This is a genomic window from Martelella alba (assembly GCF_006516955.1).
Classification (GTDB): domain Bacteria; phylum Pseudomonadota; class Alphaproteobacteria; order Rhizobiales; family Rhizobiaceae; genus Martelella; species Martelella alba.
The window spans coordinates 342244-399914 of the sequence record NZ_VHLG01000001.1; the positions used below are offsets into that span (position 1 = coordinate 342244).

47 protein-coding genes, 2 pseudogenes and 1 riboswitch (2 of these 50 only partly in view) are annotated in these 57671 nt (G+C 57.4%); of the genes and pseudogenes, 30 read left to right on the plus strand and 19 right to left on the minus strand.

Annotated elements, in window-relative coordinates:
- Positions 1–2640 carry the start of an autotransporter outer membrane beta-barrel domain-containing protein gene (locus FJU08_RS01620; RefSeq protein WP_141147224.1) on the minus strand. It extends 11283 nt beyond the left edge of the window, so 2640 of the gene's 13923 nt are visible here — the first part of the coding sequence; it begins with the start codon at positions 2638–2640; its stop codon lies off the left edge, out of view.
- Here FJU08_RS01620 and FJU08_RS01625 point away from each other — a divergent pair.
- Positions 2639–2866, plus strand: coding sequence for a hypothetical protein (locus tag FJU08_RS01625; protein ID WP_141147225.1), 228 nt, complete (start codon positions 2639–2641; stop codon positions 2864–2866). The genes FJU08_RS01620 and FJU08_RS01625 overlap by 2 nt on opposite strands.
- A gap of 423 nt (positions 2867–3289) precedes the next feature.
- Here FJU08_RS01625 and FJU08_RS22670 read toward each other — a convergent pair whose 3' ends face one another.
- From FJU08_RS22670 to FJU08_RS01640, 3 genes are all read right to left on the minus strand, one after another.
- A complete protein-coding gene (locus FJU08_RS22670; protein ID WP_181409715.1) occupies positions 3290–3640 on the minus strand; it encodes a tetratricopeptide repeat protein in 351 nt (116 codons plus the stop codon).
- Positions 3641–3886: 246 nt separating this feature from the next.
- Entirely contained in the window at positions 3887–5026 is a 1140-nt protein-coding gene (locus tag FJU08_RS01635) for a cobalamin-independent methionine synthase II family protein (RefSeq protein WP_141147227.1), read from the minus strand.
- Positions 5027–5219: 193 nt separating this feature from the next.
- A riboswitch (cobalamin riboswitch) is annotated at positions 5220–5424 on the minus strand.
- A 64-nt stretch (positions 5425–5488) separates the two neighbouring features.
- Complete coding sequence (locus tag FJU08_RS01640) at positions 5489–6394, minus strand: LysR family transcriptional regulator (RefSeq protein ID WP_141147228.1); 906 nt, start codon at positions 6392–6394, stop codon at positions 5489–5491.
- 277 nt (positions 6395–6671) lie between these two features.
- Between FJU08_RS01640 and FJU08_RS01645 the strand changes: the two genes are divergently transcribed.
- Positions 6672–7889, plus strand: coding sequence for an MFS transporter (locus FJU08_RS01645; protein ID WP_141147229.1), 1218 nt, complete (start codon positions 6672–6674; stop codon positions 7887–7889).
- A 189-nt stretch (positions 7890–8078) separates the two neighbouring features.
- Positions 8079–8786, plus strand: a complete 708-nt coding sequence (locus FJU08_RS01650) for a carbonic anhydrase (RefSeq protein WP_141147230.1) — start codon at positions 8079–8081, stop codon at positions 8784–8786.
- A gap of 61 nt (positions 8787–8847) precedes the next feature.
- On the opposite strand, the gene melA (FJU08_RS01655) is transcribed toward FJU08_RS01650, so the two are convergent.
- The 6 genes from melA (FJU08_RS01655) to melA (FJU08_RS01680) form a co-directional block, all read right to left on the minus strand.
- The gene (melA, locus tag FJU08_RS01655; protein ID WP_141147231.1) at positions 8848–10221 is read right to left on the minus strand and encodes an alpha-glucosidase/alpha-galactosidase; all 1374 of its coding nucleotides are present in this window, start codon (positions 10219–10221) and stop codon (positions 8848–8850) included.
- A gap of 21 nt (positions 10222–10242) precedes the next feature.
- Complete coding sequence (locus FJU08_RS01660; RefSeq protein ID WP_141147232.1) at positions 10243–11913, minus strand: ABC transporter ATP-binding protein; 1671 nt, start codon at positions 11911–11913, stop codon at positions 10243–10245.
- A gap of 13 nt (positions 11914–11926) precedes the next feature.
- Positions 11927–13054 carry an ABC transporter permease gene (locus tag FJU08_RS01665; RefSeq protein WP_141147233.1) on the minus strand — a complete coding sequence of 376 codons (1128 nt, stop codon included), beginning with the start codon at positions 13052–13054 and terminating at the stop codon, positions 11927–11929.
- Entirely contained in the window at positions 13051–14064 is a 1014-nt protein-coding gene (locus tag FJU08_RS01670) for an ABC transporter permease (RefSeq protein ID WP_141147234.1), read from the minus strand. The genes FJU08_RS01665 and FJU08_RS01670 overlap by 4 nt, the downstream gene beginning before the upstream one ends.
- Before the next feature lie 126 nt (positions 14065–14190).
- Positions 14191–16287, minus strand: a complete 2097-nt coding sequence (locus FJU08_RS01675) for an ABC transporter substrate-binding protein (protein WP_141147235.1) — start codon at positions 16285–16287, stop codon at positions 14191–14193.
- Positions 16288–16423: 136 nt separating this feature from the next.
- The gene (gene melA / locus FJU08_RS01680) at positions 16424–17896 is read right to left on the minus strand and encodes an alpha-glucosidase/alpha-galactosidase (RefSeq protein ID WP_141147236.1); all 1473 of its coding nucleotides are present in this window, start codon (positions 17894–17896) and stop codon (positions 16424–16426) included.
- Between the two features lie 185 nt (positions 17897–18081).
- On the opposite strand from melA (FJU08_RS01680), the gene FJU08_RS01685 reads away from it, so the two are divergent.
- The 11 genes from FJU08_RS01685 (at position 18082) to poxB (ending at position 30340) form a co-directional block, all read left to right on the plus strand.
- Positions 18082–19059 carry an AraC family transcriptional regulator gene (locus FJU08_RS01685; RefSeq protein WP_141147237.1) on the plus strand — a complete coding sequence of 326 codons (978 nt, stop codon included), beginning with the start codon at positions 18082–18084 and terminating at the stop codon, positions 19057–19059.
- An 81-nt stretch (positions 19060–19140) separates the two neighbouring features.
- Positions 19141–20067 (plus strand): ArsR/SmtB family transcription factor, encoded by a 927-nt coding sequence (locus tag FJU08_RS01690; protein WP_141147238.1) that lies wholly within the window; start codon positions 19141–19143, stop codon positions 20065–20067.
- Positions 20068–20271: 204 nt separating this feature from the next.
- Positions 20272–21783, plus strand: a complete 1512-nt coding sequence (gene arfA / locus FJU08_RS01695; protein ID WP_141147239.1) for an arabinosylfuranosidase ArfA — start codon at positions 20272–20274, stop codon at positions 21781–21783.
- Positions 21784–21884: 101 nt separating this feature from the next.
- Positions 21885–22010, plus strand: a complete 126-nt coding sequence (locus tag FJU08_RS23185) for a hypothetical protein (protein WP_268932104.1) — start codon at positions 21885–21887, stop codon at positions 22008–22010.
- Complete coding sequence (locus FJU08_RS01700) at positions 22007–23134, plus strand: ABC transporter ATP-binding protein (RefSeq protein ID WP_141147240.1); 1128 nt, start codon at positions 22007–22009, stop codon at positions 23132–23134. Before FJU08_RS23185 ends, FJU08_RS01700 begins: the two co-directional genes overlap by 4 nt.
- Positions 23127–24041: a carbohydrate ABC transporter permease gene (locus FJU08_RS01705; RefSeq protein WP_141147241.1), complete on the plus strand. Its 915-nt coding sequence runs from the start codon at positions 23127–23129 to the stop codon at positions 24039–24041. Before FJU08_RS01700 ends, FJU08_RS01705 begins: the two co-directional genes overlap by 8 nt.
- Positions 24041–24886 (plus strand): carbohydrate ABC transporter permease, encoded by an 846-nt coding sequence (locus FJU08_RS01710; protein WP_141147242.1) that lies wholly within the window; start codon positions 24041–24043, stop codon positions 24884–24886. Before FJU08_RS01705 ends, FJU08_RS01710 begins: the two co-directional genes overlap by 1 nt.
- Positions 24887–25047: 161 nt before the next feature.
- Entirely contained in the window at positions 25048–26373 is a 1326-nt protein-coding gene (locus FJU08_RS01715) for an extracellular solute-binding protein (RefSeq protein WP_141147243.1), read from the plus strand.
- Positions 26374–26772: 399 nt separating this feature from the next.
- Complete coding sequence (gene acuR / locus FJU08_RS01720) at positions 26773–27426, plus strand: acrylate utilization transcriptional regulator AcuR (protein ID WP_141147244.1); 654 nt, start codon at positions 26773–26775, stop codon at positions 27424–27426.
- Entirely contained in the window at positions 27423–28415 is a 993-nt protein-coding gene (acuI, locus tag FJU08_RS01725) for an acrylyl-CoA reductase (NADPH) (protein WP_141147245.1), read from the plus strand. The genes acuR and acuI overlap by 4 nt, the downstream gene beginning before the upstream one ends.
- Positions 28416–28618: 203 nt before the next feature.
- Positions 28619–30340: a ubiquinone-dependent pyruvate dehydrogenase gene (gene poxB / locus FJU08_RS01730; protein WP_141147246.1), complete on the plus strand. Its 1722-nt coding sequence runs from the start codon at positions 28619–28621 to the stop codon at positions 30338–30340.
- A gap of 88 nt (positions 30341–30428) precedes the next feature.
- Here the strand turns inward: poxB and FJU08_RS01735 are convergent, their stop codons facing one another.
- Positions 30429–31487, minus strand: a complete 1059-nt coding sequence (locus tag FJU08_RS01735; protein WP_141147247.1) for an O-fucosyltransferase family protein — start codon at positions 31485–31487, stop codon at positions 30429–30431.
- A gap of 214 nt (positions 31488–31701) precedes the next feature.
- Positions 31702–33015: a threonine/serine exporter family protein gene (locus FJU08_RS22950; RefSeq protein ID WP_210245170.1), complete on the minus strand. Its 1314-nt coding sequence runs from the start codon at positions 33013–33015 to the stop codon at positions 31702–31704.
- A gap of 440 nt (positions 33016–33455) precedes the next feature.
- Here FJU08_RS22950 and pstS point away from each other — a divergent pair, with 440 nt between their 5' ends.
- From pstS to FJU08_RS01770, 5 genes are all read left to right on the plus strand, one after another.
- The gene (gene pstS / locus FJU08_RS01750) at positions 33456–34490 is read left to right on the plus strand and encodes a phosphate ABC transporter substrate-binding protein PstS (protein WP_141147248.1); all 1035 of its coding nucleotides are present in this window, start codon (positions 33456–33458) and stop codon (positions 34488–34490) included.
- Positions 34491–34616: 126 nt separating this feature from the next.
- Complete coding sequence (gene pstC, locus FJU08_RS01755) at positions 34617–35588, plus strand: phosphate ABC transporter permease subunit PstC (protein WP_141147249.1); 972 nt, start codon at positions 34617–34619, stop codon at positions 35586–35588.
- A 16-nt stretch (positions 35589–35604) separates the two neighbouring features.
- Positions 35605–36507: a phosphate ABC transporter permease PstA gene (gene pstA, locus FJU08_RS01760; protein WP_141147250.1), complete on the plus strand. Its 903-nt coding sequence runs from the start codon at positions 35605–35607 to the stop codon at positions 36505–36507.
- 21 nt (positions 36508–36528) lie between these two features.
- Entirely contained in the window at positions 36529–37359 is an 831-nt protein-coding gene (gene pstB, locus FJU08_RS01765; RefSeq protein ID WP_141147251.1) for a phosphate ABC transporter ATP-binding protein PstB, read from the plus strand.
- 251 nt (positions 37360–37610) lie between these two features.
- A complete protein-coding gene (locus FJU08_RS01770) occupies positions 37611–38291 on the plus strand; it encodes a hypothetical protein (RefSeq protein ID WP_141147252.1) in 681 nt (226 codons plus the stop codon).
- Between the two features lie 34 nt (positions 38292–38325).
- Here FJU08_RS01770 and FJU08_RS01775 read toward each other — a convergent pair whose 3' ends face one another.
- Together FJU08_RS01775 and FJU08_RS01780 are read right to left on the minus strand one after the other, a co-directional pair.
- Positions 38326–39237: a pseudouridine-5'-phosphate glycosidase gene (locus tag FJU08_RS01775; protein ID WP_141147253.1), complete on the minus strand. Its 912-nt coding sequence runs from the start codon at positions 39235–39237 to the stop codon at positions 38326–38328.
- On the minus strand, positions 39224–40369 hold the full coding sequence (locus tag FJU08_RS01780; protein WP_141147254.1) for a carbohydrate kinase: 1146 nt from the start codon (positions 40367–40369) through the stop codon (positions 39224–39226). The genes FJU08_RS01775 and FJU08_RS01780 overlap by 14 nt, the downstream gene beginning before the upstream one ends.
- A 284-nt stretch (positions 40370–40653) precedes the next feature.
- On the opposite strand from FJU08_RS01780, the gene FJU08_RS01785 reads away from it, so the two are divergent.
- The 4 genes from FJU08_RS01785 to alaS all read left to right on the plus strand — a co-directional run bounded on the left by FJU08_RS01785 (position 40654) and on the right by alaS (position 46942).
- Positions 40654–41868 carry an NADP-dependent isocitrate dehydrogenase gene (locus FJU08_RS01785; RefSeq protein WP_141147255.1) on the plus strand — a complete coding sequence of 405 codons (1215 nt, stop codon included), beginning with the start codon at positions 40654–40656 and terminating at the stop codon, positions 41866–41868.
- A gap of 96 nt (positions 41869–41964) precedes the next feature.
- Positions 41965–42579, plus strand: coding sequence for a glutathione S-transferase family protein (locus FJU08_RS01790; RefSeq protein ID WP_141147256.1), 615 nt, complete (start codon positions 41965–41967; stop codon positions 42577–42579).
- A 460-nt stretch (positions 42580–43039) separates the two neighbouring features.
- A complete protein-coding gene (recA, locus tag FJU08_RS01795) occupies positions 43040–44122 on the plus strand; it encodes a recombinase RecA (RefSeq protein ID WP_141147257.1) in 1083 nt (360 codons plus the stop codon).
- Positions 44123–44290: 168 nt separating this feature from the next.
- Positions 44291–46942, plus strand: coding sequence for an alanine--tRNA ligase (gene alaS, locus FJU08_RS01800; protein WP_141147258.1), 2652 nt, complete (start codon positions 44291–44293; stop codon positions 46940–46942).
- A gap of 60 nt (positions 46943–47002) precedes the next feature.
- On the opposite strand, the gene dusA is transcribed toward alaS, so the two are convergent.
- Complete coding sequence (gene dusA, locus FJU08_RS01805) at positions 47003–48016, minus strand: tRNA dihydrouridine(20/20a) synthase DusA (protein WP_141147259.1); 1014 nt, start codon at positions 48014–48016, stop codon at positions 47003–47005.
- A 415-nt stretch (positions 48017–48431) separates the two neighbouring features.
- On the opposite strand from dusA, the pseudogene FJU08_RS01810 reads away from it, so the two are divergent.
- Positions 48432–49529 (plus strand): annotated as a pseudogene (locus tag FJU08_RS01810) (IS3 family transposase).
- A 145-nt stretch (positions 49530–49674) separates the two neighbouring features.
- Here the strand turns inward: FJU08_RS01810 and FJU08_RS01815 are convergent.
- Together FJU08_RS01815 and FJU08_RS01820 are read right to left on the minus strand one after the other, a co-directional pair.
- Positions 49675–50715, minus strand: coding sequence for an acyltransferase family protein (locus FJU08_RS01815; protein ID WP_141147260.1), 1041 nt, complete (start codon positions 50713–50715; stop codon positions 49675–49677).
- An 18-nt stretch (positions 50716–50733) separates the two neighbouring features.
- A complete protein-coding gene (locus FJU08_RS01820; protein ID WP_181409716.1) occupies positions 50734–51522 on the minus strand; it encodes a GDSL-type esterase/lipase family protein in 789 nt (262 codons plus the stop codon).
- 236 nt (positions 51523–51758) lie between these two features.
- Here FJU08_RS01820 and FJU08_RS01825 point away from each other — a divergent pair.
- A pseudogene (locus tag FJU08_RS01825) lies at positions 51759–52426 on the plus strand (transposase).
- A 299-nt stretch (positions 52427–52725) separates the two neighbouring features.
- Positions 52726–53058, plus strand: coding sequence for a hypothetical protein (locus FJU08_RS01830; protein ID WP_235890542.1), 333 nt, complete (start codon positions 52726–52728; stop codon positions 53056–53058).
- A 90-nt stretch (positions 53059–53148) separates the two neighbouring features.
- Here FJU08_RS01830 and FJU08_RS01835 read toward each other — a convergent pair whose 3' ends face one another.
- Together FJU08_RS01835 and FJU08_RS01840 are read right to left on the minus strand one after the other, a co-directional pair.
- Positions 53149–53946 carry a transporter gene (locus tag FJU08_RS01835; protein WP_141147262.1) on the minus strand — a complete coding sequence of 266 codons (798 nt, stop codon included), beginning with the start codon at positions 53944–53946 and terminating at the stop codon, positions 53149–53151.
- A gap of 201 nt (positions 53947–54147) precedes the next feature.
- Positions 54148–54414, minus strand: a complete 267-nt coding sequence (locus FJU08_RS01840) for a putative antibiotic biosynthesis monooxygenase (protein WP_141147263.1) — start codon at positions 54412–54414, stop codon at positions 54148–54150.
- Between the two features lie 127 nt (positions 54415–54541).
- Between FJU08_RS01840 and FJU08_RS01845 the strand changes: the two genes are divergently transcribed.
- The 4 genes from FJU08_RS01845 to FJU08_RS01860 all read left to right on the plus strand — a co-directional run.
- Positions 54542–55150 (plus strand): TetR/AcrR family transcriptional regulator, encoded by a 609-nt coding sequence (locus FJU08_RS01845; RefSeq protein WP_141147264.1) that lies wholly within the window; start codon positions 54542–54544, stop codon positions 55148–55150.
- A gap of 36 nt (positions 55151–55186) precedes the next feature.
- Positions 55187–57067: a potassium transporter Kup gene (locus FJU08_RS01850; protein ID WP_235890543.1), complete on the plus strand. Its 1881-nt coding sequence runs from the start codon at positions 55187–55189 to the stop codon at positions 57065–57067.
- Positions 57068–57182: 115 nt separating this feature from the next.
- Complete coding sequence (locus FJU08_RS01855) at positions 57183–57461, plus strand: DUF4031 domain-containing protein (RefSeq protein ID WP_141147266.1); 279 nt, start codon at positions 57183–57185, stop codon at positions 57459–57461.
- A gap of 195 nt (positions 57462–57656) precedes the next feature.
- Positions 57657–57671 carry the 5' portion of a hypothetical protein gene (locus FJU08_RS01860; protein ID WP_141147267.1) on the plus strand. The gene runs 426 nt beyond the window's last position, so the window shows 15 of its 441 coding nt (coding positions 1–15); it begins with the start codon at positions 57657–57659; its stop codon lies off the right edge, out of view.

Sequence of the window (57671 nt, forward strand, 5' to 3'; positions counted from 1 at the left end):
AATCAGCGTGACTGCGCCGCCATCTCCGGCGATGCCGCCGCTGCCGCCGACACCGACATTGATGCTGGCCGCGCCCGCGCCGCCAAGTGCGATCCCCGCTGAAACGCTGCCGCCGCCATTGCCGCCGCCGCCGCCGATCGACTGGGCCAGAAGCGCCGTTGAAGAGGCCTCACGCGTGGTGATATCGGCATCGGTATAAACGCGCACGCGTCCGCCATCGCCGCCGCCGGAACCGGCGCCGCCGATACCAACGGAAATATTGCCCGAGAGAAGCAGCGAGGCACTGCCGCTGGCTGCAACGGCGAGACCACCATTGCCGCCGCCACCGCCGATCGACTGGAACACCAGACCGGCCGATCGCTCGCCCGTGGTCAGGACGCTGCCGGAAAATCCAGGCGCGATGAGATTGCCGCTGCCATCCAGCGTACCGGCAATAATTTCACCACCATTGCCGCCAGAACCGCCGGAACCGCCAACGCTGACAGAAAGAGAGCCCGAGGCCAGCCCCGCCGATACAGCAGCGGAAACCGTATAACCGCCATTGCCGCCGCCACCGCCGATCGACTGCATCAGCAGCGCATCTGCATCCGCACCGCTGGTCTGGATCGAAACATCGCCGCTTCCCGTCAGCGTCACCGTGCCGCCATCGCCGCCATTGCCACCGGAACCGCCGACAGCGATGGATGCCGCACCAAAGGCACCAGCCGAGACGCTGACGGCGCCACCGCCATTGCCACCGCCGCCGCCGACAGACTGAACGAAAACCCCTGTCGCCCGGTCTCCGGCCGTTGTGATCTGCGAGGGCTGGCCGGGATCTGTATCCGAAAGGACGAGATCAACCGCCCCGCCATCGCCGCCGCCGCCACCCGTTCCGCCAACGGCGACACCGACAAAGGCGCCAATCGCCCCGGATGATCCGCCATTGCCGCCGCCACCGCCGATCGACTGGGCGAGAATGCCCATCGCATCGGCTTTTTTCGTGGTGATGATACCATCATTGGTGACGCTGACCGTCGCGCCATCGCCGCCACCGGCACCATCGCCGCCGACGGCAACCATGCCGGCGGTCGATCCACCATCGCCGCCGCCACCGCCAATCGACTGGGCCACAATGCCGCGGGCACCAACCCCTTCCGTGACAATCTGCCCCTGATTGACGACCGAAACCGCCGCGCCGTCTCCGCCCTTGCTGCCCGTTCCACCGACACTGACCAGGCCGAATGCATTGGCCCCCTGACCACCGGAACCACCGATTGACTGGGCCATAATGCCATCAGACAGATCGCCATGGGTGACAACCGTGCCTGTGGCGCCATTCGTTACGCTGACCGTGCCGCCGGATCCACCATTGGAGCCAACACCACCGAGCGAAAGCGCGATGAGACCGCCGGCAGCGCCGCCGGACCCGCCGCCACCGCCAATCGACTGGGCGAATATACCCTTGGATGCATAGCCGGACGTCTCAATGGCACCGCCATTGACGACGGTCACAGCACCGCCATTGCCGCCATTATCGCCACTGCCGATGAGGGAAAGCAACAGATTGCCGCTAACCCCGGCAGATCCGCCGGAACCGCCGATCGACTGCGCAAAAATACCGTTGGCGAAGTCGCCGGAGGTGAGAATTGTGGCGCCGTCGAAAGTATTGACCTGAACCGTGCCGCCACTGCCGCCAAAACCGCCACTGCCGGCCTGACCGACAAAGCCGAACTGGTCGCCGCCATTGCCGCCATTGTTGCTGACACTGAGCGCATAGATACCGTGGGCGCTTTCGCCGCTGGTCGAAATGGCGCCATATTGATTGACCGTGACATTGCCGCCATCGGAAGAGTGCCCGCCCGTGCCACCGCCAGGTGCAGCAAAGCCGCTGCCGCCATTGCCGGCTTCACCGCTGCGGCTATAGGCGAAAATGCCATAATTATCTGTTCCGCTGGTGATGATGGTACTGGAGGCCGACTGGGTCGCAGTCACGTCACCGCCGGCGCCGCCATCGCCCCCGTCACGACCGCTGAAGAAACTGGCAAAGGAATCACCGCCTTCGCCACCGTCTCCGCCGACACTGCCGATTTCCCAGCCGATATTCGATGTCGCATTGACATCGCTGCTGAGCGTTTCGATAACCGTCGGCCCATCCTGGCCGTCACCACCGGAGCGCGGCGGTACGAACAATGCGCCGTTGCGGCCATTGCTGCCATCCTGCCCGGTTTCGACCTGACGCACGCCATTCGGGCCGGTTACATCAACCGGCGGGGTAATCGCACCGGGGGTATCAGAACCGCTGAATGAGGCGTCAAAATCGGTCGTCAACTGACCAACATCGAAGTCTTCAAGCCCCGTCGCACCATCGGCCGATACCGAAGCGATGCCGCCGGAGATCGACACAACAGTAAATTCAAGCGGGGGCGTGTCGCCATTGTAGAAATTCTCGCCGACCGTCTTCACCAGAAATGTAAAACCATCGGCGGTCTGGACAAAGGCTGTATCACCGGCCGTCGGCGTGCCTGCCGGGTCCACGATCAGCGCGGTAACAGTTGTCGAAATTCCGGTAACGGGATTGTTGACCACATCGCCAACGACAGATGCGGCAGTCGGATCAGGATCAAGAGCAAAGGCAGGCGTTGGGAAGCTGGAAACCCCCATGACCGAGCAAAAGGCCAAAAAGACCACAAAAAAAGCGCACGAAAACGCCGTTTGCAACTTGTTTGTCGCCGCCATATCTGCCCCCCGGCCGATCGTGTCGCTCGTTATTTCTAGCCAGCAAAAACCCGATCATCAGGAAGGAAATCCGTGTCGGGCCGTCTCTAGAAATTCACCTAAAAGTCGTGGCAGTCAGCAAGGCAACGCCTCGGCGCGCCGCTCTCCTTAACAATTCACAATATTATGTAAGCAAAAAACAATATTACAAGATAATCAACCATAAATTACATAGCTATAAAGAGATATATGTTAAAATCACGGTGCAACTCTTGGCTTTTTCGGATCAGTCACTATGAAAAAATAATTAATTTCAGTTAATTATGATAGTTTTCATCTGTTGACACACCGCCCGGAAATTTTCGACATGACAGATATGGCTGGCAAGGCATTTGCCAGCGCCTATCCAAGAAGTTGATGAGCACCGCAACGGGGGATGCGGTGAATCAGGCAGCTGATGCAGTTCAATCGCTTTCACAATGCCAGCCAGAGAGGCATTGGCTATCCCGCCTCGCCTTGTGACCAGATCCCTCTGGGCGGGGTAAAATCTGTCTTCACTCACCCACCGGAACTGGCAAGTCAGCGCTTCCGGCCCTCAGCCGTTGCTGTTTTGGGCCCGTCTGTGGAGCGCTTCCATCTGCCTTGCTGCCTGAAGGTCACCCTGCTTCTCGGCGACCACCATGCCCCTGGCGAAAATATCCAGCGCCCGTTCCGTCTCACCCTTCCGATCATACGCCTTGCCAAGCGCGGCATAGGCTGCAGACATGCCGGGATCGAGCACAAGCGCCTGGCTCAGATGCGCAATGGCGCCATCGAAATTATCTTCAGAAAACAGGATCCTGCCGAGCGTTAGCCGGCCGAGCGGATTATCCTTGCCGGCGGCGATTTGTGCTTCGAGAGCCTGGCGAATACCGGCTGGAACACAGCTCGTTCGTTCAGTCGTCAAATGCGTTCTGCTCCGCAAACGGATCGGGTTCAAAGAGGTGGCTTCACTGCCCGATACGCAATAACGCGGCTGGACTTTGTGGTCAATTTCCACGGTGTGCCTGACAAAGATGAATTGCTCCCGGGCGTCATCAGCAGAGCTGACAAGTCGCTCCCGGACAATTGAAGCGCACGGGATGGAGGCCGAACGGACAGGGGCCGGCCGCACCAGGCAGCCGGCCCTTCACCTCGCATCCGGCAAGGGATCTCAGCCCCAGATCCGCTGTGCCAGCGTCTTGACCAAGCCAAGCTTGGCAGCTTGATCCGCCGGGGTCAGCGGATTTCCTTCCCAAGTTGACGCAAAACCGCATTGCGGCGAGACACGGAGCTGGTCTTTCGGAAAGACGCGCGCAGCCTCTTCCACCCGCGCTTCCAGTTCATCCAGCTTTTCCAGTGCCGGCAGCTTGGTCGAGATCAGCCCAAGGATGACACCCTTGTCGTCGGGAATGTCGCGGAGCGGTTCGAAACTACCGGAACGGTGATCATCATATTCCAGCGAGAAGAGATCGTAATTTTTGGTACCGGCAAACACCGCACGCGAAATGGTTTCGTAGCCGCCCTTGGCAAAGAAGCTGCCGGCATTGTTGCCTCTGCAGATATGCAGGCACTTGGTGATGCCGGAAACACCGGCAACGGCCTCATCCAGAGCCGCCACCCCATCGACCAGCAGCCGCGCGGTATCGAGACCATTGCGGCTGCGAACCCGTTCGCGCACATCCGGGTCAATCAGGATCGCCAGTTCCGGCGCATCGATCTGCACATAGGTGCAGCCAAGCGCGGCCAGTTCTTCGACCTCTTCACGGATAAGGCGGGCAACATCCGTAAACATGTCGAAAATGTCGGCATAGGCGTCACCGGACTGTTTCGGCGAATAGAAAGACCAGGCCATCAACGGGCTCGGCAGCGTGATTTTCACCGGCCGGTCGGTTGCAGCGCGCAGGAAGGCAAATTCCTCGACACTCAGCGCCCGCGATCTGGCCAGTTTTTCGGTGACAACAGGCAGCTTGACCGCGTGGACAGAGGTCCCGTCATCCCGCTTGCGCGGCGACGCGCAGCAATCATCAGCCGGCTGCCACTCGATACCATCGAAATCGTGGCTGTCGGTGAAGTCGATGCCGCTCAGAGCATCGGTCAAATAGCCGAAAAAGGTGGTGCGGCGTTGCTCGCCATCGGTGACGATATCGACGCCTGCTTCTTCCTGGATAGCGAGCGCCTCGCGAACAGCCCGGTCTTCAATCCGCTTGAATTCAGCGTGATCAATGTCACCCGCCTGCCACTGGCTGCGAGCTCTTTTTAGCCAGTCAGGCCTGAGAAGAGATCCGACGACTTCGGCGCGTATAACGGTCATATTCCGTCCTTTATCCTGTTTCAGGCAGTGCGCCGGAAGAGCAAGCCCCCGTTTTTGCGCCAAGGATGGAAGAACGCCGCCGTATACCGGCACGCAGCGCAGATGCGCCCGCTCAACTCCTGAGCCGGTGCCAATGCGCAGAGCCGGGCTTTGAAACCCGCCGCCTTCAACCCTCCGGGACACCCCGCCCATCAAAGTTTATCTGGCCGGGGCAGGTCTCCTGGCTCACGAGTCAATGCCGCTGTCGCCTTCCCGGACCATTCCAGTGGCTGAATGACAGCAGCTCGTCGTTCACAGTTGCGGGGGCAGCTCCGGATCACGGACAAATGACCGCTACCGAATTCCCTCTTAGCCCGACCACACCGAAGCAGCCGGGAACCTCGACGGACGCACTCTGCCCCAGCCGCCACGACGAGTCAACATGATATAAAGAATTCATTATATCTTTATGTCATTATGCAATCACCAATCATTCACGAACTGGCGCAACCGTGGAACGGCGAAATCCAGAAAGGCTTGAACCCGCTGCGGCATATGGGCTCCACCGAGATAGAGGGCATTGATTTCCTCTCTGTCACTTTCGATCACATCCCCCAGCACCTCAACAAGGCGGCCGCTCTTCAGATCGTCACGCATATGAAAATCGGCGATACGGGCAAGGCCGACACCGGCGACCGCCAGGCGTCGCACCGTCTCACCATTATTGGCCAGCAGCGTGCCATGGGCGGGAAGCTCGATTGTCCGGCCGTTTTCCCGGATCGGCCAGACCGGCTTGGAACGGCGGAAGTTGAAGCCAAGGCAATTGTGCCGGGCAAGCTCCTCGATGGTCCGGGGCGTGCCGAAACGCTCCAGATAGGCGGGCGCGGCGACAATCATCCGGCGCGCAGCCCCGATATGGCGCGCCATCATGCCCGAATCGGGCAACCGCCCGATCCGAAAGGCAACGTCTGTGCGATCGAGATAGAGATCGACGATCTCATCGGAAAGCGAAAGATCAACGGCAATGTTCGGATAGGCCTGCCAGAAGCCTGGCAGCAGCGGCTCCAGCGCTACGGTTCCAAGCCCGACAGAGGCGTTGACCCGCACCGTGCCACCGGTATTGGCGGCGCCGCGCGCCAGCGTTGTCTCCAGCGCCGCCATGTCGTCCAGAAGCGCGCGAGAGCGCTCATAGTAAAGCTCGCCTTCCGCCGTCAGAGACAGACGCCGGGTCGAACGATCGATCAGGCGAACGCCCATGCGTTTTTCCGTGCGCGCAATCAGCTTGCTGATGGTCGACGGTGTCATCAGCATTTGCCGCGCTGCTTCCGAGAAACTGCCGGCCTCCACCACCCGGCGGAACACCTCCATCTCACCCGCACGATTATCCATATCTTTTCCAACCGATCTGTGAATTATCTTCACAGATTATGTGCCCAGCTGGCCGATTATCAAGTCGCTTTGCATATCCTATCTTGCTATTCGTGAATGGAGAAGACAGGTCTTCCACCCTGTACCATTCAAAGCAGCTGTTTTAAGTCTTCGCGAAATTCCTAACGGCATCGCGGGTGCGGCGTCGGAAAACACTCTCCCGTTTTCCGCATCGCACCCGCGATCGCTTTTCATCGAAAATGCCACGGTCCCGCGTGGCCAACCTTGGATCCTTGTCATGAGCAACACTTCAGCCAGAACGGCTGAGACCAGTGCCGCGCCGCATGCACGTTTTGCCCTTCTGGCGCTTGCCATCGGTGCCTTTGGCATTGGTACAACCGAATTCTCACCCATGGGGCTATTGCCGCAAATCGCCAGCGGCGTTGATGTCTCGATCCCGACCGCCGGCCTGCTGGTGAGCGCCTATGCCATCGGCGTCATGATCGGCGCGCCCGTCATGACACTGGCCTTTGGCCGCTTCGGCAAGCGCACGGCCTTGATGCTGCTGATGACGATCTTCACTATCGGCAACACCATGTCGGCGATGGCGCCCGGCTACTATACCCTGCTTCTGGCCCGCCTGGTGACAAGCCTCAATCACGGTGCTTTCTTTGGCCTCGGCTCGATTGTTGCCGCAAGTCTCGTCAGCCGTGAGAAGCGTGCCGGCGCCGTCGCCACCATGTTCATGGGGCTCACCATTGCCAATGTTGGCGGTGTGCCGGCGGCCACATGGGTTGGACAGCAGATCGGCTGGCGCTTGGCTTTCGCAGGAACCGCCGTTCTCGGGTTTGTTGCCATAGCGGCATTGTTTCTCGCCCTCCCCCGAAGCAAGGCTGGCAGCCGGCCGGAGATCCGCCGCGAACTGGCTGTGCTCACCCGAAGCAATGTGGTTCTGGCGCTGCTGACGACGGTGACGGGTGCTGCTGCCATGTTCACGCTCTACACCTACGCTTCCGCCGCACTGGCGACACTGGCCGGCGCGTCCGGCGGCTTCATCACGCTCTGCCTCGTTCTCGTCGGGGTCGGCTTCACCATCGGCAACTGGGCCGGTGGCCGTCTTTCCGCCTGGTCGCTTGATGGGGCAACCATGGTCTTTCTGCTCATGTTGGCGGTGATCATGTTCATCCTGCCCTTCGCACTTCAAAACCAGATCACCGCCGCCATCGGCTTGCTGTTGTGGGGTGTGGCAGCCTTCGCCATCGTGCCACCGGTACAGACCCGCGTCATGCATGCCGCTGAAGAGGCACCGGCGCTCGCATCCTCCATCAATATCGGTGCCTTTAACCTCGGCAATGCGGTCGGCGCTGCCGTTGGTGCAGGCGTGATCGGCGCGGGGCTTGGCTATGCAGCCCTGCCTGCGGCCGGCGGTGTGCTGGCAATCATCGGGCTTTGCCTCGTCTGGCTTGGCCGGACCAGTGAAGAACCGGCACTGGAAGAGGCATCCTGCGAAGCCTGACCCTCATCCGTGGCGCCCGGCGCTTGCCGGGCGCTGGTCAGCACCAAAGCCAGCACAAGAACAGAAACAATTATAAATAGAAGCGTTTGGCAATTAAGCAGGCAACAGAATACCTGAAATCGCTATTCATCCGGCTATAGCGTCGTCAGACGACGCGCGGAGCCAATTCAAGCGAAGACAGGAAACGTCATGTGCCAGAATCATAGCAAACCCGGCCTGAACCGGCGCGGCTTCATCGCCAGCGGCATCGCCCTTGCTGCCAGCGCAAGCATCGCCCCTTTTGCCCAGGCGCAAACCACCGAACCCTATCCCGCATCACCTGACGAGGCGATTGCGCGTCTGATGAGAGGCAATGCCCGCAGTGTTTCCGGCGACCTCATCAACAAACATGATGTCAGCGGCAGAGCCGAACGCGCCAACGGCCAGAAACCCTTCGCCGCCATTCTGGCCTGCGCCGATTCACGCGTTGTACCGGAAATGATTTTCGATCAGGGACCGGGCGATCTGTTTGTTGTTCGCGTCGCTGGAAATTTTCTGACCGAGGACGGGCTGGCAAGCCTCGAATATGGCGTCGCCAAACTCGGTATCCAGACCATTCTCGTGCTTGGCCATTCCGGCTGCGGCGCCGTGGCTGCCACAATCGAGTCCATAGAGGATCACAAAACCCCGCCCGGACACCTGCAAAGCCTGGTTGGCGCGATTCAGCCCGCCGTTTACAAGGCAATGAAAGATCATCCGGACAATCTGGCGGAAGCGGCAACCATCGAGAATGCGCGCATGACGGCCGAAGCCTGCGCCAGTTCCAGCCCGATCATGTCTGAAGCCGTTGCGGGCGGGAAGCTCAAGGTCATCTCCGGCGTTTTCGATATCGCCAGCGGCAAGGTTGCGCTCAGCTAAGTGATAGCGGCCAGATAAACGGGCAGCGCCTTCAGCAGGTGCCTCAGGCGCTGCCTCTTTTTCACGCGGATTTGGCGTGTTTGGCAATCCGCGCCCATTCCGGGATCCAGGCATCATGGGCGATCAGCAGATCGTCGACCATGTGCCATATCTGATCAAGGTCGAGTTCGGCCGCCGTGTGCGGATCCATCATCGCTGCGTGATAGAGATGCTCGCGGTTCTGGTTGACAAGGGCGGCGACCGTCAGTTCCTGAACATTGACATTGGTACGGATCAGCGCCGTCAGCTGTGGCGGCAGCGCACCGACATGCGTCGGCTGAATGCCAGAGGCATCGACCAGGCACGGGACCTCCGCCGCGCAATAATCAGGCAGCGAGGTGATGCAGCCATTGTTGCGAACATTGCCGTAAATCACCGAGGGCTCGCCGGTCCAGACCGAATTCATGATGGCGGAAGCATATTCCTTGCTCTCCTCAACGTGAATGGCATCGGCCTTCTTGTATTCCTCGGCCTGCGCTTTCCAGCGATCAACCTGCTCGACACAGCGCTTGGGATATTCATCCAGCGGAATGCCGAACTTCTCGATCAGGTCCTCGCGCCCCTCCTTGATGAAATAGGGCGTATATTCGGAAAAATGCTCCGAGCTTTCGGTGACGAAATAGCCAAGCCGGGTCAGCATTTCATAGCGCACCTTGTTGGGGCAGCGCAGGTTCCAGCCCGAAGGCTTGGGATAACGCCCTTCCCGGTAACCGCGCACCAGATCGGGGTAAAGATCACGATAGGAGCCATCCGGCTGGCGGTGCTCGAAGGCGAGATAGAAGGCCATATGGTTGATTCCGGCAGCGCGATAGCGGATCTCCTCGATCGGGATCTCAAGGTCGCGCGCCAGCTCACCGGCCGTTCCCTGCACGGAATGGCACAGGCCGACCTGGCGGATCGTCGGATATTTCTCCGCAATCGCCCAGGTATTGATCGCCATCGGGTTCACATATTGCAGCATGATAGCCTGCGGGCAGACGGCCAGCATGTCCTCGCAGATCGACCAGAGATGCGGCACCGTGCGAAGGCCGCGCATGATCCCGCCAATGCCAAGCGTGTCAGCGATGGTTTGCCGCAATCCGTATTTCTTCGGCACTTCGAAATCGGTCACGGTGCAGGGCTCATAACCGCCGATCTGAAACGCGACGACGACAAAGTCAGCGCCTTCCAGCGCCCTTTTCTGGCTGGTGAAGGTCTGGATATCCGATTTCGATCCGAGCGTGCGGGCAAGCTTGCCAGCAACGATCTCGCTTTCTGAAAGCCGTTGCTGGTCGATATCCATCAGCGCGATTGTCGCATCCTTGAGCGCTGGACGCTGCAACACATCGCCGATGATATTCTTCATGAAAACAGTCGAACCGGCGCCGATGAAGGTAATTTTGGGATTTCTGTTCATTATATGATCCTTTTCATGGAATCAGGCTGCAACTTCGAAAGCGGCGCGCACCAGTCGCCGCGTGTAATCGGTCTTGGGATTTTCCAGCACCGCATTCACATCGCCCTCCTCGACGATCCGCCCGTGCTGCATGACGCAGACGCGGTGGCAAAGTGCGCGGACGACCTTGAGGTCATGGGAGATGAAGAGATAGCTCAGGCCCCGCTCGCTCTGCAGCTTGCGCAGAAGCGTGATAATCTGGGCCTGAACGGAAAGATCAAGCGCTGAGGTCGGCTCATCAAGCAGAATGAATTCCGGCTCCAGCGCAATTGCTCGCGCAATGGCGATACGCTGACGCTGCCCACCGGAAAACTCATGCGGAAAACGCGCGGTGATATCGGCGGTCAGACCGGATGACACCAGCGCGTCGCGCACCCGTTCATCGCGCTCGCGGCCATTCCTGCCTATATTGTTGACGATCAGCCCCTCTTCGACGATCTGCCCGACCGTCATGCGCGGATTGAGCGAGGCAAAGGGATCCTGAAACACGATCTGGATGCGGGAACGGAACGGTCTGAGTTCCGTCCGGCTCATCTTCTCGATGTTCTGCCCGTCAAAGGCGACACTGCCGCCATCGGCATGCAAAAGGCGGATCAGCGCATGGCCGAATGTGGTCTTGCCCGAACCGCTTTCGCCGACGAGCCCCAGCGTTTCGCCCTTGTGGAGCGTCAGAGACAGATCATCGCAGGCGACGAGCTCGCTGTAGCTCGCCTTGAGAAAGCCGCCATGCCGCAGGGTAAAGGCAACGCGGACATCCTTGCCCTCAAGCAGGATCTTCGCATCTTCCGGCATGGGATTGGCCCGCCCTGTCGGCTCTGACCCCAAAAGCCTGCGCGTGTAGGGATGAACCGGATTGGCAAACAGTGCCTCGGTCGTATTGTGCTCGCGCACCACGCCTTCGCTCATGACATAGACATAATCGGAGAAGTGCCGCACCACCGTCAGGTCATGGGTGATCAGGATCACCGCCATCCCGCGCTCGACCTGTAGCTCGCGGATCAGGCCAAGGATCTGCGCCTGAACCGTCACGTCAAGCGCCGTTGTCGGCTCGTCGGCAATCAGCACGTCGGGATTGTTGGCCAGCGCCATGGCAATCATCACCCGCTGGCGCTGCCCGCCCGAGAGCTGATGCGGATATTGCTTCAGCCGCGTCTCGGGATCGGGAATGCGCACCTGCCGCAGCAATTCGATTGTTTCCTGCTCCGCCTGCTTCCGGCTCATCCGCCGATGGGTCTGGATCGCCTCGATGATCTGCCGGCCGATCGTATAGATCGGGTTCAGCGAACTCATCGGCTCCTGAAAGATCATCGAGATCCGCGATCCGCGCATCAGCCTGCGCTGGCGGGCGGAGAAGGCCAGCATATCCGCACCGTCATAGGTGATCTTTGCCCTCGCCCCGATCGTCGCCTTCTTTGGCAGCAGTCCCATCACCGTGCGCGCGGTAACGGATTTCCCCGAGCCGCTCTCGCCGACGATGGCAATCGTCTCGCCGCGCCAGAGCTGGAAGGAGACATCACGCACCGCCTGCACAACGCCATCCTCGACTGTGATGTCGACGGCGACATTGCGCGCATCAATGATCGCGGCACCGTCTTTTTCGGCGAGATCCCGCCGTTCCGCCGGCGCGTTTCTGGTGAATTCCGTTTCAGCCATCATCTCGTCCTTTTCAATAGGGGTCGATCGCATCGCGCAAACCGTCGCCAAAGGCATTGAAGGCGAAGACGGTCACAAGCACGAAGCCGACAGGCGACAGCAGCCAGGGATAGGCGCCGATCACCGAATAATTGGAGGTATCGCGTAGCATCAGCCCCCAGGAGATCATCGGTGGCTTGACGGCAAAGCCCAGGAAGCCGAGGAAGGCTTCGAGCAGCACGACGGTTGGAATGGCGAGCGTCACCGCGACAATCACATGGCTCATCACATTCGGCAGGATGTGGCGGAAGATGATGCGCCGGTCCGTGGCGCCGACGGCAATCGCCGCCCGCACATAGTCCATCCGCACCAGCCCCATGGTTTTTCCGCGCACCTCGCGGGACATCTGAGCCCAGCCAAGCGCCGACATGACGACGATGACAAAGCCGAGAAAGACCTTGGTGGGTGCCGTCACCGGAATGAGCGAGGCGAGCGCCAGATAGAAAGGCAGTTGCGGAAAGGCGAGCACCAGCTCCACCAGCCGCTGCACCCAGGCATCAATCGGCCCGCCAAGATAGCCCGACGTCATGCCGACGGAGGTGCCCACAACGGTGATGACCGTGACGACGGTAAGCGCGATCAGCAGCGATATCCGCGAGCCGTAGAGAATGCGCGAGAGCACATCACGGCCCAGCTTGTCGGTTCCGAGAAAATGGATCACCGAGCCATCGGTCGCACCGATGAAATGCCGGTCCATCGGAATGAAGCCGAAAAGCTTGTGCGGCGCGCCCTTGACGAAGAGGCCGATGATCTGCGGATTGGCATAATCGAGGCCAACCAATGGCTGAAAGGTCACCGGGTCCAGTTCGCCAGTTTCACCGTAAGGATAGACCCGTGGCGGGAAGACGAACTGTCCGTCCTCGCCGAACACCGTGACGACCTGCGGCGGCTGATAGCTTTCCCCCGTCACGCGCGGATCGGCCGGCGACAGGAAATCGGCAAAGATGGCAACCACCAGCAGGAAGATCACCAGAACCAGACCTAGCATGCCGCTCCATGAGCGCTTCAGCCGGCGCCAGACAAGTGCCAGATAGGTTTCATTGCGTTTTGCGGTCGTGACATCGCGGTCCGTTTCCGCCGTTTCAAGCGTATCGATGGTCATGCTGCCGCTCCCCCTGCCTGCCGGACGCGCGGATCAAGGGCTGCAAGCAGCAGATCGGCGATAATGTTGCCGGCGATCAGCATCGCCGAAAGCAGCAGCATGAAGGTGGCCGTGACATAAACATCGCCAACGCCCATGGAGCCGACGATGGCCGGACCAACCGTGGGAAGGGCGAAGATGATTGCCGTCTCGATCTCGCCTGTGAGCATGTAAGGCAGCACCACGCCCTGATACATGACCAGCGGATGCAGCGCATTGGGTACGGCGTGACGCATGATCACCGCACCTTCCGAAAGCCCCTTGGCACGCGCGGTCTCGACATATTGCATGTTGAGCGTATCGAGCAGATTGCCGCGCATCACCCGCATATTATAGGCAAGCCCGCCAAAGGTGGCGATCGCCACCACCGGCCAGATGTGCTGAACCAGATTGACGAATTTATCCCAGGACCACGGCGCACCGCCATAACGCGGGGAGAAGAAACTGCCGACTTCGGCAACGTTGAAATGAAACACCAGCACATAGACGATGATCAGCGCCATCAGAAAGCGCGGCACCGTCATGCCGAGAAAGGCTACGCCCGACAACACATTGTCGATCCACGAATATTGCCGCGTCGCCGCCAGAATGCCGAAACCGATGCCGAGGATCGACGCCAGAATGTGGCAGGTGAGCGCCAGCGCCAGCGTGCGCGGCAGGCGCTCGGCGACCACGGTCGCCACCGGCTTGTTGTAATAGAAGCTTTCGCCGAAATCGCCGTGAAGCACGATGCCGGAGATCCAGTTGAAATATTGAACGGGGAGCGGGTCGTTCAGCCCGTGGGCAACACGGTAAGCCTCAGCCTGCGCTTCTGCCGCCTCGACCGATGCGCCGCCCTGATTGATCGCCTGGGCCCGGATGTGATCGCTGTAATCTCCGGGTGGCGCCTGGATGATGGCAAAGGTGATGATGCTCAGGACAAAGAGCAAACCGATACCCGCCGTGATCCGCGCCAGAAGAAATCTCGCCATTGTTCTCAAGCGTCCCTTGCCTGCCGGGAACCGGTGACGGCCTTTCAGCCGCCACCTTGCGGTCCGCCGGTATTGCTGCATGAGTGCGGCGACCCCTCATGGCCGCCGCGCCGCTTTTCCTTGAGGTCAGCCGCTGACCGGACCGTCGCCGCCGGGTTTGCCGGGAAGCGTATCGGGGAAGAGCTGATAATCGCCCTGAAGATCAGCCGGCACGAACATGCGTTCGCGGATGACGGCATCTTCCGCCCAGTTGAACATGAAGATCGGCGCGCCCGAGGCGACATTGCGGAACCGCTTGTTGATGATCAGCGCACCGGGGAACTCGGTGAGCCCGATCGTGTCAACATTCTTGGTAGCAACGGTTTGATAGTCCTTCATCAGTTCAGCACGCTTGGCATTGTCATTGGTGGCAATGAACTGGTCGACAATATCGACGAGCTGATCCTCATAGGGCATCAAGTCCAGCGTGCCATCGGTTCCGGCACGGTGATGGGCGCTGGTGCGCGGACCAACCGGCGCCAGGCCAGACGTCCCCTGTACGACAGCAGCCATTTCAGGCGGATTGCGCATGATCATCCAGTCGAAATCGCCGCGATAGCGACTTGATTCGAACTGGATCCCGTCAATGGAGTTCTGAATCACGTGAAGGCCGATCTGCTGCAGCTGTCCGATCACGCCTTCAGACAGATTGACGTCGGTGTTGTAGTCAGACGACAGCAGCAGAACGATATCGACATCCTTGCCGCCCAGCGTATCGGCCGGCCAGTTGACGAAGCCGTTGCCATCCGTGTCCTTCAGGCCGATCTTTGCCAGCAGCGCCTTGGCGCCTTCGGGATCATAGGGATAGTAATAGGTCGACTGGCGGTCATAAAAGCTGGTTCCGCTGTCGATGCCGCCGGGATAGATGGCGGTAAATGGTCCCTTGACCAGTGAATCACCAAGCTTCTGGCGGTCGAGCGCCATGGTGACAGCCTTGCGGAAATCCTCGTTGCGGTTCAGCTCGCGCACCGCCTGGGCGCGCTCGTCCGGCTCACCCCAGCCATTGCCGGAAAGATTGAGCCGCATATTGTAGCCGATGGTGCGCGGGCCGAAAGCGAGCCGCGCCGGGGCGCTCTCTTCTGCCGCACGACGCAGCGACACGACGAAGTTTTCGGGCTGCTCGAGATTGGAAAAGTCGCCGGAGCCGGCAATCGCCTGAACGTCACGGTCAGCCCAGGTCGAGAGCTTGTAATGCATCTCATCGAGATAGGGCAGCTGATGCCCTTCCTCATCGACCTTCCAGTAATAGGGATTGCGCCTGAGGACGATGATATCATCCGGGCGATATTCCACCGGCACCCAGGCCCCCATGACCGGGAAGTTCATCATCTCCGGCGGGAAGCCGTTTCGATATTCGTCATAGGTGGTGTTGGCATATTTCGGATGCTTGGTCTTCAGGATATGCGCCGGGCCGGGGCAGAAATTGCCATAGGCCATGTTGAAGAGATACTGCCGCGGGAACGCCTCTTCAAAGGTCCATTCAACCGTGTAGTCGTCAATCTTCTTCAGGGTGGTATTCTTGCCGAACATTTCCTTTGTCGCACCGTTGAGCGGCGTGACATTGGGATCAACGATATTGTCGTCCCAGTAGAACATCACGTCATCGGCGGTAAACGGCACGCCATCCGACCATTTGGCGCCTTCGATCAGATGCATTGTCAGCTTGTGCCCATCGTCCGACCAGTCCCAGCTTTTCGCCAGGTTGGGCAGCGGCTCCATATCATCGGCTTCCACCTGATAGAGCGGCGCGGTTCGCGTCAGGCACTCATACATTTCGATATCGATGCCACCCCAGCCCTGCGCCTGGCCTGCGGCATAGTTCCAGCCCTCCGGCCGGCCGCCAACGACATGGCGCAACGTGCCGCCATAAACGCCGATACCATCCGGCATATTGCCGGTCTTGAACACCAGCGGCTCCTTGGGCAGACGGTCCTTGACCGGCGGCAGCTTGCCGGTATCGACAAAGTTCTTCGTCACCCAGTCGGGCTCGGAATAAGATGGCAGCGCCTTGTATTCCTCGATCGCATTGCGCGGCACATAGGTAATCTTGGCCTGCGCCGGCACCGGCGGCTGTTCCGGTACCACCGTGGCCTCGGAGGCGAACGCGCCGGAAGCAATTGCTAGGCTTGAAATCCCGGCCGCAAGCAGGCCCGTCAGGCACAGGCGGCGTTTATGAAAATGCATCGACTTTCCTCCCATTGAAAATTCATGCTTTCCTTGAAAATCCGCCTCTGCTGTCAGAGCTCCTACCCCACTGGCAGCAGAAAACGGCGATGCGAACCCGGTGCCTCATCACCGGATCCGCAGGCATTCAGAAAGATCAGGCGTTTTCGGCTGCCCGCAACGCCTCTTTTTCTTCCCGCATTTCATCGACGGAGCGAATGGCGCGGCGCGCAGCACCATTCCAGTCGCGGGTCTTGAGCGTGGATTTCGCCAACCGTTCCTTCGCACCCGCAATCGCATCGGCATATTGCGGCAGCCATTCGGCCTGGGCAACGACCATCTCATCGACCATTTGCCACACCTCCTCCGGTGTGCAGACGGCGCCGACAAGCGGATCATGCAGGACAGCCAGCTTCAGCAGGTCAAGATCGCCGCTGACAGCGGCATGGACCGACATGCGCTGAACATTGATGGAGGCGATACAGGTTGCCGCACAGGCTTCCGGCAAGGTGATGCCTGCAGCCATGTTCAGGCCGAAGCGATCGACAAAGCCGGGCGATTCAATGATCGCGTCAGCCGGCAGATTGGTGATCACACCATTATTCTTGCGGTTGAAGTGACCGCGATAGACCCGCCCCGTCTCCAGCCCTTCGAGAATATAGCTGGCATGCTCGCTGGACCGTTTGGCGGGATCGATCGGCTTGCCCGCATCCTGCAGGAACTCGTCATATTCGGTTTCGAACCAGTTGCGATTCTCGGCGGTGAAACGAAGATAACCGCCGGTTTCGCCATGGATCCACTCGGACATGTCGATCCAGCGGGTAATTTCGTCGGGCCGCTTGCGATACCAGGGCAGATATTCCGACAGATGGCCGTTGCTTTCCGTCGAATAGACGCCGAAGCGCTTCAGCACATCAATGCGCACCTTTTCCTGTTTGGAATAGACCGGATGCGCCTCAAACGCGGCAATCAGTTCATCCTTGCCGATTTGGCGGCCATTCACGCGCAGATCAACAAACCAGGTCTGGTGGTTGATGCCGGAGCAGACATAGTCGAGCTCGCCGGGCTTTGCGCCCAGCACCTCGGTGATCTGTTCAGCCCCATGCTGCACGCCGTGGCAAAGGCCGATCGTATCGACCTTGCCGTATTCGGTTGCAGCCCAGGTATTCATCGCCATCGGATTGGCATAGTTGAGGAAACGCGCGCCGGGTTCGGCGACCTCGCGGATATCCTTGCAGAAATCCAGGATCATCGGGATATTGCGCTGCCCATAGAGAATGCCGCCGGCGCAAATCGTGTCGCCGACACACTGGTCGACACCATATTTCAGCGGAATACGGATATCATCGGCATAGGCCTCCAGCCCGCCGACGCGCACGCAGGAAATCACGTAGCGCGCACCTTCCAGCGCCCGGCGCCGATCGGTGGTTGCCGTAATTTTCGTCGGCAAATTGTTGGCTTCAACGATCCGTTCGAGAATATTCCTGACCATTGTCAGGTTTTTTTCGCTTATATCCGTCAGTGCGACCTCGATATCCGCAAATTCCGGGACACACAGAATGTCCTTGAAAAGCGTCTTGGTAAACCCGACGCTGCCTGCGCCGATAATAGCAATCTTGAAAGCGCTCATGCCCGCCTCCCTTTGTTCAATCATTCTAAATTGGGTAAATTCAACTGCGCCTGTCATCAGACCTGCCGTCAGCCCTTCTGGAGGGCTGCGCTCTCCCTGCACCGCCTGCGACTGCTTGTATTTTCAACTCCCGAGCGCCATTATGCATCGGCAACCACAGGGCAACAGAGAGGGATTATGCTTTCATGGGTAATTCTGTGCTCTCGGAATTAAAGACAAAGGCGCCGATCGGCCGATTGATTTCGTTACCACGCGGGCACCAGGACCTGCATGCCATGCCGGTCAGTGCCGGCTATGAAATCAGAACGGATTCCAGCTATGACTGGGATGGACGCCGCCGTGGCCAAAGCCCGTTTTCGGTGATCCAGTACACGATTGCCGGCCATGGCAACTTGCGTTTCGACAATCGTGAATTCCGCCTGAAACCCGGCGATACCATGCTGACCTGCGTCCCCAGCAATCACCGCTACTGGGTGGAAGATAGCGGCTACTGGGAGTTTTTCTGGATCTCGCTCAATGGTGAGGAAGCCATGCGTATCCAGCAGGCGGTGCTCGCAACCTCGGGGCCGGTGCTGAAACTGAGCCAGACAACCATTGACGGACTGGCCACCTGCCTTGGTGAATTGCTCTCCCCGCGCGTTGAGACCCCGGCGCGCGCTTCACTGGTCGCCTATGAGACCATCATGCTGCTATATGACGATGTGTTCGGCACGCGGACGATCCCGGCCGTTGAACATCGGGCGATGAAGCGCGTCGTCCATTATATCGACAACAACCTGTCATCCGCCCTGCCCGTCGATCTTCTGGCCGAGGTGTCGGGCCTCAGCCGTGCCCATTTCTCCCGCCTCTTTGCCAAATCCGAAGGCATGCCACCGGCAGAATTCGTGCTTTTGCGCCGGTTGCGGCAGGCAACCCGGCTTCTTTCCAGTGGCGAGCTGAGTGTCAAGGAGGTCGCGGGGCTGACCGGATTTGCCGATCCGAACTATTTCGCCAAAGTGTTTCGCCGATATTTCCGCGTCAGCCCGACCGAATTTCGCAATATCGGCCTTGCAGCCGCCATCATGCCTTTTCCCGGCGAGCCGGTGACAAAAGACGGGAGCGGACTGGAAATCACCGACATTGCCGAGACCGAACTGGCCCCGAAGGCGGATGCGTCAGACTGATGCAAGTTTGCCGGTTTGATTGCCACAAGATTCCTGATATGAAGCTTTTCTGACAATGAAACAGCAGCAATCAGGCGCAGCATGGCCCGCAATTTCCTCGTAGTCGACCCTGAGAAGGACATGCATGTCCTCAAGGGTCTCGCCGCCCCGGCGCGCATCGCCGTTTTGAAGCTTCTGCGCGAGAAGGGTCCGTTGAATGTCAAGGAAATCGGTGAGTTACTTAATTTGCCGCAGTCAACCGTCTCGCTCAGCGTTCAGCTTTTGGAGGAAGCCGGGCTGATCCGGACCGAAAGTCTGCGCGCCAGAAAAGGCAGCCAGAAAGTTTGCTCCAGCATTTATGATGAAGTCGTCATCACCTTTGGTGATCCAGCCGAAGAACGCGACCGGCAGGCCATTGAAGTAGCCATGCCGGTCGGCCTCTACACGGCTTTCGACGTCTCCGCGCCTTGCGGATTATGCACGCCGGAGGGCATTATCGGCCTGCTCGACGTGCCGGATTCCTTTCTTGACCCCGCCCGCATGAAGGCCGGGCTGATCTGGTTTACCCGCGGCAATATCGAATATCAGTTCCCCAACAATGCCCGGCTCAACAATCAGGCAATCAGCGAAATCGAGTTTTCGATGGAGCTCTCCTCGGAAGTGCCGGGTACCAACCCGAACTGGCCCTCGGACATTACCATCGCGGTGAATGGTGTCGATATCGGCCAGTGGACATCGCCCGGCGATTTCGGTGACCGGCGTGGTGTCCTGACACCGGACTGGTGGAAGCTCAAAGGCTCGCAATATGGCATGCTGAAGCGTTTCAGGATTACCGCCAACGGCTCCTTTGTCGACGGAATGCGGATTTCCGACATGTCACTGAGCGATCTCAGGCTCGATCAGCACCACTCGATCCGGCTGTCGATCTCGGTGCGCGACAATGCCCGCCATCCCGGCGGCATCAATATTTTCGGCAAGGGTTTTGGCAATTACGATCAGGATATCGTGCTCAGGATTACAACAGAATAGCCGACCGCAAAGCGCGTTCGCAGCGAAACCCTCGGCTCATTGACCAGAGATAGCTTTCCGCATTTGCGGATTGGCAAGTCAGCACGACGAAGCGCAACCTGAAGCGTAAATCACAACCAAACATGCTTGACGCTTGTCCGGCTTTGGTGTCTATTCTTCACAAAAATTGGTTCAAACCATATTTTTGGATGCGGAGGAGTCATCATGCGTTCAACGGTCACCATTCACCGGGACTATACGATTTCCGAAATCGACCCCAGGCTTTACGGCTCCTTTGTCGAGCATATGGGACGGGCGGTCTATACCGGCATTTACGAGCCGGATCATCCGACAGCGGATGAAGACGGCATGCGTCAGGATGTTGCCGATCTGGTGCGCGAACTCGATGTTCCGGTGGTGCGCTACCCCGGCGGCAATTTCGTCTCCGCCTATAACTGGGAAGACGGCATCGGCCCGAAGGAGGATCGGCCGGTTCGCCTTGATCTCGCCTGGCACACATCCGAAAGCAATCAGGTTGGCATTCACGAATTCTCAAAGTGGTGCGACAGCGTCGGAACGGAAATGATGCTGGCGATCAATCTCGGGACGCGCGGACTGAATGAAGCGCGCAACTTCCTCGAATATGTCAATCATCCGGGCGGCAGCGAATGGTCTGACCTGCGCCGCAAGAATGGCCGTGCGGAACCCTGGAATGTGAAGCTCTGGTGCCTTGGCAACGAGATGGATGGCCCGTGGCAGACGGGTCACAAGACCGCCCATGAATATGGCCGCCTCGCCTATGAAACCGCCAAGGCAATGCGCTCCTTTGACAAGAGCCTCGAGCTCGTGGTCTGTGGCTCGTCCTCCGCCACCATGCCGACCTATCCGGAATGGGAAGCAACTGTGCTCGACCATACCTATGAGGAGGTCGACTATATCTCGCTGCACATGTATCTCGACAATTACGAGAAGGACACGGCCGGTTATCTGGCCAAGAGCCTGACACTCGACCGCTATATCGAGACCGTTGCCGGCATCATCACCTATATCAAGGCCAAGAAGCGTTCGAAGAAGGATGTCTATATCTCCTTCGATGAATGGAACGTCTGGTATCATTCCAAGAAGCGCGACGAGGCAACGCTGGCCGGCGAAAAAGGCTGGCCCTTCGCGCCGCCGCTTCTGGAAGACGACTATAATTTCGAGGATGTGCTGCAGGTTGGCTGTGTTCTCAACACCTTCATCAATCGCGCCGACGTGGTGAAGATTGCCTGCCTTGCACAGCTGGTCAATGTGATCGCACCGATCATGACGGAGCCCGGCGGCGCTGCCTGGCGCCAGACCATCTTCTACCCCTATTACTTCGCCTCACGCTTTGGCCGCGGCACCGCGCTGAAACTCGCCGTCGATTGCCCGACCTATCATGTTGATGCCATTGGTGACGTGCCGACGCTTGACGTGTCCGCCGTTCACAATGCGGAAGACGGCTATATCGCGCTTTTCGCCGTCAATCGCAGCGGCACCGAAACCATCGATCTTGATGTTGTGCTGCAGGGCTTTGCCCCGGAAGCGGTGATCGACGATCAGCTCATCAGCCACCCGGATATCAACATCACCAATACGGCTTCCGCGCCGGACAATGTCCGGCCCGAAGCGGCGGCGGACGCGAAGATTTCGGATGGCCGCCTGACCGCCGCCATCGCGCCATTGAGCTATCGCTTCATCCGGGTGAAGCTCTGATTTAAAACCATGTTTCTTGGTTTAAATCGAATATCATGTTGACAAACGTGGGAAACGTCCTAACGTTGCATCACGACGTTGGACGTGCATGGGAGGAGCAAATGGAAACGCAGGTTTCCGTTTCGGCACAAAATCCGACAGGTTGGCAAAACACCAACAAAGCCGGTTTCGAAACGCTTGATGCATCGCGCGCAACAGCGGCGCAACCGCAGCAGGTGCTGTCATGAGCGCGGAGATCGAGATCGACAGCGTCACCAAACGCTATGGCAGCCTGACGGTTCTGGACAATATTTCACTGTCCGTCGCCGCCAATGAATTCATGGTGTTTCTCGGACCGTCAGGCTGCGGGAAATCGACACTTCTGCGTATGATTGCCGGGCTCGAAGCGGTTGATGGCGGTGAGATCCGCATCAATGGCAGGCGCATCGACAATCTGCCGCCCGGCAAGCGCGGCCTTGCCATGGTGTTCCAGAACTACGCGATCTACCCGCACATGACGGTCGCAGAGAACATGGCCTTCGGCCTGCGCAACATCGGCACCGAGCAACCGGTGATCGATGCGCGCGTCAAGGAAGCCGCCCGCATGCTGGAGATCAGCCACCTTCTGGCGCGCAAGCCATCGCAGCTTTCCGGCGGCCAGCGCCAGCGCGTGGCGATCGGCCGGGCGATCGTCAAGGAACCGGAAGCCTTTCTGTTTGATGAGCCGCTTTCCAATCTCGATGCGGCGCTCAGGGTCAGAACCCGTGTCGAACTGGCGCAGCTGCGCAACCGCGTTGCCTCGACAATGATCTTCGTCACCCACGATCAGATCGAGGCAATGACGCTGGCAGACCGGATCGTGGTGCTGAACAACCGCAGAATAGAGCAGATCGGCGCGCCGATGGAGATCTACACCCGCCCGGTCAGCGAATTCGTCGCCCGCTTCGTCGGTTCGCCGACCATGAACTTCCTCGATGTAACGCTTTCCGGCGAAAACGGTCTGGCAAAGGCCAGACTGCCCGACGGCTCGGCGCTGCAGACCGGTATTGCAATCGCCGGCCTGCCGTCAGGCCCGATCAAGCTCGGCATCCGCGCCGAAGCGGTCAAATGCATTTCCACGGATCAGACGGCGACCACCAGCGGCACCGTTGATGTGCTGGAGCGGCTCGGCGACCGGACATTGCTCTATACCCGGCTTGCAAGCGGCGACATCGTTGTTGCTGAAGATATCGGCCTGAGCAGTGCAAGGATCGGCGACAAGGTTCACCTCGCCTTTGACGGATTTGCCGCCCATCTCTTCGATGAAAGCGGCAAGGCCTATCACAATGACGCGGCAAGCGCTGATGAAGCGCGGGAGAGGAGCGATGTCTGACGCCCTTTCCACCGGGAAGAACAGGCAGAACGCGACCGCCAACATCAACGCGCCGCGCTGGCGTAATGGTCTGTTCGTGCTGCCCTATCTGGTGTTCTTCATCGCACTTCTGGTGGTGCCGATGTTCTGGAACATCTGGCTGAGCCTGCACCGGGCCGATGCTTTCTCCATCGGCCGCTTTGTCGGCTTCGGCAATTATGTGCGTCTAGCCCATGACGGCGTGTTCCTGAAATCGGTCTGGAACACCTTCTATTTCGTGTTCCTGACGGTTCCGCCACTGGCGCTTGTCGGCCTGTTTCTGGCGCTGGCGCTCAACCGGCAGACCAAAACGGCAGCGGCACTCAGGACACTCTATTTCTCGTCGTCAGTTCTCTCCGTCACCATCGTGACGCTGATCTGGCGCATCGTCTTCATCGGTCAATACGGGCTGCTTGCAACGATTTACGGCTGGTTTGACGCCACACCGCCGGCTTTTCTGTCCGATCCCGATCTGGTGATGATCGGCATCGCCATTGCCACAGTCTGGTGGTGCATCGGCCTGCCGATGATGCTCTATCTTTCAGCCCTTCAGCAGATCCCCAAGGAGATCTACGAGGCTGCCGCCCTTGATAATGCCAGTCGCTGGCGCACGCTGTGGTACATTACCCTGCCCTCGATCAAGCGGACCATCATTCTCGTCGTGATCATTCAGATCGTCATGCAGTTCCAGCTCTTCGGCCAGGCCCGGCTGATGACGCAGGGCGGCCCGAATAATGAATCCCTGCCAATCGTTCTCTACATCTATCAGATGGCGTTCACCCGCTGGGATATCGGTCTTGGCGCTGCGGCATCGGAAGTGCTGTTCGCACTGATCCTGGTTGCGGCCATGGCGCAGTTCGTGATCTCGCGCAGGAAGGGAGACAGCTGATGGCAAGTTTCGGTCTTTCCAAGAAGAACACGCTCGGCGACCGCCTGATCCTTGGTGCCGTTATCGTTCTGGCGCTTGCCATGGTGGCACCAGTAATCTGGGTTCTGGCCCTGTCGATGAAGGACAATGCGGAACTCATGGCCAATATGAATTCCGTGTTCCATGGCCCTTATACGCTGAAGAACTACTTCAACATTTTTGGCAATTCTTCGGTCTTCCGCTGGGTGTTGAACAGCATCATCGTGTCGGGCTGCATCACCATCGGCGTGCTGGTGCTGACCTCGCTTGCCGGTTACGGATTTGCGCGGCTGAACTTTCCGTTCCGCAACGTGGTCTTCGTGATCGTGCTGCTCGGTCTTGCCATTCCCGAACAGGCGGTGCTGATCGCACGGCACCAGATCTTTGCCAAGATGGGGCTGCACAACACCTATTATGCGCTGATCCTGCCCGGGCTTTCGGCCCCCTTTGGCGTGTTCCTGATGACGCAGTTCTTCCGCGCCATTCCCAAAGAACTGGATGAGGCGGCATTGCTCGACAATGCCAGCCAGTTCAAGATTTTCTGGAAGGTGCTGCTGCCGCTGACGCTGCCAGCGCAGGCAACACTTGGCATTTTCACCTTCCTGATCGCCTGGAATGACTATTTCTGGCCCCTAATCACCGCAACCAAGAAGGAAATGTACACGCTGACGGTCGGCATTGCCTCGTCGCAGATGAACTTTGCCCAGACAGAGGGGCTTGGCTTCCTGATGGCGCAGGCCGTCTTTGCCAGCGCACCGATCCTGATCGTCTATCTGTTTTTCCAGAAATACATCGTCACCGCCGTTTCCGGTGCGGCGGAAAAATGATGCGCGGCGGGCCTCTTCCTGAAGCAAGGCCCGCCTCAGTGACTAACCGGAATGAAAGAATGCGTCCGCAACCGGCGGACGCGGGAGTGAGACCAACCAATTGTTTCGCCCTGCCCTCATGCAGGGTAACGCGGGCAAAAGCCCATCTCGTGGAGGAGAATATGAAACATAGGATGAAATCGACTCTGGCCGGCGCGCTTTCGCTTGCCGCTCTTTGTGCGGCCAGCCCGGCGCTTGCCGACACCACGATCGAGTTCCAGCGCTTCTTCGGCGCCTGCGACGCGGAATTCGGCACCAATACCGACGTGTCCAAAGCCGTCGGCGAATGCGGCATCATCACCTCGCTGGTCAATGCGTTCGAAGCGGCAAATCCCGATATTCATGTCAACGTCACCACCGTTGAATGGCCCGGCTATGATCAGCTAACGGCACAGTTTGCCGCTGGCGATCCGCCGGATGTCGTCACCATCCACCAGTCGGTGCTGGGCGACTATGCCTCGAAGAACCTGCTGATGCCGCTGAACGACCTTCTGGCAACCGAGGGCATCTCACCCGACAGCTTCACCAAGGCAAGCCTCACCGGTGTCACCCGTGACGGCAAGATCTATGGTCTGCCGATCGATAACTGGAGCCAGCTCTGGCACATCGACATGGCCCTGTTCAAGGAGGCCGGCCTCGTCAATCCCGACGGTACACCGATCCTGCCGACCAGCGTCGACGAGCTGATGAGCCAGGCCGCCCAGTTCCAGGAAAAGACCGGCAAGACCTATATGACCATGCCGCTCGCAAACGAAACCGCAGCCTATACCCGCGATTTCTACACCTATCTGCAGCAGCAGGGCTCGGATTTCTTTGCCGACCCCACCAAGATCAACATCGAAACCCCCGAAGCCAAGAGCGTTCTGGAGATGTATAAGACGCTCTATGACAAGGGCTACATCATCAAGGATGTCGATTACGGCGCGTCCCTCAATGCCTTTCTGGCTGGCGATGCCGGTATCCATGAGGGCGGCACCTGGGTGATCGGTGACTATAACGCAGAGTCGGAAAAGGACGGGACGGCGCTCAACAAGGGCGGCTATGAGGTCTACACCTATCCGCAGCTCTTCGACGGTCCGCGCTCGCAATATGCCGACGGGCACAGCCTTGCCGTCTCCAACGTCAAGCGTTCGGATGAGGACACCGCCGCGATCGGCAAATTCCTCAAATTCATGTTTGATCACGATTATGACTGGAGCCGCACCGGCCACCTGCCAGCTGTTCAGGCCGTTCTCGACTCTGACCAGTTCAAGGCCCTGCCGCATCGTGCGACCGTGCTGGATCTGGCACAGATCGGCACACCTCTGCCGGGTGACGTTCAGCGCCAGTTTGCCATTCAGGACATTATCGGCCAGGAAATGAACGCCGCCATGACCGGCCAGAAGAGCGTCGACGACGCCCTGAAGGACATGCAGGATCGCGTCAACGACCTGCTGGCCAATATCTGAACCGGATTGGGGCTGGAGGACCAGAAATGACAGAAATTTCCAATCATTTCCGTCGCTTCTGAACACAACGGGCGAACACGCCCCTTGTAGGCCCCGCAGGCGCGCGGCACTTCGGTGTCGCGCGTCAGACTGCTGACAAAGTTGTTTACATTGCCTGCTTGGGGCGGAACAGCCGCTCCTTCCGTCGTCATCCCCGTGCTCGTCACGGGGATCCAGGTTCTTCATAGCATTGGGCCATTACTAGTGTCTTTCGCCGTGCAGACGCACGTCGGCTGGATGCCTGTGACAAGCACAGGCATGACGTCCGAAAAGGGGGCGCGGTTTCGCAGCAATCTGACGCGCGTTTTCGTGCGTTGTGATCGCCTTGTATTTATAGACTGACTGGTCTATAAAATAGAAATGACCGAGATCGCACCAGTTTCCCCGAAACCGAAACGCGGCCGCCCGCCGCGCGCCGCCGATGATCAGTCGGCGCGCAAGGCCCTGATTAATGCCGGACTGGCACTGTTGACCGAGCGCGGATATGCCGCTGTCGGTCTTGATGAAATCCTGCGCAAGGCCAGCGTGCCGAAGGGCAGCTTCTATTATCACTTCGCCTCCAAGGCGGATTTCGGCCTCACCCTGATTGCCGCCTATCATGACTACATGGCCGCCAAGCTGGATCGCTGGCTGAGCGATGAAACATTGCCGCCGCTGAAGCGCATCCGAGCCTTTGCCAGGGACGCCGAGCAGAGCATGGCCCGTTATGATTTCACCCGCGGCTGCCTCATCGGCAATCTAGGTCCGGAGGCCCCAAGCCTTGTGCCGGAATTTGCCGAACGGCTGAAAGCGGTTCTCACCGCCTGGGAGTCGCGCACCGCCGAATGTCTGGCTCTGGCACAGAAAGAGGGAAGCATTGGCCAGGATCAAAGCATTTCCGATCTTGCGGCCTATTTCTGGATCGGCTGGGAGGGGGCGGTGCTTCGCGCCCGGCTGGAAGGGCATGGCGGACCGCTTCGCCTGTTCATTGAGGGCTTCATGAAACTTGCAACACGGACAGGATCAGACAGATGACCGATGCCATTCTCATCGAGAAATCCGGGGACGGCCAGACCGTCGCCGTAAAGACCATAGACATCCAACCACCGGAAGACGGCGATGTGCTGGTTGACGTCGCTTTTTCGACTCTGAACTACAAGGACGGCCTTGCCATCACCGGCGCCTCACCCGTTGTACGCAGCTTCCCGATGGTGCCAGGCATTGATTTTTCCGGCATTGTCCGCGAAAGCCGCCATCCGGACTTCAAGCCCGGCGATCGTGTCGTGCTCAACGGCTGGAGTGTTGGCGAGAAATATTGGGGCGGCCTTGCCGGTCAGGCGAAGGTGCGTGGTGATTTCCTGGTCAAGCTTCCCGATGCGCTTTCCATGCGTGAGGCGATGGCTATCGGCACTGCGGGGTATACTGCCATGCTGTGCGTCATGGCACTGGAACAGGCTGGAGTGACACCGGATCAGGGCGAGATCGTTATCTCCGGCGCCACTGGCGGCGTTGGCAGCGTCGCCACATCTTTGCTGGCCGGACGCGGCTTCAGCGTTGCAGCCATCACCGGCAGAGCCACGGAAACCGATTATCTCAAACGTCTCGGCGCATCATCCGTGCTGGAACGCGCGGAATTTGAGGGCAAGCCGCGTGCGCTCGCAAAGGAACGCTTTGCCGGGGGCGTCGATGTGGTCGGCGGCGTGGTGCTTGCCAATATTCTGTCGATGATCCGCTATCGCGGCACGGTCGCTGCCTGCGGCCTTGCCGGCAGCATGGATCTGCCGGCAAGCGTCGCGCCCTTCATCCTGCGCGGTGTCACGCTCAGAGGTGTCGACAGCGTGATGTGCCCGTTGGATGAGCGCATTCAGGCCTGGACCCGCCTTGCTGACGAGCTTAATCGCGATGCGCTTGACGCGCTGACAACGGAGCTTGCCTTCGATCAGGTCATCAAGACGGCACCACTTTTCCTTCAGGGCAAGGTGCGTGGCCGGATCGTCGTCCCTGTCAATCCCCGGCTTGAATAAATGCCGTCAAAACAGCGATCCATCTTGATAATTTTGCAAGACCGCCAGTCTTTTACCAGCTACGGTTCATTGCTACCTTGAATATCAACGCCGCCGGGTGCACCGGCGGTGCCTCAACCCGCAAGGGTCCGACCCCCTCGCATAGCGCCCCACCCCGTAGCTGCGGAACGTTACAGGCGCGACTAATCTGAAGGGAATTGAATATGGCGGAAAGCATTGCCCATTACATCGCGCGCTATCTCGGCGAAGCCGGCATTGAGCGCATCTGGGGCGTGACGGGCGACTCGCTCAATGGCCTGAGCGACAGCATCGGACGGCTGAAAACGCTTGAATGGGTCGGCACGCGGCACGAGGAAGCAGCAGCCTTTGCAGCGGGCGCCGAGGCTCAGCTGACCGGAAAGCTCGCTGTCTGCGCAGGCTCCTGCGGACCAGGTAACCTGCACCTGATCAACGGCCTTTATGACTGCAATCGCAACCATGTTCCGGTTCTGGCGATTGCCGCTCATATTCCCTCCTCCGAAATCGGATCCGGCTATTTCCAGGAAACCCATCCTCAGGAAATCTTCCGCGAATGCAGCGTTTACTGCGAACTGATCTCCACGCCTGACCAGATGCCACGCGTCCTTGAAGTCGCCATGCGCACGGCGATTGCCAAGAAGGGCGTCGCCGTTATCGTCCTGCCGGGCGATGTTGCGCTGAAAGCCATGCCTGAAGACACACCGATCCGCTGGAATACACCGAAACAGCCGGTGATGATGCCGCAGGAAAGCGATGTCGCGGAACTCGCCAAAATGCTGAATGCAGCCGGCAAGGTGACGCTGCTGTGCGGTGCGGGCTGCGCCGGCGCCCGCACGGAACTGCTCGAGCTCGCGGGAACTCTTCAGTCACCGATCGTGCATGCGCTGCGCGGCAAGGAATTCGTCGAATATGACAATCCCTATGATGTCGGCATGACCGGGTTGATCGGCTTCTCGTCGGGTTATCATGCGATGGAATCGGCTGATATGCTGCTGGTGCTCGGCTCCTCCTTCCCCTATCGCGCCTTTTATCCCGACAAGGCCAAGATCGCCCAGATCGACAACCGCGCAGAGGCGCTTGGCGCGCATACGCAGGTTGATCTCGGCATTCAGGCCGACGTTGCAGCAACGATCTCGGCACTGCTGCCGAAGCTGAAGGGCAATCGCAGCGGCTCGTTCCTCACGGAGGCAAAGAAACACTACGCCAAGAGCCGCAAGGCGCTGGACGATCTTGCCACCGATGACGGACCAAAGGGCCAGATCCACCCGCAATATGTCGCACGCCTTCTCTCCGAGAAAGCCAGTGATGATGCCGTGTTCACCTGCGATGTCGGTACGCCCTCCGTCTGGGCCGCACGCTATGTCGCCATGAATGGCAAGCGTCGGCTGATCGGCTCCTTCAACCACGGCTCAATGGCCAATGCGCTGTCGCAGGGTATCGGCGCCCAGGCCCTCGACAAGAAGCGTCAGGTGATCGCCATGTGCGGCGATGGCGGCTTTTCCATGCTGATGGGCGACATCCTGACTGTGACACAGTCGAACCTGCCGCTGAAAATGGTGGTGTTCCACAACCGCTCGCTCGGCTTTGTCGCCATGGAAATGAAGGCTGGCGGCTATATTTCCGACTCAACGGACCTTTCCAGCCCCGATTTTGCCAAAGTGGCGGAAGCCGCCGGCATGAAGGGTATCAAGGTCGAAGACGCAAAGGCCCTGCCCGCCGCCATCGACGAAATGCTGGCAACACCCGGCCCGGTGCTGCTTGATGTGATGACGGCAAAACAGGAACTCGTCATGCCGCCGCAGATCACGCTCGAACATGCCAAGGGCTTCAGCCTCTACATGATGCGGGCGATCCTGAACGGCCGTGGCGACGAACTGGTGGAACTGACCAAGACCAACTGGCGTTGAAGCAGGCGCGATCTGATCGCGCCAGTTCAGCCCTTGAGGCTTCAGCGAGAAAACAGCTGCCCCCGGCCATTTCCGGGGGCATTCTGTGTCACTGATCCTGTCTCGCGGCTTTTGCGATTCGACGTGCCACGCGTCGTGAGTGCGATCTGGTGGAGCGATCCCTGACCTCCCGGTAGAGTTCTATGGCCAAGGCCCGCATGTTGTAGCGCGGTCGCGCAGCACGCTGAGCCAGAAACGCGGCGTAAAGATCAGCCGATCCGCCCTCCAGCAATTTCGCGATCAGCGCCGGCTGCAACCTCAGCCCTTCGGCCAGTTGGGAAAAACCCGAAAAGCACCCGAGACTGCGCCCCCGACTGCCGAGCAGCCGTGAATAATAGAGCCGGCGACTGCAAGCCATGGCCATCAGGTCTGTCGTAGTCGCGAGATTGCGTTTTAGACCCGACGCCTCCCGTATGCCATGCAGCGGCTGCCCCCCATTGTCTGGAACATCGAAAAGCGTGATGATGGACGTGGCACCGACAAGTAAATCCGGCGCCTCTTTCTGCACGTTGTAACTGTCTGTGCATAATAGGACGTTGCGCCCGCGAAGACAGGGTGCGATCCGTCGCAACAAGGCGCGGTAGTCAGTCTGGTAGTCGCTGTGACGCACATGGACTGCATCATAATCCGGCCCCAGCATCAAAAGCCTGCCAAGAATATGATCGGCTACATCGCGGACAAAGCGAACTCGATGCAGCAGTCTGAGCGAATCATAACCGCCGCCCCATTGTTCCGAAACCAGAAGCCGTTCCGGATAGTCCTGGTTCAGTTCGAAACGGACCGGGATCCCCCCCTCATCCGTAACGAAGTACCGCGCCTGACAATGGACGCCATAATCTTTCAAACGTCCGGCAATTTCATGGGGAAAAACATCGGGAATGCCATCAAGCTCTGACACCATCCGATCCGTCCATCGACGCAGTCGCACACCAAAATTCGGCAGCGGCTCGAAGAAGCGATGGAAATCACAGTTCCAGCCGCTACGCAACATATCGATGACAAAGCTGCGCCCATAGCGCGCGGCATATCCACGGCTTTGCTCAATCTGAACCAACAGATCATTCAGCCCGCCGCGCGGACGAACGAGAACATATTTTTCAGTCCGCATCCCAAAGCCCCGCTCAACTGTCCGCCCTGCGGACCCGCAGACCGGGCTTCATCAAGGCACAAGGCGACGGCAGGCATTCGATAGATGCAAATCGCAACGGAAGGCAAAAATATTTTACTTATAAAACCAAGACAGATTCCGCAGCTTTCTCTTTATGGACGATGAAGACGCCGGGGAAACAGGCATTCACAAAAGCTCAATCTGGCACAAAAGCTCAATCTGGAAAATCAGGACGACGGAACAGCGAGGAGACCATCGTCAGACCGGCACCGATGGCACCGACGGTGAAGATCACCTGAAGCCCGGCGCTTGTGGTCGAGGCCAGCATGGCATTCAGCTGGTCAAGGGGCTGTACTGTCATCTCCAGCAAGCCGATGATCCAGTGTGCAGCAGCGCTGCCCGGTACCATGGGAATGCAGCCTGCAACGGCAATTGCGTTGCCGACACGGCGAACCGGAAACGGCGTATTATAGGAAATCTCCACCGCGAATGCGACCGCCACAGCCGCCCCGAAAGAGGCCGCCTCAAGCGGCCAGCCGTGATGCATGCAGAAGGTTTTGACCGCAAGCGCAAGCCCACCGGCAATGGCCGACCAGCCGAGATTGCGCCAGCCGAAATTGAACAAGACCCCGAAGCCCGCCGCAGCAACGGCGCCAAAAAATGTCTGGTGCAGGACCGAATGGAAGGGCTTGGTCGCATCCTCCATGCCACCGCCAAGTGCTATATGGGCAGCGCCGACACCAACGGTAATGAAAAGGAGGATCATCGTCACGGTTACAAAGCGTGCCGAGCCAAGCGTTGGAAAGCCCTCCATGATATCGGTCTGCGCATTCATTGACGGGACGCCGGGCACCAGCATCAGCACGGCAGCACTCATCGAGGTATCAATCATGCTCGAACCGAGCAGCGTCGCACCGATCCCTGACAGAACTGCCGCAGCAAAGGCAACGAAGGCCGTGACGACAAAGGCGTTGAAATGCCGCTCTATCATCATCAGCCGGATATACTGCCCGACCATGCTGGCGATCAGTGTCGGCACAAAAGCTGCCCAGTCTGCTCCCAGCAGGCGTCCGAAGGCCGCGCAGGCAAGACCGGCGGCAAAGACATTGAACCATTTGGCATGCTTGCCAGTGGTCATGGTAATCTCTTTGAAGCGGCCAAGCACCTCTTCCACCGTCATGCCGCCACGCCCCACCAGCGAACAGACTTCACGAACAGCGTGGTTGATGCGCATATTGACGCCGTGATGACCAACGCCAAGCATATGTGTACTGGTACAGACGCCATCTCCGACGGTGACCGCGATAGAGGCGAATCCGACCCGGACATGCACACTGCGCACCCCAAGCCCCTCGGCCACCTTCTGCACGCCCGCCCGCACAACGCTTGACTTGGCGCCAGTTTCCATCAAAAGCCGCCCCGCCTCCAGCGCGGTCATGGCAACTTTTTCCAGAACACGTTGCCTGATCACGACCGGGTCGCGCGGGTGCAATTCATCATCATTGTCGGTTATCTGTGTGTCGGTCAAAATCTTTGCCTCGGAAATCAACGGAAACGGGCTTTGCGGCCGGCATGTCATTTATGGAATAATACTATAGTCTGATGACGCCGGCTGCCATGCGCAAAATCAAGGCAAAAACACGAAGCGCCTTCCGCAGTGCAAAATTTGGGGTCCCAGAGCGAAAAAATCACGCAGGGCGCACTGTCATCTTCGACCATTCATGCCACGCAGCCGTCACACTTCGCAAGGCCGCAGCACAGCCCGGATAAAACCGCCAGTGGCATTCCATGTGATTTATACTCGCAGTCGGTATCTATATGACAGTTTTATGACAGTATTTTGAAGCTTATATAAAATGAGATGACACAAAAACGACATTTATGAATTTTTTACAACATAGCTATTCTTGATACACTTTCATTGTTATAGGGGTCCCGTTTTCAACAAAACCTCAAAAGGGCTATCTGATGAAAATCGGACATTTCTACAAGGGCGCGAAGATTGCAGCTGTTGCCGCCGCCATGATCGTTTCCGGCACTGTTGCTCAGGCTGCCGACGCGCAGCTGACGGGTTCGGGCGCTTCCTTCCCCTTCCCGCTCTATTCGGCCTGGTTTAAGGATTTCGCCGCAAAGTCGGGTATCGAAGTCAATTACCAGTCGAAGGGCTCGGGCGCTGGCATCGAAGACTTCACCAATCACGTTGTTGACTTCGCCGCTTCCGACGCCGCGATGTCCGACGACGAGATCGCCAAGATCGACGGTGGCGCCATTCTCCTGCCGATGACGGCTGGTGAGATCGTTCTCGCCTACAATCTTGATGGCGTTACCGAACTGAAGCTGTCACGCGACGTTTACTCGAAGATCTTCCTCGGCGAGATCACCAAGTGGAACGACCCGGCAATCGCCGCCATCAACGAAGGCGTTGATCTTCCCGACGAAGACATCACCGTTGTTGTTCGCTCCGACTCCTCGGGCACCAACTTCAACTTCACCAACCACATGGCTGCCATTTCCGACGACTTCAAGACGAAGGTCGGCGCTGGCAAGACCGTTTCCTGGCCGAACGCTTCGAACTTCGTCGCAGCACCGGGCAATGACGGCATCACCGCCACCATCAAGCAGACCCCCGGCGCGATCGGCTATATCGAATATGGCTACGCCCAGCAGACCAAGACACCTTATGCCGAACTGGAAAACCAGGCTGGCAACTACGTCAAGGCTGGCCCGGAAGCCGGTGCGGCTGCCCTCGCTTCGGCTGAATTTGATAGCGCCAACCGCGCCTTCATCGTCGATCCGGCTGGCGCAGACTCCTACCCGATCGCAACCTTCACCTGGCTGCTTCTCTACAAGCAGGGCCAGGATCCGGCCAAGGTCGACGCCATCAAGCAGATGGTTGAATACGGCCTGACCACCGGCCAGACCATGTCGGACGCTCTCGGCTACATTCCGCTTCCGGAAAATGTTGTTGAGCTCGACCGCACGTCGTTGGCCGAAATCAAGTAAGTTATGCTAATCTGAAGAGGCCGGGGCGGAAGTTGAATTTTCGCCCCGGTCTTTGTGCCTGAAATCAATCAACCAAAGATTGTCAGATCGTGAGCAGCACGCACGATCATTTCAAGGAGCCCCTTGATGGCCGCCAAGCCGCACTCCGTTGCGATGCATGACCACAGCGTCTCTCGCCCGCCTACTGCCTTCGAATATGGTATGGACAGGTCCTTCCGCTTCCTGACCTTTGCCGCAGGCATCCTGACGGTTCTGCTGATCGTCTACATCTTCTGGAAAATCGGCGGACAGGCTGCGCCAGCGATGCGCAATTACGGCCTGCAGTTCCTCACCAGTGTCGAGTGGAATGCCAATACCAACCAGTATGGTATTCTCGCTGAAATCTGGGGCACGCTTTATTCCTCGCTTCTGGCGCTGTTCTTCGGTGGCATTCTCGGTGTCGCCGTAGCCATCTTCCTGACGCAGGGCTTTCTGCATCCGCGACTGGCCTATGTCTTCCGCCTGATCGTCGAGATGCTGGCAGCCATTCCATCGGTCGTCTTCGGCCTTTGGGGCATCTATGTGCTGATCCCAGCGATCCGCCCGCTCGCCAAGTGGCTGCATGAAACCATGCCCTTCATCCCGTTCTTCTCAACGAATTTCAATGGTTTCAGCCTGTTGCCTGCCGTGATCGTTCTGTCGATCATGGTGCTGCCGACAATCGCTGCCATCTCGCAGGATGCCTTCAAGGCCATTCCGCTGAAGGTGCAGGAAGCCGCCTACGGCATGGGCACGACCAAGTGGGAAGCCATCCGCAAGGTGATGCTGCCGACGGCGTCGAGCGGCATTTTCGCTTCGCTGGTTCTGGGCTTCGGCCGCGCGCTGGGCGAAACCATGGCCCTGGCGCTTTTGATCGGTAACCGCCAGATCGTTTCGCTGTCGCTGTTCTCGCCGGCAACCACGCTTGCCTCGCTGCTTGCCTCAACCTTCCCGGAGGCAGGTGAAATCCAGAAGCAGGCCCTGATGTATGCGGCCATCGTGCTGTTGGTCATCACCATGGCCGTCAACATCATCGGTACGCTGATCATGTCGCGCACCGCACGCCAGTCCGTGACGTGATTTTCCGGAGATCGCTATGAGCACCTACGACCAGACATCGCTGGAAAATCCGGAAGTCGCCGCTCTCGGCCCCAGCCTGAAATTCTCATTCGCCAACCGGCGGACTATGTCCAACTTCATCCAGACCGTGATCCTGTGGCTCCTGGCGCTGATCGCAGCTGTTCCGCTGATCTCGGTTCTGTGGATGCTGATCAGCCGCGGTGGCGCCCGGTTGAGCCTTGCACTTTTCACCGAACTTCCCCCTGCTCCCATGGAACAGGGTGGCGGCATCGGCAATGCCATTGTCGGCACGCTGATCATGGTGGCGATCGGTGCGCTGATCTCCATTCCCGTCGGCGTGCTCGGCGGCATCTATACCGGCATGATTGCGCCGCGCAGCAGGCTTTCCACCGCCGTGCGCTTTATCGGCAAGGTTCTGACCGGTTTTCCGTCCATTCTCGCCGGTCTATTCGTCTATGCCTGGATGGTTGTGGAAATGAAAACCTACTCGGCCATTGCCGGCGGTCTTTCGCTGTCGATCCTGATGCTGCCGACGGTGCTGCTGACGGCCGAACAGGCCTTTTTGATGGTGCCGCAGCGGATGAAGGATGCGGCCTATGGAATGGGGTGCAATCCGACGCAGGTCGCACTCAAAATTGTTTTGCCTACGGCACTGCCAGGTGTTATGACCGGTGTAATGTTGGCTGTGGCCAGAGCGTCGGGTGAATCCGCACCGATCCTCTTTACAGCAGCCTTTTCCAGCTACTGGCTTAACAGCCTGACGGAGCCCACTGCATCGTTGTCGATCCTGATCTACAACTTTACGAAGCTGCCCTATGAAAACCAGATCCAACTCGCATGGTCCGCATCGCTCGTACTGGTTCTCATTGTACTGGTGTTCAACATTCTCAGCCGCTCCTTCGGTGGACGGCGCGTTTAACGGAAACTAGGGTCTGAAAAGATGACTGCGACAATGGAAATGAACAGCTTCTCCGAACAAACCTTCGCTGACGACGATTCGAAGGTTGCCATCGGAGCCAAGATCGAAAAGATCTTCTATGGCGACTTCCTTGCCGTCCGGGACGCGAATGTCGATATTGAAAAGGGCAAGATCACCGGCTTCATCGGCCCGTCGGGCTGCGGCAAGTCGACGGTGCTGCGCAGCCTCAACCGCATGAACGATCTGATCCCGAGCTTCCATCTGGAAGGCACCGTGCAGTTTCTCGGTCAGGACGTTTACGGCAAGGAAGTGGATCCGGTCGTGGTTCGCCGCCATATCGGCATGGTGTTCCAGCAGCCGAACCCCTTCTCGATGAGCATTTTCGAGAATGTCGCCTTCGGACTGCGTCTCAACGGCTACAAGGGTGATATCGCCGAGCGCGTTCAGGCCGCTCTTGAGCGCGCCGCGCTGTGGAAGGAAGTCAAGGACAAGCTGAAGCAGAATGGCCTGTCGCTTTCCGGCGGCCAGCAGCAGCGTCTGTGCATTGCCCGTGCGATTGCCACCCAGCCGACCGTTCTTCTGATGGACGAGCCCTGCTCGGCTCTTGATCCGATTGCCACGCGTCAGATCGAAGAGCTGATGATCGAGCTCAAGCATGATTACACGGTCGCCATCGTTACCCACAACATGCAGCAGGCAATCCGTGTTGCCGACAAGACGGCCTTTTTCTCGGTCGAAATGTCGGCTGGCGGACGTACTGGCTACCTCGTCGAACTGGGTGAAACCAAGCAGCTCTTCGAAAACCCGAAGGAAACGCTGACCAAGGAATATCTGGCTGGCGAATTCAGCTGATCCAGCAAGACCCTACACGTAATATTCCAGACGGGGCGGCGCTTGAATTCAGGTGCCGCCCTTCTCGCAACCGCGACAAACTGACCTTGCCTGGCACAGAATGCTGTGCGAAAACAGGCCTCCGCAGCCAGACAGGATCCTGTGCTGTGCAAGAGCACCACTGAGCGTGCTGCGCGCTGCCGGCCGCGACAAAGACGACGCAAGCTTTAAGTTCGTATCGTTTCACCATCTGGGTTGAGAAAGGCCCGTGAATGTTTCAGCACCGCCTCGACCTTAAGAAGATCGAAGAAAAGCTGCGCGAGACCCAGCGGCGGTTTGATGAAATCAACACGCATCTGACCATGCGGCGCGATGGCATGCCCGACAGCGTCGTGGAGCGGATGATGGAAGGCTATGCCTATGTCGACAGCCTGCTCGTGCGCCGGGCCGACATTCTCCGTCTGGGCGAACTGCACCACCTGCTGGAACTCAACCATCTTGTTCTATGTGGCTCCGACGCCGCACGACGCGCAGAATTTGCCAACCATCTGAAGCAGACGGAAGAGCATTTCTACGATCGTCAGGTCGGCGATGTCGGCGGATTGATCGAATGGTATGACCGCCACAAGGGCAAGCCGGTGCGTAAGCGCGCTGCCGGGTTCTATGTTCGCGCGCTGAGCCGGCCGCAGCTTTTCATCGAAGGCAATCACCGCACCGGGGCTCTGATGATGAGCTATATCCTCGGTCGCGAGGGCAAGCCGCCTTTCGTGCTGACACCCGAAAATGCCGAGGCCTATTTCAACCCGTCAACGCTGGCACGCGACGCGCACAAGGCCTCGATCGACGAGCTGGTCAAGATCCCCAAACTCAAGCGCTATTTCGCCAATTTCCTCAAGGAAACCGAAGATCCCGCGCTGGTCTGCGCCCCTGAAGCGCTGGCCGTGGCATCCTGAGGGGCGCCACGGCCTTTTTCGTTGAGCCGGCCGGTTATCGTTTCCCGGCCGCGGCAATGCGGGCAGCAAGAGCGGCGTTATTCTTCACCAGCGCAATATTGGCGATGAGGCTCTTTCCTTCGGAAAGCTCATTGATGCGGGCAAGAAGATAGGGCGTAACATCTTTCTGGCCGATCCCCTTCTCCACGACTTCGGCAACAGCCTTTTCAATCGTTCCGCTGATGAATTCATTGGTCAGCGCATCACCGGCCGGCACAGGATTGGCAATCAGAATGCCGGTTCCGGTATCGAGGCTGTCATGAAATGCCATCGCATCGGCGATCTCTTCTGCGCTGTCGAGCCGATGATCGGCCTTGTGACCGCTCTCGCGGGTGAAGAACGCAGGAAATTCATCGGTACCATAGGCGATCACCGGAACGCGCTGGGTTTCCAGATATTCAAGCGTCTTGGCGATATCGAGGATTGATTTCACGCCGGCACAGACAACAGTCACCGCCGTGCGGCCGAGTTCGGTCAAGTCCGCTGAAATATCGAATGTCTGTTCGGCGCCGCGATGCACGCCGCCGACGCCACCGGTCGCAAAAATGCCGATACCGGCAAGAGCGGCAATCTTCATGGTCGCCGAAACGGTCGTCCCCGCCGTCTCACCACGTACCATGGCGACAGCGAGATCGCGGCCGGATGCCTTGACGACATTGTCGGCCTTCGCCAGCATTTCAAGAGCCGCCCGGTCAAGACCGGCATGCAGCTTGCCGTCGATCACCGCGATCGTTGCCGGTACGGCGCCGTTTGCCCGCACCACCTCTTCCACGGCAAGCGCCGTTTCCAGGTTTGCCGGATAGGGCATGCCATGAGTGATGATGGTGGATTCCAATGCCACGACGGGCTTGCCGTCTGCCAATGCGGCTTCAAGCTCTGCTCCGAGGATGATTTCAGCCTTTGCCAATCTCTGTCTCCAATTCCGTTGAAATCTTTTCAAGCCTTGCAAGGTTTTCCGCCACAAAGCCTTCGCAGAGCGCGGGATGCACGCTCTTTTCCGTTTCCGTTGTCAGGCAACCGATCAAGGCGCCGCGTCGCGCGGACGCCACCAGATCGTCACTGGTCGAATAAAAATGCAGCGTGCCGGCAATCATGGCGTCTCCGGCGCCGGTCATATCGACAGGACAGGCCGGAACGACAGGCACCATGGCCGTTGCCGTTTGCATGGCCACCGCCATGCCCAGCACCCCGCAGGAGAGCACCACTTCGCCTGCGCCCGCAGCCCGCAGCGCTTCCGCTGCCACACGCATGCCGTCACAATCGCGGCTGAATGAGCGGCCAAGGCAGGCACCCGCCTCATCGAGGTTCATGAACAAGAGATCAATGCCAGTCAGATCTTTCGGCAGCTTCGCCACCTTGGGTGTTGATACCGCGTCAACCGCCAGCCGGAAGCGCGATTGCTGCCGCCGTTCGATCAGCCAGGCCAACGTTTCCGCCGGCAGATTGCAATCGGCAAAGACCCAGCGCGCCGCCGCAATCGACGGCCAGGCCCGCTCAAGAAGCGCTGGCGTCAGCTGGTCGAAAATCGCCATATCGGCAATGCCGAAAGCCAGATCACCCGATGGCTCCAACACGGCGACATATTCCGCCGTCGTTGCACCGCCAAGCGTGAAAACCCCGGCGACATCAACACGGTGTTCTCGCAAATCATGAATGAGCTGATGACCGCCCTCATCCTCGCCAACCGCGGAAATAAAACCCGTGGCCGCACCAAGCCGGGCAAGATTTTCGGCCACATTGCGCGCAACACCGCCGAAGGAACGCAGGCTGGAAGCGGGATTTGAGGTGCCGGCAATCAGCGCCTCGCTCGACAGGTATTTGCGGTCGATCACCGCGCCGCCGATGGCAATCACACGATCCTCAGGCGCAACGACATAACCGCGCCCGAGAATATAGCCCTTCTCCATCAGCCGGACGACATGCGCCGCCACCGCCGAGCGCGACAGGCCCAGCGCATCGGCTATCTGCTGCTGACCGGCAAAGGGATTATCCCGAATGATGCGCAGAACCTGAATTTCCTGATCCCTGAGATCGCTCATGTCGAGACATCCATCGCTTGATTACAAAGTGATCATAACAACAGTTATTCAAATAACAATAGTTTTGTCCGATCAGCGGCAATCCGCTTATTTAAACCGATTGAGTTCAACGGCCCCTCGGAAGCAGAATGGATATGCGTCAACAGGCGGCAGGTTAATGATGCAATTTCGCCAAAGTTTACGCGGGAAGCGCCTTTTTTCCTTGGCAGCGCGATGCTATAGCCCACAAGACTTTTTTATGAAGCAAGGGCCCCTTTGCGGTCCGGTATAGACGAGGATGAATAATGACGAAGATCAAGGTGGCTAACCCGGTCGTCGATCTTGATGGCGACGAGATGACCCGCATCATCTGGCAGTTCATCAAGGAAAAGCTGATTTTCCCCTATCTCGATCTGCCGATCGAATATTACGACCTGTCGGTTGAAAACCGCGACGCCACTGATGACCAGGTCACCGTTGATGCTGCCAACGCCATCAAGAAGCATGGCGTCGGCATCAAATGCGCCACCATCACCCCCGACGAGGCCCGCGTTGAGGAATTCAGCCTGAAGAAGATGTGGAAGAGCCCGAACGGCACGATCCGCAACATTCTCGGCGGCGTTATCTTCCGCGAACCGATCATCATGCAGAATGTCCCGCGTCTCGTTCCGGGCTGGACCCAGCCGATCATCGTCGGCCGTCACGCTTTCGGTGATCAGTACCGCGCCACCGATTTCAAGTTCCCGGGCAAGGGCAAGCTCTCGATCAAGTTCGTCGGCGACGATGGCACCACGATCGAACATGACGTCTATGACGCACCGTCTGCCGGCGTCGCCATGGCCATGTACAACCGTGACGATTCGATCCGCGATTTCGCCCGCGCCTCGTTCAACTACGCGCTTCAGCGCGGCGTTCCCTGCTATCTGTCGACCAAGAACACCATCCTGAAGGCCTATGACGGCCGCTTCAAGGATCTGTTCCAGGAAGTCTTCGACGCCGAGTTCAAGACCAAGTTCGAAGAAAAGAAGATCTGGTACGAACACCGCCTGATCGACGACATGGTCGCCTCGGCGCTCAAGTGGTCCGGTGGTTATGTCTGGGCCTGCAAGAATTATGACGGCGACGTTCAGTCCGACATCGTTGCCCAGGGTTTTGGCTCGCTCGGCCTGATGACCTCGGTTCTGATGACACCGGATGGCCAGACGGTAGAAGCCGAAGCCGCCCACGGCACGGTGACCCGTCACTATCGCCAGCATCAGAAGGGTCAGGAAACCTCGACCAACTCGATCGCCTCGATCTTCGCCTGGACCCGTGGTCTCGCCCATCGCGCCAAGCTGGACGACAATGCCGATCTGGCCAAGTTCGCCGAAACGCTGGAAAAGGTCTGCATCGACACCGTCGAAAGCGGCTTCATGACCAAGGATCTGGCGCTGCTCATCGGCCCCGACCAGCCCTGGCTCTCCACCACGGCGTTCCTCGACAAGATCGACGAAAACCTGAAGAAGGCGATGGCCGCCTGATTTCAGCGCCGAATCTTTATAGATAATCAGAAAGCCCGGCCTTGTTCCGGGCTTTCTTTTTGGTCATCACAGATGAAACCAACCGGGAGGGAAGCAATGACAGACCTGACCTTTTTCACCAATCCGCAGTCGCGCGGGCGGATCGCAAGATGGATGCTTGAGGAAACGGGCGTCGATTACGATACCGAAACCCTCACCTATGGCGGCACGATGAAGGCACCGGAATATCTGGCACTCAACCCCATGGGCAAGGTTCCGGCGATCCGCCACAACGGCAGGATGATCACCGAATGTGCGGCCATCTGCGCCTATCTTGCCGAGACCTTCCCGGTGGCCGAACTGGCGCCGCGCCCTGAAGAACGCGCCGACTATTACCGCTGGATGTTTTTCGCCGCCGGACCGCTTGAAACCGCCGTCTCCAACAGAGCTCTTGGTATAGAAATCCCTCGGGAGCGCGAGCGCATGGTCGGCTATGGCACCTATGCTCAGGTCATGAACACAGTTGAGACAGCCCTTGCCGGGAAGACTTATATTACCGGCAGCCGGTTCACGGCCGCCGACGTCTATTTTGGCGCACAGATTACCTGGGGCCTGCAATTCGGCACGATCGAAAACCGGCCCGGCCTTGCCGACTATGTCGCACGGCTTTCGCAGCGCCCTGCCCTCAAACGGGCCACCGCAATGGACGATGCCGCTGCGGCGGCCATGTAGCAGGCGCAACAGCCTGCTACGGTTTCAACGGCACACAGATTTCTGTCAAGAGATCTGTCGGCGGAACGTCGCGCGGCGTGTTGAGACAGATCTCGAAAGCTGAGCGGTCAACCGATCGAGACGGTCACCATAAACTTGAAACTTCGGCTGCTCGCTCATCTTGAGATGCTCCCTGTCGACAAGGCCCACGACAGCAAAAAGCGTTTTGCAAATCTTGCGGTACCGGGCGCAACAGCGCCAGACGACAGATTCGCCAGATCAAGGCACATTCAACCGCTGCTGGCGCGTGAAACACTATTTACCCACAATCGAGAAACCTCCAAAACAAAAACAGAACACAAATTGATATATCTTTGTTTTTCAATATGTTAAATAGACTTGCCAAATGAGAACAAAAAGTGTACGAATATCTCATGAAGGCGGACCGCCTAGGCGACGGCGGCAACAAGGGATAAGATCGATGGCAGACAATACTCTCCGACTCGTCGAGGAAAAATCAGTGAACAAGAGCAAGGCGCTGGAAGCAGCACTTTCGCAGATCGAACGCTCGTTCGGCAAGGGCTCCATCATGAAGCTCGGTGCCCAGGACAGCGTGGTCGAAATCGAAACGGTGTCGACGGGTTCGCTCGGCCTCGATATCGCGCTCGGCATTGGTGGTCTGCCCAAAGGCCGCATCATCGAAATTTATGGTCCTGAAAGCTCGGGCAAGACGACGCTGGCTCTGCAGACCGTCGCCGAAGCCCAGAAGAAGGGTGGCGTTTGCGGCTTTATCGATGCTGAACACGCGCTGGATCCTGTCTATGCCCGCAAGCTCGGCGTCAATCTGCACGACCTGCTGATTTCCCAGCCCGACACCGGCGAGCAGGCACTTGAAATTGTTGACACGCTGGTGCGCTCCGGTGCGCTGGATGTGATCGTCATCGATTCGGTGGCGGCGCTGACGCCGCGCGCCGAAATCGAGGGCGAGATGGGCGACAGCCTTCCGGGCATGCAGGCTCGTCTGATGAGCCAGGCCCTGCGCAAGCTGACGGCATCGATCTCGCGTTCCAACTGCATGGTCATCTTCATCAATCAGATCCGCATGAAGATCGGCGTCATGTTCGGCTCGCCCGAAACCACGACAGGCGGCAATGCGCTGAAATTCTACGCCTCTGTACGCCTCGATATCCGCCGCATCGGTTCGGTCAAGGATCGTGATGAGGTGATCGGCAACCAGACCCGCGTCAAGGTCGTCAAGAACAAGATGGCACCGCCTTTCAAACAGGTCGAATTCGACATCATGTATGGCGAGGGCGTCTCTAAAATGGGTGAGCTGGTCGATCTTGGCGTCAAGGCTGGCATTGTCGAGAAGTCTGGCTCCTGGTTCTCCTATAACAGCCAGCGCCTCGGCCAGGGCCGCGAAAATGCGAAGACATTCCTGCGTGAAAATCCGCCGGTTGCCGAGGAAATCGAACTGGCGCTGCGCCAGAATGCCGGTCTGATCTCCGAAGGTCTTCTGCAAAGCGACGACAGCGACGAGGCAACGGGCACCTCTGAGGATTAATGGTCCCGACTGCCCTACCGGGTCCAATTCGGCATCTCATCCACAATCTATCAGGCGGCGGCGGCAATCTCACATTGGCGCCGCCCTTGTTTTTCTGGACAGGCAGCAGTCGCACCGCTAAAAGCCTGTTGTTCTATGGGCAGTTCGATAACAGAGGCGTGACACAGTATGAGTGGCATGAGTGACATCCGGTCGACCTTTCTCGACTATTTCAAGCGCAACGGACATGAGGTCGTCTCCTCCAGTCCGCTTGTGCCGCATAATGACCCGACCCTGATGTTCACCAATGCCGGCATGGTGCAGTTCAAGAATGTCTTCACCGGCATGGAACACCGCCCCTATTCGCGGGCAACGACAGCGCAAAAATGCGTGCGTGCAGGCGGCAAGCACAATGATCTCGACAATGTCGGCTATACAGCGCGCCACCACACTTTTTTTGAAATGCTCGGCAACTTTTCCTTTGGCGACTATTTCAAGGAACAGGCGATCACCCATGCCTGGGAGCTGGTAACCAAGGACTTTGCCCTGCCCAAGGACAAGCTGTGGATCACTGTCTACCCGACCGATGAAGAGGCCTATAATCTCTGGAAGAAGATTTCCGGCATGCCCGATGAACGGATCGTCCGCCATGAGGACAATCTGTGGGCCATGGGCCCTGTCGGACCATGCGGCTTCTGCTCGGAAATCTTCTATGATCAGGGCGAAAAGCTTTTCGGTGGACCGCCCGGTTCTGCAGAAGAGGATGGTGACCGCTTCCTGGAATTCTGGAACCTTGTCTTCATGCAGTTCGAGCAGATCGACGAGGAGACCCGCGTTGATCTGCCCAATCCGTCGATTGACACCGGCATGGGCCTGGAGCGTATGACTGCCATTCTCCAGGGCGTCGGCAGCAATTACGAGATCGATCTGTTCAAGACGCTGATCAATGCCTCGGTTGAACTCACCGGCGTCAAGGCCGAGGGCGAAAGGCAGGCCAGCCATCGTGTTATCGCCGATCACCTGCGCTCATCGGCCTTTCTGATTGCCGATGGCGTTCTGCCGTCGAACGAAGGCCGCGGCTATGTCCTGCGCCGCATCATGCGCCGGGCCATGCGCCATGCCGAGCTTCTGGGCGCGCGCGAGCCGATCATTTACCGCCTCCTGCCGGTTCTGGTTCAGGAAATGGGCCGCGCCTATCCTGAACTTCAGCGTGCCGAAGCGCTGATTTCCGAGACGCTGAAGCTTGAGGAAACCCGATTCCGCAAGACGCTTGAGCGCGGTCTTACGCTGCTCGACGACGCCTCCGGCCACTTGAGCAAGGGCGACAGCCTGGACGGCGAAACAGCCTTCAAGCTTTACGACACCTATGGCTTTCCGCTCGATCTGACCCAGGATGCTCTGCGCAATCGCGGCATCGGCGTCGATCTTTCCGGCTTTAACGACGCCATGCAGCGTCAGAAAGCCGAAGCGCGCGCCCACTGGGCGGGTTCTGGCGACAAGGCAACCGAGCAGATCTGGTTCGAACTGCGTGAGAAATTCGGCGCCAGCGAGTTCCTCGGCTATGACACCGAAAAGGCAGAAGGCGTCGTGCTGGCGCTGGTGAAGGATGGCGCTGCCGTTTCGAAAGCAACTGCCGGCGATGAGATTGCGGTCATCGTCAACCAGACGCCTTTCTACGGCGAATCCGGTGGCCAGATGGGCGATACCGGCATGATCAGCCTTGACGGTGGACGTCTGGTTATCACCGATACGCAGAAGAAAAATGATGGCCTGTTCATTCATTTCGGCCATGTCGAGACGGGTGAAATTGCCGTTGACGAGCCGGTTGTTCTGGAGGTTGACCATAAGCGCCGCGGGCGTCTCAGGGCCAACCATTCGGCAACCCACCTGATCCACGAAGCGCTCCGCGAAATCCTCGGAACACACGTAGCCCAGAAGGGTTCGCTGGTTGCACCTGAACGGCTTCGTTTCGACGTTTCGCATCCCAAGCCGATATCGGCCGAGGAGCTGGAGCAGGTCGAGGATATGGCCAACGAGATTGTTCTGCAGAACGCGCCAGTGACGACCCGTCTCCTCGGTGTTGAAGAGGCAATCGCCGAAGGCGCCATGGCGCTGTTCGGCGAGAAGTATGGCGATGAGGTGCGCGTCGTATCCATGGGAACGGCGACGGAAGGCGAAAAGGCCGGCAAGACCTATTCGCTGGAACTGTGCGGCGGCACCCATGTCCGCGCCACCGGCGAGATCGGCCTGATCAGGATCGTCGGCGAGAGCGCGGTCGGCTCGGGCGTGCGCCGGATCGAGGCTCTGACCGGTATCGACGCCCGCCATTACCTCAACGATCAGGATGTCAAGATGAAGTCACTTGCCGCGACGCTGAAGGTCGGCGCGGATGAAGTGGCCCACCGCGTCGAGAACCTGATCGAAGAACGCAAGAAGCTGGAGCGCGAGCTGGCGGACGCCCGAAAAACGCTGGCCCTCGGCGGCAGCGGCGGCACAGCGGAAGGCCCGGAAATGATCGGATCGTTCAAGCTGATCGCTAAGATTCTGACAGGCGTGTCCGCACGGGACCTCAAAGGTCTGGCCGATACAGCAAAGAAGGATCAGACTGATTTCGTTGTCGCCTTCATCGCTGTCGATGAAGAAGGCAAGGCCAGTATCGTCGTTTCGCTTAGCAGCGACTTGACGGACCGTTATTCAGCCGTCGACCTCGTCCGGCTTGCCGCTTCCGAAGTTGGCGGCAAGGGTGGCGGCGGCCGTCCCGATATGGCACAGGCCGGAGGCCCGGATGGCGACAAGGCAGAGGCTGCGCTTGCGGCTATTCGCAAAGCCCTGGAAGGCTGAGTTTCCGTTTCCACGAAAATAGCAGGCGCCGCGGCCATAACCGCGGCGCTTGTTTTGATTTCAGACCCGTGCTTCGGCGGACAAAACCGCATCGAATGCTTCGGCGATAACCGTACTGGTGGCCTCGGGACGGGTTGCTTCAACAGACAGGATCTGGCGATAACGCCGGGCGCCATCCATACCGGAAAACAGCCCGATCATATGTCGCGTGACCTGGCCCAGCCTGCCTCCGTCAGCAAGATGCCGGTCGGCATAGGCCATCATCCGGTCCCTCAGCATGATGTCGCTCAAGGCTTCAGACGTATCGCCAAACAAAGCCGCATCGACCCCGCCCAGCACGGATGGTGTCTGATAGGCTGCCCGTCCCAGCATCACCCCGTCAACATGGGCAAGATGCTGCTTCGCCGCCTGAAGATCGGCGATCCCGCCATTGATCCCGATGAAGATTTCCGGGTGGCGCTCTTTCATCGCGTAGACGAGCGGATAGTCAAGTGGCGGTATGGTGCGATTTTCCTTCGGGCTCAGCCCCTTTAACCAGGCCATCCGCGCATGAACCCACAGCGCATCCGCCCCTGCCCCCACCATGCGCTCGACAAAATCAGGAAGCACCGATTCAGGATTCTGATCATCCACCCCGATGCGGCATTTTACAGTGACCGGCACATTGACCGCCTGCTTCATCGCCGCAACAGCAGTTTCGACTACGCCCGGTGTCAGCATCAAACAGGCACCAAATGTGCCGGACTGGACCCGATCCGAAGGACAGCCGACATTCAGGTTGATTTCGTCATAGCCGAAGGCCTCACCGATCCGTGCGGCCTCTGCCAGCTTTTCAGGATCAGAACCACCCAGCTGAAGAACAACAGGATGCTCAACCGGATCGAACCGAAGAAGCTGCGCACGCCGCCCATGTAAAATCGCATCGGCGACAATCATTTCCGTATAGACCTGACCGTGCCGCATTAGCTGCCGATGAAAGAAACGGCAATGACGGTCCGTCCAATCGATCATGGGCGCCACGGCAAAACGGCGGCTTTCAGAAAGATTGAATTTGTTATCTTTTTGGTCGTTCATGCCCATCCCAATTTAGGATTTAATGCCTATTTTAGGCCTTCTCGCACCATTTCCAAACTGGAAATACTACATCTTAGCATCTGAAGGAAAACGTATAGCAACGATGGGAACCATAATCGCACGAAATAGCGCAAAAGTGGCGCCATATACAGATCAGATCCGCATAAATCGGAAGGGTGTAACAGTCCATGCCCATGACAGACATAAGCTTTTCGGCCTTTCCAACCAAACGACAGGAGGATGTTACGCGGATAGCACCGCAGGATCCCGATGAAGCAAACAGCAGGATTCTCGTCCGCAATATGAAAAACCGGGCCAGAAGATATGGCAATCACACATGGTTCGGTAATCCTTCCCCCATGTCAGGGGCTTCAAAAATAGAATTTTCTCGGCGAGATGCTTGAGGAGACTTTTGATGAAGAAGAGCCGATTTAGCGAAACCCAGATCATAGCCGTGTTGCGACAGGCGGAAGGTGGTATGCCCGTGCCTGACCTTTGCAGGGAACATGGCATCAGCACCGCCAGTTTTTACAAATCGCGTGCGAAGCATGGCGGCATGGACGCCTCGATGATGAGCCAGATGAAGGCACTTGAGGACGGTGAAGCGGAAAAGCAAATGATCCGGTGAGCCATTTGCCCGCCGAACGACGACTGAAGCGGATGTATGCGGATTTGAGCATGCAGGCTGATCTGCGGAAGGAGGCCCTCGGAAAAAAATGAAACGGCCATCCCAACGCCGGGCGCTGACCGTCGAAGCATTGGGGCAAGGCGGTGTGAGCATCGCGCTTTCATGCAGGACGTTTGGCGTCAGCGAGACCTGTTATCGGTATAGCCCTCAACGCAATGCCGACAATGAAAAGATCGCCGATCTTTTGCTTGGGCTCGTGCAGGTGAAGAAGACGTGGGGTTTCGGCCTTTGCTTTCTGCATCTGCGCAATGTTCAGGGGCATCGCTGGAACCACAAACGCGTCTACCGCATTTACCGTGAGCTTGAACTGAACCTCAGGATCGAGCCCAGGCGGCGGCTGAAGCGGGAGAAGCCGGAAGCGCTGGCGGTGCCAGATGCGCCGAACGTGGTCTGGTCGATGGACTTCATGGCGGATCGTCTGGCAGACGGCTGCCGATTCAGGCTCCTGAACGTGTTGGACGACGTCAACCGCGAAGGCCTGGGCATCGAAGTAGACTTCTCGCTGCCGGCCGAACGGGTCGTGCGCAGTCTCAACCAGATCATCGAATGGCAGGGCAAGCCGCTGGCGATCAGGGGGGGGGATAATGGGACGAAACCCAGGGAAACGTATTGAATTACATCCAGCCCGGCACGCCTCAGCAGAACGCCTATGTCGAGCGCTACAAGCGAATGGCTCGGCATGAATGGCTTGATTTGTATATTTTGGGCAGCAGAACAGAGGTGCAGGAGATCGCCACCGAGTGGCTTTGGACATATGACCACGAACGGCCCAACATGGGCATTGGCGGCATCACACCTGCTCAGAAACTGAAAATGGCCGCGTGAATTCTACCGCTGGCCCCCGTCAAAATGGGAAGTATTACCCCAGGCCGGAATGTGGCACCCAGAGCGGTGACTACGAACAGAAACGTGATACCCGCCGCCGACGAAAAAATGAGAGCCGTATTGACGGATTACAGAAGGCGTCGAATTAGGCTGCTGTCGTTATTGGTCTGACTGCATTCCTTTTCAATATTCTAGTAAGCGGCTTTTCAATATAATAGTGAACAAATACACCAGAAACAATAGAACCGAAGAGTGCGCTCAGCAGGAAAATGCAAAACTGCAGAGCACCATCCAAGGGCATATGTTTAAACAATAAATAGAAAAAAGCGAGAAAAACGCCGTGGCAAAGATAAATCGAATAACTTGCATTTCCCAATTCATACATCACACGCGAAGGCCTGCTCCTGAGGCGCTCCTCAATTGAAAGGCCACCTATAACCACACCCGCAGCGCACAGAGGATCAATTATCGCCTTAAATTCTTTTCCAATAATGTACTGGAATGATAATAATAACAAAAAGCAAATTGGACCAAGTGGAAATAAAGAAGGTGAAATTTTACCACTTAAATAAATCCTGCATATAATCATCCCAGCCAAGAACTCAACCAATAGTGGAGACGTGTATGTTATAAACAAAGGGTTTGAAAAATCAAAAATCAAACCCATTGAGATCAAAAGCACAATAACCGTCATAACAAAGTGATAAGGATTTTTAATAAACAACCCAAATGCAAATATTAAATAGAAAAAAATCTCGAAATTTAGCGTCCATCCAGGCACCAAAACTGGCCATACATGTCCTGGGTGATCAAGGCTAAATGCCGGAACAAAAAACATTGATTTAATTAGAAACAATAAATGATCTATATTAAAAATATGATCCCGTAGAGTCGTCCCCAGGAAAATAATTAATGTAAAAATCCAGTACAACGGCACCAATCTATTTATTCTGCTTTTAATAAACTCTATTGGTCTCTTATTTAATGAAGTAAAATACATTACAAATCCAGATATTACAAAGAAAATATCAACACCTTTCGCCCCCGCACCAAACCATTCAATGGGATTAAACAGCCAAGGTTGTGGACCTCTGGCGTGATGAAATACCACTATAATAGCTGCGATTGCTCGCAAATACTGAATTGAAATTAATTCATTTTTTCGAATAACATTATTGTTTAACATCTTACACGATCCGCCATCTCAATTTTCGAATTTTTCGATATTAATCTTAAGTAATTTAGAAAAATATTCATATGCTATAGGCTGAAAGTGCAAGTTGTCATTTTTATAGAAATAACATGATCGAGAAACAAAACACGCAGGGCGATTTTCTGTTTTAGGCTCAGCTCTTTGATTACAGCTTATTCCCATATCATCTATCTGTACCCAATGGATACTTTTCTGTTTATTAGACCAGTCCTCCAAAGACTTATTTATTTCCTGACGGTCTTCTTCAAAATCAAAATATTCAGCACCTCTTGGAGGAATCGAAAATAAGAATATACTTGCACTCGGCCAATAACTGTGAATTTTGGCAACAAGAAACTTAATTCCAGCTGATATTGCGCAAGTTTCTGTACTTTTATCATTAAAATTATTCGTGCCTATTAACAATGCTATCGTTGATGGATTGACTAAATTTCTGTCGAAATCATCTAACCTCCAAAGAACATTTTGAATCCTATCCCACCCCACACTAAGATTGACTACCGATTTCCCTAAAATTTCTTCGGCCAAATTCTCATTCCAAGCTTCAAAAATGGAATCCCCAATAATCAGAATATCTGCATCATTGAATTTTGTTGGTCGCTTATCATTCCATATTTTTAAAGATGAGGCATATTGCGGAGGTGTCGGGCTAGATACAATCGATAAAGAAATCTCGTCACAGGACTCTGAGAATGCCTTTATGTCCAATTGAGTCTGAGCCAAAATCACTCCTGGAAAGAAGATATAAAACAATGCGATAAAACTAAAAATTATCTTCATTTGCAGCACCTTAATGATTTTCAATCATCGTCATATTCTGTTTAATTTCCCTCGATCACCTAAACGAAACAGAGCAAGTGACGTCTTTAATTTTATTAAGTTTTGAAATCATGCTTCATATATTCCTCAAATTTAGTGTAATTAAAAATCAAACAACGATCAACAGGTAATCCTCCCGGTCAATAAGGGGCTTCAAAAGTAGAATTTTCTCGGCAAGATGCTTGAGGAGACTTTTGATGAAGAAGAGCCGATTTAGCGAAACCCAGATCATGGCCGTGTTGCGCCAGGCGGAAGGTGGTATACCCGTGCCCGACCTTTGCAGGGAGCATGGCATCAGCAATGCCAGCTTTTACAAGTGGCGTGCGAAGCATGGCGGCATGGACGCCTCGATGATGAGCCAGATGAAGGCACTTGAGGACGGTGAAGCGGGAAAAGCCGGAGGAACTGGCGGCGTCCGATGCGCCGAACATTGTCTGCTCTATGGACTTTATGGCGGATCGTCTGGCAGGCGGCCGCCAATTCAAGCTCCCGAACGTGTTGGACGACGTCAACCGCGAAGGCCTGGGCATCGAAGTAGACTTCTCACGGCAGGCCGAACAGGTCGTGCGCAGTCTCAACCAGATCATCGAATGGCAGGGCAAGCCGCTGACGATCAGGTGTGACAATGGGCCGAAACCCAGGGAACGCATTGAATTACATCCAGCCCGGCAAGCCTCAGCAGAACGCCTATTTCAAGCGCTACAATCGAATGGTTCGGCATGAATGGCTTGATTTGTATATTTTGGGCAGCAGAACAGAGGTGCAGAAGATCGCCACCGATTGGCTTTGGATATATGACCACGAACGGCCCAACATGGGCATTGGCGGCATCACACCTGCTCAGAAACTGAAAATGGCCGCGTGAATTCTACCGCTGGCCCCCGTCAAAATGGGAAGAATTACCCCAGGCCGCAAACCCAACCGTTAATCCCTGCCGGGATGCCTCGCAAGGGCTTCATAGATTGAACGGCCTCACATCGGATTTTGTCGAAATGATAACAGTAGTCAAATTTTCACTTTTCGCCAGCACTGAAACAATGAAACTCCAGGAGAAAATTATATTAATTGATATTTATCAATCACTTAATGCTTGAAACAGGACCAGTAAAAGCGCTTATTCAGCGGAATACCAATGACTTCATCATCGCATTTTAGGAGAAGGAAGTGTTTATCAAACCCGTATTCGGCGCGGCACTCGCATTTGCCAGTCTTGGCTTCATGGCTCAATCACTTCTTGCAGCAGACCGCACGGTCACCATCGTCAACAATACCGGCTATGAGATGGTCGAATTCTATGGATCGAACAGCGGAACGGATTCCTGGGAGGAAGATATTCTCGGCAAGGAAACACTTCCACACGGAGCATCTGTCGACATCGATTTCGATGACGGCACCGGCCATTGCATGTTCGATTTCATGGCCGTCTTCGAAGATGGGGACCAGGTCAAGCAGGAAGGCATTGACGTCTGCAAGACTGGAACATTCACGTTTGAGTAATCGACAAATGTTGCGGCCCGCCCCATGCAGGTTTCGAACCATGCATGAAGGCTTGCGGGCCGCTGCAGCGATTTCCGTTATGTTTCCCGACTACTTCGGGAAGACGAAATTCATCACGAAACGCGCGCCGAAGCCGCGTGCACCGCCAGCAGGACTGGCGGCCCAGTAGCGTAGCCCCGCCTGGAAATTGATGGGCTGCTCGTCGATAACGACGAGCTTGCCAACGGTCGCATTCAGCGGAACCGCCCAGCTGTTTGTCCGCCAGTCATAGGTCGATTCGGTATTCAGCCCGAAGGACCAGGCATTCGCCGTGGTATAGGTAACGAATGGCTGGGCGAAGGTCGCGTTCACATCCGGGCGGTCACTCCGCCCGGCAAAGGACCATATGTGATTGGCCAGAATTCCAACGGTCCACGGCCCGCTCAGTTCAAGAACCGCCGCAGTCGGGCCAGCCCCCCATTTGCCAAGTCCGGTGAGATCATCCGTCGCTGTCGGGTAGAGAAAGACCGGGCCAGCCCCCCAGGTGATGCCGCTATCGGTCGGATCCTTCGGGGAAAGGAAAAAACTCTGTACCGTATCGCCGAGGCCGAACTGCGTTCCCGACTGACCGGCGATATCGCTTTGCCAGATCACAGGTATAATCGTGCGCGTAATCAGGTTCCATTCGCTATCAAGCGAAAAGGGAATAACCGGCTGCACGTTCAGCGTCACGCGATCGCCTTTGGCTGTGCCAATATTGCTATCATAATTAAACTGGAAGGGTACGCTGATAAGATCGGCGACCGGATTGCTCAACTGCTTTGCAAGATCCTCATCATTCTGCGCATACGCAGAACAGGCAGTAAAAACCGCCGCAAGAGCACAAGCAAGACCTCTAACCGCCCTCATGCCACACCACTCCAAAAGCGAGGCGTCCTTAAAGCCAGGTTGAAAAACGCCGAGGCCAACCAGATCCTTTGCAATTCAAGCAATCGCTGAATGAATCCACAGGTAAGATAGCACGAAATATAATGTCGTCAATTTTAATATAAATTCGAGTAAACGGCTCGGAAATTCTTAATGTGACAGAATTCAATAAAGAGAAAAAATCTATTCAACAGGCACGCGAACCGGCCGCAGGATAAAGCGCGAAAACAGACGGTGAACGCCAGGTATGATGACATAGACCATCAGTAAAACCATAACCGGCGTTACAACGAGTGTCCGCTGCCAAATCGTCCAGCCTGCCGTCACCATCGACATGCCGTAGAGCAAAAGCGTAATCAGCGGATAGACGGCCACCGCCAGAATACTGGCCAGACGGGCTTTCGACGGCAGATGAATGTGATGATGCGTTTCGTTGGCGTCGCCCGACATAGTATCCCCTTATGAAACGGTACGTTTCGTATATATGACGGTCGTCATTTTCATGCAAGAGCGTTCTGCTATAATAGTGACTGAGATTCGCGGTCACGAGAAACCACTGAGAACATCTGAGCAGCCGATGCCCGAGACGAAAAAAGTCAAGAAGCGCGTTTCCATCGGCGCAGCGCGCAATCCCGACAGTCAGGACGCAATACTGACGGCTGCGGAGGAAATATTGCTTGAAGTTGGCCTTGCAGGCTTCACCATTGAAGCCGTTGCACGGCGTGCGCGCGCCGGCAAACCAACCATCTATCGCTGGTGGCCTTCCAAGGCCGCACTGCTGCTCGAAGTCTATCAGCGTCAGAAACCTGAAGATATCTTTGCCGACACAGGCAATATGCAGGACGATCTGTTCCTCCTGCTGCGCGGCCTGATGGACTTCTGGAACAACACGCCCGGCGGCGCCCTGTTTCGCTCGGTGCTTGCCACCGAACAGAGCGATCCGCAATCGCGCGCCTTGCTGCGCGAGCACACGCGCGACCGCCATGACATGAGCGCGGCCCTTTTCCATCGGGCAAAGGCGCGCGGCGAGCTCGAAGACTGGGTCGATCCGCTGTTAGCAGCCGAAATAGCGGGGAGTTTTGCCTGGGGAAGACTGCTGCGGGACGAACTGGATATTGATGATGAGACATTGCGCCGCGTCACAGGGCAAATGATTGACGGTCTCAGACGCAGAAAACCTGCATAAAACGCATTCGACATGAAAAGCCATTGGGGGAACACTTTGGAGCCGAAGCAACATGAAAACGGACAGGCCGGTCTGGCGGCACTCTCGCTGTCAGCGCTTGGCATCGTCTATGGCGATATCGGCACGAGTCCCCTTTATGCCTTCCGTCAGGCGCTCGGTAGCACGGTGATCGACCAGGCGGCGGTTCTCGGCATTTTGTCGATGATCGTCTGGGCGCTGATGATCGTCGTGTCGCTGAAATATCTGTTGCTCGTCATGCGCGCCGACAATAATGGCGAAGGTGGTATACTTGCGCTCCTCGCCCTGTTGCAGCCCTGGCGCGGGAAACAGACGGCGCCCAAAACCTGGCTTATTCTTGTCGGCCTGTTCGGCGCCGCCCTGCTCTATGGCGATGGCATGATCACGCCCGCAGTTTCGGTTCTCAGCGCCGTTGAAGGCATTCATACGATCGAGCCGGCTATCGCCAGCTATATCGTACCGATCACGGTTGTGATCCTTCTGATCCTGTTTTCCGTTCAGTCGCGCGGCACGGCAAGCGTGGCGCGACTGTTTGGCCCGGTCATGCTGGTCTGGTTCTTCGTTATCGCCCTTCTGGGTGTGGTTCAGATCATGCAGCATCCGGTGGTGCTGCAGGCCCTCAGCCCGACCCATGCCGTATCCTTCGTTCTTGCCAGGCCGGCAACCGCCGCCATCGTTGCAGGCGCGGTCTTTCTGGCGGTAACAGGCTGCGAGGCGCTTTATGCCGACATGGGCCATTTCGGTCGGGCGCCGATCCGTCTGGCCTGGTTTGCCTGTGTATTTCCCTGCCTCATCCTCAATTATTTCGGCCAGGGCGCGCTGGTGCTTGCCGATGCCAGCCATGCAGGCCAGCCCTTTTATGGCCTGGCGCCGTCATGGGCCCGCATTCCGCTGGTATTGCTCGCAACAGCCGCCACCGTCATCGCCTCCCAGGCCGTCATTTCCGGGGCATTTTCGCTCACCCGTCAGGCCGTGCAGCTTGGCCAGTTCCCCCGCGTCGAGATCCGCCAGACTTCAGCCGAAGAAAACGGCCAGATCTATGTACCGGCCATCAACCTGTTTCTGGCGATCTCCACCGTGGTTCTGGTCTTTACCTTTCGAAGCTCGGAACATCTGGCGGCAGCCTATGGTATCGCCGTCAGCACGACCATGGTGATCACCACCTATATTCTCTTCTTCGTCATGGTTCACAAATGGCGCTGGTCATTCTGGATCGTCTTGCCGGTCACGCTCAGCCTTGCCGCAATCGACCTCACATTCCTGATTGCCAACAGCCTCAAGATCCGCGATGGCGGCTGGTTTCCGCTTGTGGTCGGCGCGCTCGTCTTCATCGTCATGCGCACCTGGAATATCGGCCGCAGGAGACTACTTTCCTATCTCTCTCAAAATGGCCGGGATCTCAATGAGTTCCTGGATAACATTGCGAAAAACAATGCGCACCGCGTCCCGGGGCTTGCCGTTTATCTCACCGCCTCGCCGCCGCGCGTGCCGCCGGCGCTGATGCAGCAATACAGCCATATTCCGGTACTGCATGAGCGGGTCATATTGTTGACCGTGATCATTGAGGAAGTGCCACGGGTGAGCGCGCATCATCGCCTCGAAGTCGAAGATCTGGGTCAGAATTTCACGCGCCTGCATCTGCATTACGGTTTCATGCAGTCCCCCAATATTCCGGTCGCACTGAGACTGCTCAACGAGATCGACGATACGCTGGATCTCGATCATGTGACTTTTTTCCTAGGCCGGGAAAGCATCATCCCCACAGCGGAAAAACGCGGCCTGTTGCACTGGCAGGAAAGACTGTTCCGCCTGCTGGCCCGCAATGCACTCAGTGCCACCGCCTTCTACAACCTGCCGCCGGAGCGCGTGGTCGAGCTCGGCATGCAGGTTGAGCTGTGACTGGCAGCGCCGGAGGTATCCTTGCCGCTGCCAAACCGGAAGGCAGGTCCCTTGACCGCTTCGCAGCGTTACCTATCTAAAATGGCTTGCAGCCAAGGAAATCCCTGAGAAAAACATGACCGTTTACGTTGATGACATGCAGGCTCCGTTTCGGGGCATGAGAATGTGCCATATGCTGGCTGATACGACAGAAGAACTCCATGCCATGGCGGATATGATCGGCATTGAACGGCGCTTTGTGCAATATCCGGGAACAGTCAAGGAACATTATGATGTCCCCCTGCCCCGCCGCCAGCTTGCCGTAAGCGCCGGCGCTGTGGAGGTGACATGGCGCTTCATGGGAGAGCTCGTGCGCGAGCGCCGCAGCGCCGCCATGCTCGGCAAATGCGCCTGATTCTGCGCTCTCATCCCTTGAATCTAGGCATCGTGCCTTCCGAAAATCGATTCCCACTTTCGGGCCGTTGCTGTAGCCTCAATTTCGCCGCTCTCCTTCCTGAAAAGGTAACGATTGAGGCGCCATTCGGTGGTGATGCGAATTGCATGTTTTTCTTGACTACATGTAAAACCAGAAACAGAGCGAGGCGGTTTCATGCAGGCCATGCTG

Excerpts from the sequence above, each read along its gene's own strand:
- pstB (WP_141147251.1), top strand. The coding sequence starts at position 36,529 with ATGACTGCGACAATGGAAATGAACAGCTTCTCCGAACAAACCTTCGCT.
- FJU08_RS01780 (WP_141147254.1), bottom strand. The coding sequence starts at position 40,369 with ATGAGCGATCTCAGGGATCAGGAAATTCAGGTTCTGCGCATCATTCGG.
- FJU08_RS01650 (WP_141147230.1), top strand. The coding sequence starts at position 8,079 with ATGTGCCAGAATCATAGCAAACCCGGCCTGAACCGGCGCGGCTTCATC.
- FJU08_RS01715 (WP_141147243.1), top strand. The coding sequence starts at position 25,048 with ATGAAACATAGGATGAAATCGACTCTGGCCGGCGCGCTTTCGCTTGCC.
- FJU08_RS01660 (WP_141147232.1), bottom strand. The coding sequence starts at position 11,913 with ATGGCTGAAACGGAATTCACCAGAAACGCGCCGGCGGAACGGCGGGAT.
- FJU08_RS01835 (WP_141147262.1), bottom strand. The coding sequence starts at position 53,946 with ATGAGGGCGGTTAGAGGTCTTGCTTGTGCTCTTGCGGCGGTTTTTACT.
- FJU08_RS01820 (WP_181409716.1), bottom strand. The coding sequence starts at position 51,522 with ATGAAGATAATTTTTAGTTTTATCGCATTGTTTTATATCTTCTTTCCA.
- FJU08_RS01735 (WP_141147247.1), bottom strand. The coding sequence starts at position 31,487 with ATGCGGACTGAAAAATATGTTCTCGTTCGTCCGCGCGGCGGGCTGAAT.
- dusA (WP_141147259.1), bottom strand. The coding sequence starts at position 48,016 with ATGAACGACCAAAAAGATAACAAATTCAATCTTTCTGAAAGCCGCCGT.
- FJU08_RS01710 (WP_141147242.1), top strand. The coding sequence starts at position 24,041 with ATGGCAAGTTTCGGTCTTTCCAAGAAGAACACGCTCGGCGACCGCCTG.
- FJU08_RS01625 (WP_141147225.1), top strand. The coding sequence starts at position 2,639 with ATGACCGAGCAAAAGGCCAAAAAGACCACAAAAAAAGCGCACGAAAAC.
- FJU08_RS01855 (WP_141147266.1), top strand. The coding sequence starts at position 57,183 with ATGACCGTTTACGTTGATGACATGCAGGCTCCGTTTCGGGGCATGAGA.
- FJU08_RS01670 (WP_141147234.1), bottom strand. The coding sequence starts at position 14,064 with ATGGCGAGATTTCTTCTGGCGCGGATCACGGCGGGTATCGGTTTGCTC.
- melA (WP_141147231.1), bottom strand. The coding sequence starts at position 10,221 with ATGAACAGAAATCCCAAAATTACCTTCATCGGCGCCGGTTCGACTGTT.
- FJU08_RS01645 (WP_141147229.1), top strand. The coding sequence starts at position 6,672 with ATGAGCAACACTTCAGCCAGAACGGCTGAGACCAGTGCCGCGCCGCAT.
- pstA (WP_141147250.1), top strand. The coding sequence starts at position 35,605 with ATGAGCACCTACGACCAGACATCGCTGGAAAATCCGGAAGTCGCCGCT.
- arfA (WP_141147239.1), top strand. The coding sequence starts at position 20,272 with ATGCGTTCAACGGTCACCATTCACCGGGACTATACGATTTCCGAAATC.
- FJU08_RS01785 (WP_141147255.1), top strand. The coding sequence starts at position 40,654 with ATGACGAAGATCAAGGTGGCTAACCCGGTCGTCGATCTTGATGGCGAC.
- FJU08_RS01840 (WP_141147263.1), bottom strand. The coding sequence starts at position 54,414 with ATGTCGGGCGACGCCAACGAAACGCATCATCACATTCATCTGCCGTCG.
- FJU08_RS01815 (WP_141147260.1), bottom strand. The coding sequence starts at position 50,715 with ATGTTAAACAATAATGTTATTCGAAAAAATGAATTAATTTCAATTCAG.
- recA (WP_141147257.1), top strand. The coding sequence starts at position 43,040 with ATGGCAGACAATACTCTCCGACTCGTCGAGGAAAAATCAGTGAACAAG.
- FJU08_RS01635 (WP_141147227.1), bottom strand. The coding sequence starts at position 5,026 with ATGACCGTTATACGCGCCGAAGTCGTCGGATCTCTTCTCAGGCCTGAC.
- FJU08_RS01845 (WP_141147264.1), top strand. The coding sequence starts at position 54,542 with ATGCCCGAGACGAAAAAAGTCAAGAAGCGCGTTTCCATCGGCGCAGCG.
- pstC (WP_141147249.1), top strand. The coding sequence starts at position 34,617 with ATGGCCGCCAAGCCGCACTCCGTTGCGATGCATGACCACAGCGTCTCT.
- FJU08_RS01665 (WP_141147233.1), bottom strand. The coding sequence starts at position 13,054 with ATGACCATCGATACGCTTGAAACGGCGGAAACGGACCGCGATGTCACG.
- FJU08_RS23185 (WP_268932104.1), top strand. The coding sequence starts at position 21,885 with ATGGAAACGCAGGTTTCCGTTTCGGCACAAAATCCGACAGGTTGGCAA.
- FJU08_RS01790 (WP_141147256.1), top strand. The coding sequence starts at position 41,965 with ATGACAGACCTGACCTTTTTCACCAATCCGCAGTCGCGCGGGCGGATC.
- pstS (WP_141147248.1), top strand. The coding sequence starts at position 33,456 with ATGAAAATCGGACATTTCTACAAGGGCGCGAAGATTGCAGCTGTTGCC.
- acuI (WP_141147245.1), top strand. The coding sequence starts at position 27,423 with ATGACCGATGCCATTCTCATCGAGAAATCCGGGGACGGCCAGACCGTC.
- FJU08_RS01700 (WP_141147240.1), top strand. The coding sequence starts at position 22,007 with ATGAGCGCGGAGATCGAGATCGACAGCGTCACCAAACGCTATGGCAGC.
- FJU08_RS01675 (WP_141147235.1), bottom strand. The coding sequence starts at position 16,287 with ATGCATTTTCATAAACGCCGCCTGTGCCTGACGGGCCTGCTTGCGGCC.
- melA (WP_141147236.1), bottom strand. The coding sequence starts at position 17,896 with ATGAGCGCTTTCAAGATTGCTATTATCGGCGCAGGCAGCGTCGGGTTT.
- acuR (WP_141147244.1), top strand. The coding sequence starts at position 26,773 with ATGACCGAGATCGCACCAGTTTCCCCGAAACCGAAACGCGGCCGCCCG.
- FJU08_RS01770 (WP_141147252.1), top strand. The coding sequence starts at position 37,611 with ATGTTTCAGCACCGCCTCGACCTTAAGAAGATCGAAGAAAAGCTGCGC.
- FJU08_RS01685 (WP_141147237.1), top strand. The coding sequence starts at position 18,082 with ATGGGTAATTCTGTGCTCTCGGAATTAAAGACAAAGGCGCCGATCGGC.
- poxB (WP_141147246.1), top strand. The coding sequence starts at position 28,619 with ATGGCGGAAAGCATTGCCCATTACATCGCGCGCTATCTCGGCGAAGCC.
- FJU08_RS01705 (WP_141147241.1), top strand. The coding sequence starts at position 23,127 with ATGTCTGACGCCCTTTCCACCGGGAAGAACAGGCAGAACGCGACCGCC.
- FJU08_RS01690 (WP_141147238.1), top strand. The coding sequence starts at position 19,141 with ATGGCCCGCAATTTCCTCGTAGTCGACCCTGAGAAGGACATGCATGTC.
- alaS (WP_141147258.1), top strand. The coding sequence starts at position 44,291 with ATGAGTGGCATGAGTGACATCCGGTCGACCTTTCTCGACTATTTCAAG.
- FJU08_RS01640 (WP_141147228.1), bottom strand. The coding sequence starts at position 6,394 with ATGGATAATCGTGCGGGTGAGATGGAGGTGTTCCGCCGGGTGGTGGAG.